The 57,671-nt window shown below is 60.7% G+C and carries 39 protein-coding genes and 1 pseudogene (1 of these 40 cut by a window edge); 22 read left to right on the forward strand and 18 right to left on the reverse strand.

Features of this window, described 5'->3' with window-relative positions; all coding sequences use genetic code 11:
* Positions 1 to 123 precede the first annotated feature (123 nt).
* The 8 genes from ACNAOV_RS00845 (at position 124) to ACNAOV_RS00880 (ending at position 11,868) form a co-directional block, all read left to right on the forward strand.
* Positions 124 to 2,295, forward strand: coding sequence for a family 43 glycosylhydrolase (locus ACNAOV_RS00845; protein WP_416517562.1), 2,172 nt, complete (start codon positions 124 to 126; stop codon positions 2,293 to 2,295).
* Complete coding sequence (locus ACNAOV_RS00850; protein ID WP_416517563.1) at positions 2,292 to 3,374, forward strand: LacI family DNA-binding transcriptional regulator; 1,083 nt, start codon at positions 2,292 to 2,294, stop codon at positions 3,372 to 3,374. The genes ACNAOV_RS00845 and ACNAOV_RS00850 overlap by 4 nt, the downstream gene beginning before the upstream one ends.
* A gap of 157 nt (positions 3,375 to 3,531) precedes the next feature.
* A complete protein-coding gene (locus tag ACNAOV_RS00855; protein ID WP_416517564.1) occupies positions 3,532 to 6,366 on the forward strand; it encodes a family 43 glycosylhydrolase in 2,835 nt (944 codons plus the stop codon).
* Between the two features lie 133 nt (positions 6,367 to 6,499).
* Positions 6,500 to 7,492 (forward strand): family 43 glycosylhydrolase, encoded by a 993-nt coding sequence (locus ACNAOV_RS00860; protein WP_416517565.1) that lies wholly within the window; start codon positions 6,500 to 6,502, stop codon positions 7,490 to 7,492.
* Positions 7,493 to 7,721: 229 nt separating this feature from the next.
* A complete protein-coding gene (locus ACNAOV_RS00865; protein ID WP_416517566.1) occupies positions 7,722 to 9,041 on the forward strand; it encodes an ABC transporter substrate-binding protein in 1,320 nt (439 codons plus the stop codon).
* A gap of 112 nt (positions 9,042 to 9,153) precedes the next feature.
* On the forward strand, positions 9,154 to 10,104 hold the full coding sequence (locus ACNAOV_RS00870; protein ID WP_416517567.1) for a carbohydrate ABC transporter permease: 951 nt from the start codon (positions 9,154 to 9,156) through the stop codon (positions 10,102 to 10,104).
* The gene (locus ACNAOV_RS00875; protein ID WP_416517568.1) at positions 10,101 to 10,982 is read left to right on the forward strand and encodes a carbohydrate ABC transporter permease; all 882 of its coding nucleotides are present in this window, start codon (positions 10,101 to 10,103) and stop codon (positions 10,980 to 10,982) included. The genes ACNAOV_RS00870 and ACNAOV_RS00875 overlap by 4 nt, the downstream gene beginning before the upstream one ends.
* A gap of 154 nt (positions 10,983 to 11,136) precedes the next feature.
* Complete coding sequence (locus ACNAOV_RS00880; RefSeq protein WP_416517569.1) at positions 11,137 to 11,868, forward strand: hypothetical protein; 732 nt, start codon at positions 11,137 to 11,139, stop codon at positions 11,866 to 11,868.
* Positions 11,869 to 11,986: 118 nt separating this feature from the next.
* Here ACNAOV_RS00880 and ACNAOV_RS00885 read toward each other — a convergent pair whose 3' ends face one another.
* Complete coding sequence (locus ACNAOV_RS00885; protein WP_416517570.1) at positions 11,987 to 13,051, reverse strand: glycoside hydrolase family 43 protein; 1,065 nt, start codon at positions 13,049 to 13,051, stop codon at positions 11,987 to 11,989.
* 198 nt (positions 13,052 to 13,249) lie between these two features.
* Here ACNAOV_RS00885 and ACNAOV_RS00890 point away from each other — a divergent pair, with 198 nt between their 5' ends.
* The 3 genes from ACNAOV_RS00890 to gndA all read left to right on the forward strand — a co-directional run bounded on the left by ACNAOV_RS00890 (position 13,250) and on the right by gndA (position 18,282).
* Positions 13,250 to 14,206 (forward strand): TatD family hydrolase, encoded by a 957-nt coding sequence (locus ACNAOV_RS00890; RefSeq protein WP_416517571.1) that lies wholly within the window; start codon positions 13,250 to 13,252, stop codon positions 14,204 to 14,206.
* A gap of 175 nt (positions 14,207 to 14,381) precedes the next feature.
* Positions 14,382 to 16,703 (forward strand): KUP/HAK/KT family potassium transporter, encoded by a 2,322-nt coding sequence (locus ACNAOV_RS00895; RefSeq protein WP_416517572.1) that lies wholly within the window; start codon positions 14,382 to 14,384, stop codon positions 16,701 to 16,703.
* 112 nt (positions 16,704 to 16,815) lie between these two features.
* Complete coding sequence (gene gndA, locus ACNAOV_RS00900; protein ID WP_416517573.1) at positions 16,816 to 18,282, forward strand: NADP-dependent phosphogluconate dehydrogenase; 1,467 nt, start codon at positions 16,816 to 16,818, stop codon at positions 18,280 to 18,282.
* A gap of 68 nt (positions 18,283 to 18,350) precedes the next feature.
* Here the strand turns inward: gndA and ACNAOV_RS00905 are convergent, their stop codons facing one another.
* Complete coding sequence (locus tag ACNAOV_RS00905) at positions 18,351 to 19,385, reverse strand: LacI family DNA-binding transcriptional regulator (RefSeq protein WP_416517574.1); 1,035 nt, start codon at positions 19,383 to 19,385, stop codon at positions 18,351 to 18,353.
* Between the two features lie 184 nt (positions 19,386 to 19,569).
* On the opposite strand from ACNAOV_RS00905, the gene ACNAOV_RS00910 reads away from it, so the two are divergent.
* The 4 genes from ACNAOV_RS00910 to ACNAOV_RS00925 all read left to right on the forward strand — a co-directional run bounded on the left by ACNAOV_RS00910 (position 19,570) and on the right by ACNAOV_RS00925 (position 23,630).
* On the forward strand, positions 19,570 to 20,820 hold the full coding sequence (locus ACNAOV_RS00910) for an ABC transporter substrate-binding protein (protein WP_416517575.1): 1,251 nt from the start codon (positions 19,570 to 19,572) through the stop codon (positions 20,818 to 20,820).
* 13 nt (positions 20,821 to 20,833) lie between these two features.
* On the forward strand, positions 20,834 to 21,763 hold the full coding sequence (locus ACNAOV_RS00915) for a carbohydrate ABC transporter permease (RefSeq protein ID WP_416517576.1): 930 nt from the start codon (positions 20,834 to 20,836) through the stop codon (positions 21,761 to 21,763).
* Positions 21,760 to 22,617 (forward strand): carbohydrate ABC transporter permease, encoded by an 858-nt coding sequence (locus ACNAOV_RS00920; protein WP_416517577.1) that lies wholly within the window; start codon positions 21,760 to 21,762, stop codon positions 22,615 to 22,617. The genes ACNAOV_RS00915 and ACNAOV_RS00920 overlap by 4 nt, the downstream gene beginning before the upstream one ends.
* An 83-nt stretch (positions 22,618 to 22,700) precedes the next feature.
* Positions 22,701 to 23,630 (forward strand): family 43 glycosylhydrolase, encoded by a 930-nt coding sequence (locus ACNAOV_RS00925; RefSeq protein WP_416517578.1) that lies wholly within the window; start codon positions 22,701 to 22,703, stop codon positions 23,628 to 23,630.
* Here ACNAOV_RS00925 and gnd read toward each other — a convergent pair.
* The 3 genes and pseudogenes from gnd to ACNAOV_RS00940 form a co-directional block, all read right to left on the reverse strand.
* Positions 23,620 to 24,531, reverse strand: a pseudogene (gnd, locus tag ACNAOV_RS00930) (phosphogluconate dehydrogenase (NAD(+)-dependent, decarboxylating)); the annotation flags it as partial. The gene ACNAOV_RS00925 and the pseudogene gnd sit on opposite strands and share 11 nt — an antisense overlap.
* A 54-nt stretch (positions 24,532 to 24,585) precedes the next feature.
* On the reverse strand, positions 24,586 to 25,263 hold the full coding sequence (locus ACNAOV_RS00935) for a gluconokinase (RefSeq protein WP_416517579.1): 678 nt from the start codon (positions 25,261 to 25,263) through the stop codon (positions 24,586 to 24,588).
* Between the two features lie 36 nt (positions 25,264 to 25,299).
* Entirely contained in the window at positions 25,300 to 26,745 is a 1,446-nt protein-coding gene (locus ACNAOV_RS00940) for a GntP family permease (protein ID WP_416517580.1), read from the reverse strand.
* Between the two features lie 232 nt (positions 26,746 to 26,977).
* Here ACNAOV_RS00940 and ACNAOV_RS00945 point away from each other — a divergent pair, with 232 nt between their 5' ends.
* Positions 26,978 to 27,730 (forward strand): FadR/GntR family transcriptional regulator, encoded by a 753-nt coding sequence (locus tag ACNAOV_RS00945; protein ID WP_416517581.1) that lies wholly within the window; start codon positions 26,978 to 26,980, stop codon positions 27,728 to 27,730.
* 20 nt (positions 27,731 to 27,750) lie between these two features.
* Here ACNAOV_RS00945 and pgl read toward each other — a convergent pair whose 3' ends face one another.
* The 3 genes from pgl to zwf form a co-directional block, all read right to left on the reverse strand.
* Positions 27,751 to 28,542 (reverse strand): 6-phosphogluconolactonase, encoded by a 792-nt coding sequence (gene pgl, locus ACNAOV_RS00950; protein ID WP_416517582.1) that lies wholly within the window; start codon positions 28,540 to 28,542, stop codon positions 27,751 to 27,753.
* 81 nt (positions 28,543 to 28,623) lie between these two features.
* Positions 28,624 to 29,631, reverse strand: coding sequence for a glucose-6-phosphate dehydrogenase assembly protein OpcA (locus tag ACNAOV_RS00955; RefSeq protein ID WP_416517583.1), 1,008 nt, complete (start codon positions 29,629 to 29,631; stop codon positions 28,624 to 28,626).
* Positions 29,628 to 31,109 (reverse strand): glucose-6-phosphate dehydrogenase, encoded by a 1,482-nt coding sequence (zwf, locus tag ACNAOV_RS00960; protein ID WP_416518112.1) that lies wholly within the window; start codon positions 31,107 to 31,109, stop codon positions 29,628 to 29,630. Before zwf ends, ACNAOV_RS00955 begins: the two co-directional genes overlap by 4 nt.
* A gap of 233 nt (positions 31,110 to 31,342) precedes the next feature.
* On the opposite strand from zwf, the gene ACNAOV_RS00965 reads away from it, so the two are divergent.
* Entirely contained in the window at positions 31,343 to 32,008 is a 666-nt protein-coding gene (locus ACNAOV_RS00965) for an HD domain-containing protein (protein ID WP_416517584.1), read from the forward strand.
* On the opposite strand, the gene ACNAOV_RS00970 is transcribed toward ACNAOV_RS00965, so the two are convergent.
* The 4 genes from ACNAOV_RS00970 to ACNAOV_RS00985 form a co-directional block, all read right to left on the reverse strand.
* A complete protein-coding gene (locus ACNAOV_RS00970; protein ID WP_416517585.1) occupies positions 31,987 to 32,868 on the reverse strand; it encodes a hypothetical protein in 882 nt (293 codons plus the stop codon). The genes ACNAOV_RS00965 and ACNAOV_RS00970 overlap by 22 nt on opposite strands.
* 82 nt (positions 32,869 to 32,950) lie before the next feature.
* The gene (locus ACNAOV_RS00975; protein WP_416517586.1) at positions 32,951 to 33,946 is read right to left on the reverse strand and encodes an ATP-binding cassette domain-containing protein; all 996 of its coding nucleotides are present in this window, start codon (positions 33,944 to 33,946) and stop codon (positions 32,951 to 32,953) included.
* Positions 33,943 to 35,178 carry an FtsX-like permease family protein gene (locus ACNAOV_RS00980; protein WP_416517587.1) on the reverse strand — a complete coding sequence of 412 codons (1,236 nt, stop codon included), beginning with the start codon at positions 35,176 to 35,178 and terminating at the stop codon, positions 33,943 to 33,945. Before ACNAOV_RS00980 ends, ACNAOV_RS00975 begins: the two co-directional genes overlap by 4 nt.
* Before the next feature lie 101 nt (positions 35,179 to 35,279).
* Positions 35,280 to 36,752, reverse strand: coding sequence for a DHA2 family efflux MFS transporter permease subunit (locus tag ACNAOV_RS00985; protein ID WP_416517588.1), 1,473 nt, complete (start codon positions 36,750 to 36,752; stop codon positions 35,280 to 35,282).
* Positions 36,753 to 36,912: 160 nt separating this feature from the next.
* Between ACNAOV_RS00985 and ACNAOV_RS00990 the strand changes: the two genes are divergently transcribed.
* The 4 genes from ACNAOV_RS00990 (at position 36,913) to ACNAOV_RS01005 (ending at position 45,467) form a co-directional block, all read left to right on the forward strand.
* A complete protein-coding gene (locus tag ACNAOV_RS00990) occupies positions 36,913 to 40,407 on the forward strand; it encodes an SNF2-related protein (protein ID WP_416517589.1) in 3,495 nt (1,164 codons plus the stop codon).
* A 797-nt stretch (positions 40,408 to 41,204) separates the two neighbouring features.
* Entirely contained in the window at positions 41,205 to 43,052 is a 1,848-nt protein-coding gene (locus ACNAOV_RS00995) for an alpha-glucuronidase (RefSeq protein ID WP_416517590.1), read from the forward strand.
* A 13-nt stretch (positions 43,053 to 43,065) separates the two neighbouring features.
* On the forward strand, positions 43,066 to 44,700 hold the full coding sequence (locus tag ACNAOV_RS01000; RefSeq protein WP_416517591.1) for a glycoside hydrolase family 43 protein: 1,635 nt from the start codon (positions 43,066 to 43,068) through the stop codon (positions 44,698 to 44,700).
* A complete protein-coding gene (locus ACNAOV_RS01005; RefSeq protein WP_416517592.1) occupies positions 44,697 to 45,467 on the forward strand; it encodes an MIP/aquaporin family protein in 771 nt (256 codons plus the stop codon). The genes ACNAOV_RS01000 and ACNAOV_RS01005 overlap by 4 nt, the downstream gene beginning before the upstream one ends.
* Before the next feature lie 82 nt (positions 45,468 to 45,549).
* On the opposite strand, the gene ACNAOV_RS01010 is transcribed toward ACNAOV_RS01005, so the two are convergent.
* Positions 45,550 to 45,966 carry a glycerophosphodiester phosphodiesterase gene (locus ACNAOV_RS01010; protein WP_416517593.1) on the reverse strand — a complete coding sequence of 139 codons (417 nt, stop codon included), beginning with the start codon at positions 45,964 to 45,966 and terminating at the stop codon, positions 45,550 to 45,552.
* A 236-nt stretch (positions 45,967 to 46,202) separates the two neighbouring features.
* A complete protein-coding gene (locus ACNAOV_RS01015; RefSeq protein ID WP_416517594.1) occupies positions 46,203 to 52,325 on the reverse strand; it encodes a Spy0128 family protein in 6,123 nt (2,040 codons plus the stop codon).
* Positions 52,326 to 52,856: 531 nt separating this feature from the next.
* Here ACNAOV_RS01015 and ACNAOV_RS01020 point away from each other — a divergent pair.
* On the forward strand, positions 52,857 to 54,107 hold the full coding sequence (locus ACNAOV_RS01020; protein ID WP_416517595.1) for an MFS transporter: 1,251 nt from the start codon (positions 52,857 to 52,859) through the stop codon (positions 54,105 to 54,107).
* On the opposite strand, the gene ACNAOV_RS01025 is transcribed toward ACNAOV_RS01020, so the two are convergent.
* The 4 genes from ACNAOV_RS01025 to ACNAOV_RS01040 form a co-directional block, all read right to left on the reverse strand.
* Positions 54,094 to 54,798 carry a hypothetical protein gene (locus ACNAOV_RS01025; RefSeq protein ID WP_416517596.1) on the reverse strand — a complete coding sequence of 235 codons (705 nt, stop codon included), beginning with the start codon at positions 54,796 to 54,798 and terminating at the stop codon, positions 54,094 to 54,096. The genes ACNAOV_RS01020 and ACNAOV_RS01025 overlap by 14 nt on opposite strands.
* 88 nt (positions 54,799 to 54,886) lie before the next feature.
* Complete coding sequence (locus ACNAOV_RS01030; RefSeq protein ID WP_416517597.1) at positions 54,887 to 55,255, reverse strand: TIGR02328 family protein; 369 nt, start codon at positions 55,253 to 55,255, stop codon at positions 54,887 to 54,889.
* A 111-nt stretch (positions 55,256 to 55,366) separates the two neighbouring features.
* Complete coding sequence (locus tag ACNAOV_RS01035) at positions 55,367 to 56,107, reverse strand: SDR family oxidoreductase (protein WP_015021283.1); 741 nt, start codon at positions 56,105 to 56,107, stop codon at positions 55,367 to 55,369.
* A gap of 59 nt (positions 56,108 to 56,166) precedes the next feature.
* On the reverse strand, positions 56,167 to 57,671 hold the 3' portion of the coding sequence (locus tag ACNAOV_RS01040; RefSeq protein WP_416517598.1) for a galactose-1-phosphate uridylyltransferase. Its footprint extends 28 nt past the window's final position; 1,505 of the gene's 1,533 nt are visible here — the last part of the coding sequence; its start codon lies off the right edge, out of view; the stop codon is at positions 56,167 to 56,169.

Consider the following 57,671-nt stretch of genomic DNA (forward strand, 5'->3'; position numbering starts at 1 on the left):
GAACAGCCCGGCCTCATCCATGCGGGCATCGGGCGTCGGGGACTGATCTCCATGTATAATTTCTATCGTTAGAAACGATAGTCGTCGGCGTTGAAGCCGGCAAGCCGGATGGAAGGAATCGTCATGGGTGAGGATGCTCTGGACGGTGGACGAGAATTCGGGGATGGGGTTGCACTCATGTGCTACACCCGGCATCCCACTGATCGTCAGGAGGCCAACAACGAGGACGTCGCACTGAGCATGCACCTGGCCCTGCGCTCGCGGGCGACCGGCCGTTGGGAGCCCCTGAACGGCGACTACGGCATCTTCTTCGCTGCGGCTGTGCCCACCAGGGCTGTCCCGGATAGTGCCCGCGGGGCCTGCACGGCCGGGGCCGCCCTGCCGGGCGAGGCGGCGCCGCCAGAGGGCGGGCACAATCCTGGACTGGACGCTCACCAGGCCTCGCAGGCGGCTCAGGAACAGGCGGTGGTCCCAGGGCAGGATCTGATCCTCAAGAGTCTGATCGACCCCTTCCTGCTGCCCCTGACGGATGGTACCTTCGTAATTTTGGCCACCAGGACTGCCAGAGGGGGCCAGTCGGACGGTTCACAGACCGACTCATTCATGACTGCTCTTTCACCGGATCTGCTGACATATCGACGGCTGCCGCAGGTCCATATCCTGGGCGCTCATGGGGTCCACCGGCCCAGGGCGCGGCTTCTGGACGATGGCCGGGGCTGCCGACTCTACTGGGACGACGATCGCGGGCGGCTGTGCACGGCCACGGTGGACGACCCGACGCGGATGGGCATGGTGGCCGGCATGAAGGTCCTGGAGGATGACGATCCCCTGGCCCAGGGCGACCCCTTGCCACTGGATCGGCGGCGGGCCCTGGAGGAGGACTGCGGCATGAAAGGCATCCTGGCTGGCAATGTGGTGCTGGTCAGCGCCGATTGTGAGCGGGGCCTGCTGGAACGCTTCGGCCGCATCTACAATACGGGCGTGAAGGTGGATCCGGTTCAGGTCACCCGGGGCGATGGCCTGGAATCGGTCCGGCAGGCCCAGGCGCGGCTCCTCTACAGCGACGGATCCACTGCCCTGCGCGGAGTGGATTGGGATCAGAGTCAATTGGAGCGCCTGGCCAGTGATCTGGACCAGGGTCGTCTGAATCCTGGAGAGACCAGGCTGATAGGTGGACGGGTCCGGCAGACGGCCTATCCGGTCCCCTTCGCCCGGCAGCGGGCCGATCCCTCCATTTTCCGCTGGTCCTGGAGGGGTCAGCGCCTGTTCATGTTCATCGCCACCGAGGATGCGGATGGCAATTGTGTCGACCCCTTGAACGGGCACACGCACATGCCCCTGCGGGTGGCCGATACCATCGAGGGTCTGAGCGATCAGGCCGGCGGTCATGAAAAGGAGGTGGACCTGCTGCGCAGGGGGGATCGCAACAGCGAGGGCCGGGTCATGACCGGCTGCTTCTGGGCCCCGGAGATTCATCTGATCGGCGGCAGGCTCTCCATTCTCTTCATGCCTTGCTTCGATGGTCCGCAGACCAACCCGGACGGGACCGCCAATGATCGGGCCGGAAAGCCGGACATGTGGACGGGCAGCTGCCACATCATGCAGCTGCGCCGCGACGACCAGGGCCAGGATCTGGACCCGCGTCGGCCTGAGAACTGGGACAGGCCCCGACCCATCCTGCGGGCTGAAGGCACCCCCCTCAACCCCATCCAGCGCATCAGCCTGGACATGACGGTCCTGCACGATACCGGCCGCTGGTATTACGCCTGGCAGCAGCTGGGCTCGGTCTGGATCGCCGCCTTCGATCCGGCCCGCCCCGACCGTCTGACCAGCACGCCGCGCCAGATCATCGTCCCGGAGTTCGCCTGGGACAACATGATTGCCGAAGGGCCCAACGCCGTGGTCCACGACGGCCGGATCTTCCTGATTTATTCCGGCTCCCTGGTGGGCATCGACTACACCACCGGACTGGTGACTGCGCCGGCCGGAGTCGGCGCCGATCTATGCGATCCCGGCGTGTGGAAGAAGCTGGACTACCCATTGCAGAAGTCCGGGAAGTACAATGGCCATTGGCAGCTGGGCACCGGCCACGGCATGTGGTCTCAGGACGAGGACGGCACCATGATCTACGTCTTCCACAATGCCGAGCATGATCAGGACCGCTACCTTGGCCGCGACAGTCAGGTAAGGCGCGTACATTGGTCTGCTGAGGGGATGCCCGTATTGGATATGCAGACGGATGAGGAGCTCGACCCCACCCGTGCCACGGTAACCTTGGAGGTCAGGGTCTTATGAGTTTAGCCGCTTCCCCCGGCACAGGACGTGGTTCCACCCCGACCATGAAGGATGTGGCCCAGGCTGCAGGAGTGTCGGTAAAGACCGTTTCCAACGTGGTCAATGACTACGAATTTGTCTCCGAGGCTACCAGGGGCAAGGTCAACAAGGCCATAGAGGAGCTGGGTTATCGGGTCAACGTGCCGGCCAGAAATCTGCGGCTGGGCTACACGGGAATGATCTCCCTGGCCATACCGGATCTGGCCATGCCCTACTTCGCTCAGCTCTCCTCCCTGGTCATCGAGGAGGCTAAGAAGCTGGGGATGCGTGTGCTGGTGGAGCCCACCCTCTACTCGCGCGAGGGTGAGATTGAGGCCCTGCACGGCTCCCAGCGATCCATGATCGACGGCCTCATCTACAGCCCGTTGGAGCTGGGCATGGACGACCTGGACCAGTTGCGGGTGGACTATCCCCTGGTGGTTGTGGGGGAGCGGATCTTCAGCGACCAATTTGATCATGTGGCGACGGAGAACGTTGAGGGTGCCAAGCACGCCACCGCCTATTTGATCAATACTGGCTGCCGTCGGGTGGCGGTCATCGGCACCCATCCCGGCGAGAAGCTGGGTTCGGCTGCTCTTCGCCTGGAAGGGTACAGACAGGGTCTTGAGGAGGCCGGCCTGGACTACGATCCCCGGCTGGTGGCCCCATCGCGCATGTGGCACCGTATCGACGGGGTCAACGCTATGAACTCTCTGTTGGACCAGGGCATCGTCCCCGACGGGGTGGTGGCTCTGAACGACATGCTGGCGGCAGGGGTTCTGCATTCCATACAAATGCACGGTATGTCGGTGCCGGACGACATCTCGGTCATCGGCTTCGACAATTCGGACGATTCCCAGTATCTGTCGCCCTCGCTGACCAGCATTTCGCCCGGGCTCAAGGCCGTGGCCAGGCTCTCGGTTCGTGTTCTCAAGGACAGGATCAACGGGGTGCAGCCGCTGAACACCAAGGAAGGCGAGCACGTCTTCCGCAAGGTATCCTCTTCGCTGGTGGTCCGCAATTCAACCCGTGCCCTGCCCGGAAACGAGATCGCCGTCTGATTGCTGATGTTCTTTTTCGTGTGTTCCTGGTTTCTTGATTTCTAACGTTGTAATATACTGAAGACGTTCTCGAACGATTCGAGGTGGCATCGGCGGACCATGGAGGCCTGCCGGTCGGAGCGCAGTCGCTCCGATGCCGACATGGAAAGGTGTGAACATGCGTCATCAATCGTCATCAGGCGCAGGACGACGGAGCCGAGGAGGAGTTGCAGCGGCAGCCCTCGTGGGCATGGTACTGGCGGGCGGCACAGTCGTTTCTCCAGCCTGGGCGGATCAGTCCCCAGCCGACGGCAGCCCCACAACAAGGATGTCGGCCAGTCAGCCCCAGCCCCTGCTTGGCTACGATTTTTCAGCCCTTGCTCCAGGAGACAAGGAGGCAAAAAATACTGTCTCAGGCTCATCCTTTGGCCCGGCCCGCATCCTGGACGCCGATGGTCAGCCGACCGGGGCAGTCAAGGCCGACGACGCGCTCCTGTTCGATGGATCCACCTATGTCAAGCTTCCTGATGACATACTGAGCGGACGTGCCAGCGCCACGGTGTCCATTCGCGTGCGCAACGACCGGTTCAACGCCTCAGGCCTCTGGACCTACCTCTGGTCGCTAGGGGGGACCGGCCAGCAGGCCGTCGGCTCCTGGACCGCCTCCACCCACACCTCCCTGTACACCTCCATCACTTCCAAGGCCAACGGCGAGGGTGAGACCTATCTGCCGGCATCCAAGAACCTGTCTGATGACCGCTTCTCCACGTTGACCGCCACCATCGATGGCAAGAACAATATGGTCCGGCTCTATATCAACGGTCTGCAGGTGGCTGAGGGCAAGGCCACGGTCAATCCCGCCGCCTTTGGCGACCAACATCACAACGTAATCGGCCAGTCCCGATACCCCGGCATAGGCGACGCGCTCTTCCATGGCGCAGTACGTTCATTCGCCGTCTATCCGCAGGCCCTGGATGCCGACCAGATCATTGCCACCTTGCCCTCTGAGGATCTTGGGGATCTGATCGACCAGCAGGCCACATCCCTGGCGGTCCCAGCCGCTGTGGACAGTGATTTCGACCTGCCGGTCGCAACTACTGTTGCCTCAGTGGGATGGACTTCTTCGGCTCCCGGAACAGTCAGCGTCAATGCCGCCACCGGCAGGGCCCATGTGGTCCCCGGCAAGCGGGATGTCCCTGTTACACTGACGGCCCGGCTGCAGGCGACCAAGGCCTCGAAGTCCTCCCAGGACGCTAAAGCCATCAAGCAGGACTACCGGCTTATTGTCAGGGGCACCTCCAAGGATGGTCAGAACGCATACTCGCGCGTCTCCGTGCATGATCCTTCCGTAGTCAAGGCCGGAGGGCGCTACTACATCTTCGGCTCCCACCGTGCCTGGGCCCGCAGCACCGACCTCAAGCATTGGGAGCCCTTCACCAACAATCTGAGCCGGGATTACCAGCGCATTCTGGATCCCATCTGGAAGGCATGGCCCAAGCAGTCCTCCAATCCGGACGTGACCGGCAACATGTGGGCGCCCGAGGTCTATTACAACGCCACCATGAAGAAGTGGTGCATGTACCTGAGCCTGAACGGGGGAGGGTTCCCCTTCCAGAAGTCGGTCATCGTCCTGCTGACCGCTGACGACATCGAGGGTGACTGGAGCCTGGTGGGTCCGGTGGTCTACTCCGGTTTCCAGAAGTCCAACGTGGCGGCCACCGACGTGCCCAAGGTGCTGGGACCCAATGCCGATCTGTCGCGCTATGCCAGCCTTACGGATACGGGTATCAATGCGATTGATGCCTGTGTCAAGGATGACGGGCAGGGGGGCCTGTGGATGAGCTTCGGCTCCTGGTTCGGCGGCATCTGGATGATCCGCCTGGACCCCAAGACCGGGCTGCGCGACTACTCCACCACCTACCCCACCCAGGCCAACCAGTCCGACGCCTACTACGGACACAAACTCGCCGGAGGATTCGGCAACTCAGGCGAAGGCACCGCCCTGGTCCATCAGGGCGACTGGTGGTATCTGATGCTTTCTTACGGTGGGCTTGGGCAGACCGGGGGCTACCAGATGCGTGAATTCCGCTCCCGTTCCATCACCGGCCCCTACCTGGATCAGAACGGCAAACCGGCTGTCTACGGGCGTGCAATGAATGATCTGGATGCCAACCGGGGTCTGCGGATCGACTCCTCCTTCGCCCAGCCCGGGCAGGACCAGGTGCTGACCTCCCAGGGAGGCAACGCACTGTTGATTGACGAAGACCGCGTCTTCAACGTCTACCACACTCGCTTCGTGCGCGCTGAGGGCAACCTGGAAGAGCACCAGGTCCGGGTCAAGCAGATGGTGCAGACCGCTGACGGCTGGCTGGTCATGACGCCCTTCGAATACCGGGATTCGGTAGGTCGGGTATCCTCCAGCCAAGTGGTTGGCGACTACCAGGTGGTGGTCCATGATCCGGTCCGTTACTATGCGGGGTCTGGACTGTCCAGCCCGGCCATCTACCGGTCGGTGTCAGTGAGCCTGCTGGCCGGTGGTCGGCTGGGCGGCCAGGTGCAGGGCTCCTGGACGGCGACTGGCGGCAATCTGACCATTAAGGTGGACTCGGCGGATCCTGGCACTTTGTTGCACGGCGTCTATCGGGCCAAGCTTGGCCGACAGCTTGATGAGCAGGGCCATCCGGTCGTCTTCTTCTCGGGGCTGGGCGGCGATGTCTTCACCGATGCCGGCGCCGATGTCTCCAAGGCAGCAGGTGCTGCGGCCATCTGGGGTTCGCGTCCCCTGACTGATGCCAAGGTTCAAGAGGATGCCAATGTCGATAGCGGTCATGCGACTGTTCCCGCCACGGACTCCGCCCATACACCTGCAAGTCGCTCCGGCAAGGAAGGCAAGGCCAGCCGCCTGCCCTCGACTGGAATGGCCCTGTCGGCTCCGGTCGCTGCCGCATCCGCGGCCCTCGTCTTGGGTCTGGGAGCACTGGTGTTCACCGCCATTCGCCGAGCCCGGGGCTGAACCCGAACACTGCCCAAGCAGCCCTCCGCCTCCGACTTCGATCGTCCGGCGGAGGGTGGGCAGTCCGCTAATATTCAACGTTGTATATTGGTCATATAGACCAGTACCTCCGTCTTCGTGATAGGAACACATGATGAGCGCATACCACAATCCCCTGGTACTCCAGCGGGCCGATCCCTGGGTCATCAGGCACAGGGACCTCTACTATTTCACCGCCTCCTACCCGGCCTATGACAGGATCATCCTGCGTGCCGCCGCCAGGCTGAATGACCTGCAGGCCGCACCTGAGCGCACTATCTGGCGCAAGCACGAGTCCGGCCCCATGAGCAAGTACATCTGGGCGCCCGAACTCCACCAGATCAACGGAGCCTGGTACATCTACTTTGCCGCTGCAGAGGAGGACTTCGGCTCTGCCGATCTGCCCACCCACCGCATGTATGTGCTGGAGAATACCAGCGAAGACCCCATGGAAGGCGAATGGACCGAGAAGGGGCAGATCCAGACCCCGATCGATTCCTTCTCCCTGGATGCCACCACAGCGGTGATCGGGGGCAGCCAGTATTTGATCTGGGCCCAGAAGGATCCGGCCATCGAGGGCAATTCCAATCTCTATATCGCTCGCATGGCCAATCCCTGGACGCTGGCCACTGATCCTGTCATGCTTTCCAAGCCCGAATACGACTGGGAATGCATTGATTTCAAGGTCAACGAGGGGCCGGCGGTCCTGCTTCACCAGGGCATGATCTACCTGACCTACTCGGCCTCGGGCACCGGGGTCCCCTATGCGGTGGGCATGCTGACAGCCCGTGAGGATGCCGACCTGCGGGATCCGGCCTCCTGGACAAAGAGCGATCATCCCGTCTTCAAAACGGCTGAGGAGAACCATCAGTATGGGCCCGGCCACAACTGCTTCACGGTCAGCGAAGACGGCAGCCGGGACCTGATTGTCTACCATGCCCGCAACTACACACATATCGAGGGTGACCCCCTCTTTGATCCCAACCGCCATGCCAGGGTCGGACTGATCACTTGGACCGACCATGGCCCGGACTTCGGACGGCCTCTGCCGGACGATCGGTGGACCCCGTCGAGCCGTCAGATACTGCCTCCCGACGGTAGTCATTGAGCGTCATTGCCGGGCCAAGTCCGACACGCTTGTACATCGTTGGAGAAGCGAGTAGTATATAATTTGCAACGTTAGAAAGATGTCGGTTTACAAAGGCGTGGGCTACGTTCACGTATCTGGGAGCGTGACCAAGCGATGCAAGCCATTGGACCAGATGGGCAGGACATGGTTGTTCCGGTCGTCATCGGTTCCTTTGTAACCGTTGCTTGATGTCGAAAGGACAGAGACAATGAAGGCAATCAGAAAGGCTGCGGTAGCCGCAATCGCGCTCGCCACGCTCAGCACCGTGGGGCTCTCGGCCTGCGGTTCTGGCAGTGGAGGCAAGGATGCCAAGGGCAAGGACGGCGTTACCAACATCGTCATGTGGCACGGATTCTCCGAGGCCGATGGCAAGACTCTGAAGAAGATCGTCGAGAACTTCAACAAGTCCCAGAAGCAATACCACATCGACGCCCAGCTGCAGCCCTGGAGCACCATCGGCGAGACCATGGTCACCAAGGTCACCTCGGGCGACGGTCCTGACTTCGTCACCACCGGTGCCGACAACGGCCAGGGCTGGTCCATTGACGGCACCTTCCAATGCGTGCAGGACTTCTATGACGATCCCTCCAACGAGACCAAGAACTACCTGCCCAACGTGACCAAGCAGACCCAGTTCACCATCGACGGCAAGAAGCAGCAGTGCGCAGTCCCCATGGGCTATGCGCCTACCACCGTCTGGTACAACACCGATATGTGGAAGGCCGCCGGCCTGACCGAGCAGGACTATCCCAAGACCTGGGATCAGCTCCTGGAAGTGGCCAAGAAGCTGACCAAGGGTGACGGTTCCCAGTACGGCATGGCCCTGTCCGACTCCGGATGGGCGGCCTTCATGAAGGGCAACGGCACTGGCCTTTACGATGCCAAGGGCAAGGTCACCATCAACTCCGAGCAGAACAAGGCCTTCCTGCAGAAGATGCGCGAGTTCTACAAGGGCGGTTACTCCAAGACCGGTATGGATGACACCGCTGCACGTGAGTCCTTCGAGTCCGGCCAGTCGGCCATGGTCATCGTCGGCCCCTGGGAGGACCAGGCAGCCACCGACAAGGGCATCAAGCACGATCTGTTCCCCGTTCCCAACGGAGACGGCACCTATGTCTATCCCGACGGCAAGAAGGGCTCCAACACCGGTTCCACCGGCCTGTATTGGTGGGTCACCTCGCAGGTCAAGGATGAAGCCAAGAAGAAGGGCATCTATGCCTTCTTCAAGTACTACAACAACCATGACAACCAGGTCATGTGGTCCCTGGGTTCTGCTTATCCGCCGAACAACAAGACCGTGACCACCGAAGAGCTCTCCAAGCGCCCCCTGATCGCCAAGGTCTCCGAGAACACGGACAACTCCTACATCGGCATCGCCGGCCTCAAGGGCGGCTTCGGTGATATCTCGGCCACCCTGGATTCGGTGACCCAGAACACCGCCCGCACCGACGATGATATTTCCGCCTCGCTGTCCAAAGCCTCCAACAAGATCCAGAAGTACCTGGACGAGTACAAGGCTGAGGACTGATTGACCATCCGCTCCTGAGGAACCGGTTTGGCGGCCAGTAGTGCCGCCGGCCGGTCTCCTCATGGCTGACCGTCGCCCGGGCCCGGCGTCCGGGCGGCACTTTGGAGTACTTATGTCCACTACCACTGGGATCCCACCCGCGCAGGGCGCCGACGCGGTTATCAAGGAGAACAAGAAAACCCTTTCCAGGCGCAATATCCGGATCGGGCTGAGCTTCATAGCCCCGGCTCTGATTGTTCTGTCGGTCTTCGTCTTTTACCCGACCATCAAGACCTTCTTCACCTCGTTGACTACAGACCGCATCAACCGCAAGGGTATCTTTGTCGGTCTGCATAACTACGCCGAGCTGTTCACCAACGCGGACTTCTGGACCGACTTCCGCAACACGGTCATCTACGCGGTCGTCTACGCGCCGCTGGTGGTCATCGTGGCCCTGGCCTTCGCCCTGTTGCTCAACCGCAAGGACATCAAGGGGGTCGGTTTCTTCCGCACCTGCCTGTTCATGCCCTACATCATCTCGCTGACTGTGGCGTCCATCGCCTGGAGCTTCCTTCTTTCGCCCTCCCTGGGTCTTATACCCTACTGGGGCAAGGTGCTCTTCGGCATCCAGCACATGGATCTGCTGGGAACCAAGTCCACGGCCCTGGCCACCATCATCTTCATCACCGTATGGAAGAACTTCGGCTATTTCATGGTTATCTTCCTGGCCGGTCTGCAGGGGATCAACCCGGACCTGTACGAGGCGGCCTCCCTGGATGGGGCCAACGCCTGGCAGCGCTTCCTGCACATCACATTGCCCGGGCTGTTGCCCACCTTCAACTACGTGGTCATCTTCGGACTGATCGGATCCTTCCAGGTCTTCGACCAGGTCTTCATTCTGACCTCCGGAGGCCCCGACCGCGCCACGGAGACCATCGTCTATCGTATCTACACCGAGGCCTTCGGCAACGGCAAGATGGGCTATGCATCGGCCCTGTCCTATGTCCTGCTGATCATGACGCTGATCATCGGCGTTATCCAGCTGGTCTGGAACAACAAGCATGAGAAGGAGGAAATCGGATGAGCCAGTCGACTCCTACCGCAAGCGAGCACGATAAGTTGCTCAGGAGGGCCCATGCCCGACACATGGTGGCAAGGGTTCTGACCTACTTCCTGCTGATCCTGATGACGGTGATCATCATCTTCCCCTTGCTGATTGTGCTGATCACCTCCTTCACGCCCAATAAGCTGACCCAGACCTGGCCGCCCAAGGTGATTCCCTCCTCATTCACCTTCGACAACTACACTTCGCTCTTCCAGCGGATGCCCATCGGCAGGCAGTTGATGAACACGGTGATCTTCGCCGGGGCTGTGACGGTCTTCTCGGTCTTCTTCGACTCCCTGGCTGCCTACGGGCTCTCCAGGATCGACTTCAAGGGGCGCGGCTTCCTGCTGGGAATCCTGATCGCCACCATGATGATTCCTGGCATGGCCCTGCTGATCCCGGTTTACAAGCTGCTGGCGAGCATGGGTTTGGTCAACTCCTACTGGGGCATCATCATCCCCAGGCTGGCTGATGTGGGTGGCATCTTCCTGCTGCGACAGTTCTTCATCTCTCTGCCCAAGGATCTCGACAACGCGGCCCGCATCGACGGTGCAGGCGAGTTCCGCATCTTCTGGCAGATCATCCTGCCCAACGCCAAGTCCGCGGTGCTGGTGGTGACCATGTTCAACTTCATGGGCAACTGGAACGACCTGCTCTGGCCGTTGATCATGACCAGCCGCCCGGAGACCAGGACCATCACCGCTGGTCTGGCCATGCTGACCGGCCATGGTTCCTCGGTCACGCCTTACGGCGTGGTCATGGCAGGCGCTCTGATCTCGGCGCTGCCCCTGCTGATCGTCTTCTTCTTCATCCAGAAGAGCTTCGTGCAGGGCATCGCCATGACGGGCATCAAGTGACCGACATCATCGGCACCAGGTGCAGGGCCAGTTGAGGGGCGGGCCGCTATGCTTGGTACCCAAGGGACCGACGGGGGTGACCAACCTCCGTCGGCCCCTTGTTTGTTCTGGATTTAGACTGGGCTGGTGAACGTTGCGGACGGGGAGGTCAGGCATGGATGAGCGTCAGGACGATCAGTATGGGCTGAGCTCCGACCAGGAGGAGGCCCTGGGGGTTCTGGCATCGGCGGATCCTCATGCCGGACAGTCCAAATGGACCATCTTCAGGCAATTGCCGCCGGATAAGCGTTGGCCCTACTTCGCCCAGCACTTCCTTCCTGGTATTCTGGCCGCTGGTCTGGTGCTGGCCCTTCTGGTCAGCCTGGTCGTCACCAGACTGACCAGGCCGCCAGACCCGCTTATTTCAGTCCAGGGCTTCAACATGAGCGCCCATGAGGAAGGGTTCGACCGCCTCAAACAGGGATTCATGCGCGACCGGGGAATCAAGGATGGTCGACTGGTGGATATGGAGGCGACCCTGACGTTAAACGGTCAAGGCTACGACGATTCGGCCAAGGCCCTGACCCGGGTCACCGCAGGCGAGATCAACATGGTGATCGCCCCTGCGGGACTCTTTCCGACTCTGTGCAAGCGTGGGCTGGTGGCTAAGCCCTCGCAAGGATTGAAGGGCGACGACCTGCGTCGGTTGGCCAGCCAGGGTGTTCTGGTGGATTCCAAGGGTAGGCAGGTATCTAATCCCTCCCATGCCATGGGTCTGGATCTCTCCCGCTCATCGCGTTGGCGGCAGGTGCCCGGCCTTCCTGATCACGCCGTCCTGGGACTGAGCAACGTAGCCGACACCATAACCTACGTCCGGGCCTTCGTCGACTATATGGATTTCGGCTGAGTCTGTGAGCATCTATGTCATGTACCTATACGTGAATGGCGAGGAGGATTCGTTAAGCCCATGTGGGCACGGCTGACAGGTAGGGACTTATGCGTGCTCGAACCTGCCAAGAAGCGGGTCAGCGGGTCAGGGCCCGCTTCAAAATCCGATACTCGCTCTCGGTGATGGGCATGATGGAGCCGTGGCGCTTGGTCAGCCGGCCGAAGTTCATGTCCGTGACCAGGGCCCAGTCCTTCTGCCGTCTGGATGACAAATCCGCCGAGCGGAAGGGCAGATAGCCCCGGCCCTCGGCGAACTGGTCGCAGATCAGGCCGAAGGGCATGGCTCTGCCGTCGGGTCCGGCGGCATCGGCATCGTTGTAGAGGAAGAGCTCAGGGCCCTCCAGATAGCGTGAGGAGTAGCGTCCCTGGCCGAAGATGTCGGTCAGGTTGGACAGGTAGGACCAGGCATGGTCGTCGTCCGTGCGCACCAGCTCATGGGTGACCGCATAGGGGTTGCGGGTGCGTTCCAGGGTGATCTGGTCATCCTTGGAGGCCCGGTACCACCAGCCGTCGGGTGCCTTGAGCATGGTCGTGTCGATGATCCCGTTGCTGCGGTCGATCCACTTGACCGGGCGGGAGAAGGTGATCAGGTCAGCGCTGGTGGCGTAGTACATGTTGATGCCGTCGCCCAGCTCATTGGCCAGGTCGGCTGCGGCCGGGTCCTCGGCGCTGTCGGCGGCGGCCGTGGCCCAGAAGATTATCCACTGCTTCCTGTCGGAATCCCAGCAGGCCTCCGGTGCCCAGGCCATGCCGGCCTTGGGAATGGACGAGGCCACATCAACCAGGCGGGGCCTGCCCCAGTGGGCCAGGTCAGGTGAATCCCAGATGACCAGACCAGTGGAACCGTTCACGGTGGCCCTACCCTCCTGCCAGCCGCCCCTGTGGTAGACGGACAGATCAGTGGCGATGATGTGGAAGAGGCCGTCTGGTCCTCGGACGACATAGGGGTCGCGCACGCCGCCCTCACCCTCGCCCCAGGTCAGCACTGGGTCACCTTGGGCGCGTAGGTCATGCCAGTGCAGGCCGTCCCGGCTGAGGGCGAAGTAGAGCTGTTCGTCCGTCTCAGCCTGTTCATGGCCGGTGAAGTGGACGAGGAGGTAGGCGCTGGTCGCTTCGAACGAGGGTTGCCAATCCGTAGACATGTTCCACCTTTCCTGCTGACGGCAACGGTACCGCGGCTGCGGGGGGCCGGCGGATGGGCGGCGGGTGCCCCTTCGCCCTTCCGTTTCGGCCGTTCCAGGACCGTCATGGGCGATTCTAGCTGCCAGCGTTCCCTTTGTCGGCGCCGCCCGTCCGAGCAGGTCGCGGTTTGGGTCGCACGGGACCCTAGACTGTGGACCATGAGCAAGCATCATCGCAACCGCAGCTGGGCACCAGACCCTGAGCCGCTGCCCGAAGGCATTGGGGTCATTGACGATCACACCCACATGGCCTCTGTGGTTCCTTTCGCCCAGGAGATGGACCGGCAGGCCAGGGAGCGTGGGCAGGATCCGGTCCCCGTCCGCACGGTCGACCAGCAGCTGGCAAGGGCCCGGGCCGTGGGCGTGGTTGGGGCCATCGACGTGGGCTGCGAGTTGCCCCATCTGCAGACGGCTGTGGATCTGGCCCTGGCCCATCCCGGGGTGGTTCACGCGGCCCTGGCCATCCATCCCAACGAGGCTGTTCTGCACGGCCATCGAGGGGTGCCGGGGCCGGACGGACTGCCACTGAAATATCAGCCCTGGCATGAAGTCTCTTTCGAACAGGCGCTTGAGGAGGTCGCCCGCTTGGCCCGCGCGTATCCCGACCAGGTGGTGGCCATCGGGGAGACGGGCATGGACCTCTTCCGAACCGGCCAGGGGGCCGAAGAGATCCAGCGACAGGCCTTCCGTGATCACATCGCCCTGGCCAAGGAGCTGGACCTGCCTATGCAGATCCATGACCGCGACGCCCACCGCCAGGTCATTGAGACCCTACTGGAAGACGGCGCTCCCGAACGTACGATCTTCCATTCCTATTCGGGTGATGCGCAAATGGCCCAGGTGGCTGCCGAGCACGGCTGGTATCTGAGTTTCTCGGGGACGGTCTCCTACAAGGGCAACGAGGGAATCCGCCAGGCCCTGCCTGTGGTCGGTATGGACCACATCATGGTGGAGACCGATGCGCCCTACCTGAGCCCCATGCCCTACCGGGGGCGCACCAACTCCCCCTACATGATTCCCTACACCCTGCGTGCCATGGCCGACGCTCTAGATTGCCCCCTGGCCCAGGTGGCCGAAGCGACGGCAGCCACCACGCGCCGGGTTTATGGCTTGTGAGGGATGTCCGACGGACGGTGCCAGGCCGGGATTAAACTAATGGTGTGTCGCGGTCTGAATCGCCCCTGCCGAGTGTGGGGGGAGAGTGCTACGGTTGTCGTCGCACGTGTGCGCGAACAGCAACATACGGCACCCGGAAGTAAATGAGTGAAGGCATTGGCCGATGGAGGGCTCTATGGCGGATGAGCGGCATGAATTGGCGGCTCAGGATGATGGCAGGGGCGCTGACGAACCACCCCGGTTATCTGGCGAAAAAGCGGCGAAACCGACGGCGGCTTCCCGTAAGGGTCGGTTGACGAAAGAATCGATACTTCCCCCGGAGAGCTTCACCAAGGCCCCAAAGATTTCGGCCAAATCCCGCACCCGGGAGGAAGAGAACGAGCTCAAGCGTGTCCGGCGCGAGGCCCAGCGGGCGGCCCAGCGTCGCCGCACCCCGCCAAAGGGTCCTCTGGGCCGCTGGTGGCGGCGGGTGCAGTCCTCACCAGACAGGATCAGTCTGGGCATGTGCATCGTGGCCCTGGGGGTGGTCTACGGCGACATCGGCACCTCGCCCCTGTACACCATGCAGGCCTTCGTGGCCGGGCAGGGCGGTATGGCCCGTGTGGACAGGGCGGCCGTGCTGGGCATGCTCTCCCTGGTCTTCTGGTCCATCACGCTAATCACCACGGTCAAATACGTCCTGGTGGCCATGCGCATCGACAACAAGGGTGAGGGCGGCATCTTCGCCCTGTACACCCTGGTCCGGCACTACGGCAAATGGCTGGCCATCCCTGCCATGGTCGGCGGCGCAGCCTTCCTGGCTGATTCGGTGTTGACCCCCGCAGTCTCCATATCCTCTGCAGTCGAAGGCCTCAAGACCATCCCCGTCCTGACTCCGATCTTCCGTGAAAACGGAAACCTGACCATGGTCATCACCTTCGTGATCATCCTGATCCTGTTTGCGGTCCAGTCGCGCGGAACCGAGCGGATCGGAAAGGTCTTCGGCAGTGTGGTTATGGTCTGGTTCGCCTTCCTGGCCCTGATCGGCATCTACTGCATAGGCAACGACTGGTCCATCTTCGAGGCCCTGAATCCGGTCTATGGCATCCGCTTCCTCTTCAGCCCGCAGAATCCGGTGGGCCTGACCATCATGGGCACGGTCTTCCTGTCGACCACGGGAGCCGAGGCTCTCTATTCCGACATGGGCCACGTGGGCCGTGGCAACATTTACGCCACCTGGCCCTTCATCAACGTCGCCCTGGTCTTCAATTACTTCGGCCAAGGGGCCTGGATCCTGCGCAACAGCGACAACAAGGCCCTGCAGGGTGTGGACGGGCTCAACCCCTTCTTCCAGATGATGCCCACCACCGTGCGTTACGTGGCGGTGCTTCTGTCGGTGACGGCCGGCGTCATCGCCTCGCAGGCCCTGATAACGGGCGCTTTCACCATGGTCTCGGAGGCCACCGGCCTCAACTGGATGCCCCACCTGCAGGTGCGCTACCCGGCGCGTACCCGCGGCCAGCTCTACATCCCCACCATCAACTGGGTCCTGTGCGCGGCTACGCTGACTGTGCTGGCTATCTTCAAGGATTCCGAACACATCTCGGCCGCCTACGGATTGGCCCTGACGGTGACTATGATTACCACAACCGTCCTGCTGGCCGACTACATCTGGCATGATGGCAAGCGGGTGCTCTCCCTGCTCTTCGCTGCGGTCTTCCTGGCCATCCAGATCCTCTTCTTCATGGCTTCCATGGCCAAGTTCATGCACGGCGGCTGGTTCACCATGCTGCTGACCGCGGCCATCCTCTACATTATGTACACCTGGGATGTGGGCACCAAGGTGGAGCGCTCGCAGCGTCGGCATATGACGGCCAAGGAGTGTCTGCCCGCCCTGGAGATGCTCCACAACGACTTCCGCGTCCCCTACTATGCGGACAACCTGGTCTATCTGACATCGGATGCAGAGATGCGGCGGCTGGACACCGACATCTTCTTCTCCATCTTCGCCAACCGACCCAAGCGGGCCCGGGCCTGGTGGGCCGTCTCGGTCCAGACCACGGACGCCCCCTACACCCGCAAGTACTCGGTGGAGAACTTCGGCACCAACTACCTCTTCCGTGTGCGCATGAGGCTGGGCTTCAAGGTGGACCAGAATGTGGCCACCTACCTGCACCAGATCATGCACGAGCTGATCGACAGCGGCGAACTGCCCAAGCAGCCCTCCATCTACCCCAAGGTGGACGAGGATCCGCAGATCGGCACAGTCACCTACGTGCTGGTCCACAAGGCCCTGATGCCCGAGTCCAAGATCGACTCCCGCGGTGCCTTCTCGCTGAAGGTCAAGTATGCCATTCGCAAGGTGGCGGGCTCGCCGATCAAGTGGTTCGGCCTGGCTCCCTACAACCCCATCGTGGAAGTGCAGCCCCTGTTCGTCTCCACCCGGGCGGTTCCCAAGCTGACGCGAGTGGTCCTGCCATCCCGCAAGATCAAGGGCGGCAAGCATCACAGGGACTGAGTGAGTGGAATCTCACCCTATGGGTCCTGGCCCAAATCGGGTCCGGGCCATAGAATTGACGGCATGGAACCTGGTGCCCGGCCTTTCCGGGCTACCGTCGAAAGGTGATGTGATGACACAAGCTCAAGCCAATATCGGAGTCGTGGGTCTGGCCGCCATGGGTGCCAGCCTGTCCAGGAACCTGGCACGGCACGGCAATACCGTAGCGGTCTACAACCGTCACTATTCGCGCACCGAGACCCTGATCAATGATCATGGCCAGGAGGGCCGGTTTGTCCCGGCCAAGACGCTGCAGGAGTTCGTGGCCTCGCTGACCAAACCACGTACCGCCATCATCATGGTCAAGGCCGGGGATCCCACCGACCAGATGATCAACGACCTGGCTGACCTGATGGAGCCGGGGGATATCATCGTCGATGCCGGCAACGCCTACTTCAAGGACACCATCCGCCGGGAGAAGGCCATTCGGGCCCGTGGGCTGCACTTCGTGGGCTGCGGTGTCTCAGGTGGCGAGCAGGGTGCCCTCTTGGGGCCCTCCATGATGCCCGGCGGGACCGATGAGTCCTGGAAGACCCTGGGACCCATCCTGGAGTCCATCGCAGCCAAGGTCGATGGTGAACCCTGCGTCACCCACATCGGAACCGACGGTGCGGGCCACTTCGTCAAGATGGTCCACAACGGCATCGAGTACTCAGACATGCAGGTGATTGCCGAGTCCTATGACCTGATGCGCCGGGGCCTGGGCATGGAGCCTGAGGCCATAGCCCAGGTCTTCGAGGAGTGGAACCAGGGGGATTTGAACTCCTACCTGGTGCAGATCACCGCCGAGGTGCTCCATCACACCGATGCCGCCACCGGCAAGCCATTCATCGACATCGTCACCGACCAGGCCGGCATGAAGGGCACCGGCACCTGGACCGTCCAGACCGCACTGGACCTTGCCGTGCCTGTGACCGGCATCGGCGAGGCCGTCTTCGCCCGGGGGCTGTCCTCTTCGCCTGAGCTGCGCAGCCAGGCTGCCCAGGAGGGCCTGAAGGGTCCGCAGCCCAAGGCCGTCATGGCCGATTTGGCCGCCGACCCCGAGGCCCGCAAGTCCTTCATCGAGGACATCCGCCAGGCTCTCTACGCCTCCAAGATCGTGGCCTACGCCCAGGGATTCAACGAGATGCAGGAGGGCGCCCGGGTCTATGGCTGGAAGCTGGACATGGGTGCCATCGCCCGCATCTGGCGCGGCGGCTGCATCATCCGGGCCAAGTTCCTGAACCGAATCTCCGATGCTTACGCCTCTGGCCGTGAGCCGGGCTCCCTGCTCTTCGACCCCTTCTTCAAGCAGGCTGTCGAGCAGGCCCAGGATTCCTGGCGGCGTGTCGTGGCCCGTGCCACCCAGGCCGGCATCCCCATCCCCGTCTTCGCCAGCTCGCTGTCCTACTACGACGGACTGCGTTCCGACCGGCTCCCCGCCGCCCTGATCCAGGGGCAGCGCGACCTCTTCGGCGCCCACACCTATGGGCGCGTGGATCAGCCAGGTGTCTTCCACACCCTCTGGGCCGAGGACAAGTCCGAAATCAAGCAGGACTGAGCCTGTCGCCAAAACCACAAGGGCCCACCCAACCATCAAGCCGGTTGAGCGGGCCCTTTGTCATCCTGTCAGTGGATCTTGGCTGTGGATTCTCGGACCACCAGCCTGCAGTCGGCAATCGTCCGAGTGGGAGGGCGATTATCGTCGTCGCCTTGCAGGCGGGCCAGGAGGGCATCCACCGCCTTGCGGGCCAGGTCCTCCTTGTCGGTGCTGATGGTGGTCAGCGAGGGTATATAGGACTCTCCCTCCTGGATGCCGTCGAATCCCATGACGGCCAGGTCCCGGGGAACCTCCACGCCGCATTCGTGCAGTCCTCGGATCAGGCCCAGGGCCAGGGAGTCGGTCATGCAGAAGATGCCGTCAAAGGGCAGGTCGGACGTCTCTGCCAGATGATGGCCCAGGTCATGGGCCAATTCCCCGTCCCAGCGGTCCAGGGGCAGGAAGTCTTTGGGGCTGGCCTTGATTCCGGCGTCTTTCAGAGCCTTCAAGCAGCCGGCCACCCTGCGGCCGCGGACCGAGTACCGTTGGACCGGATCGGTGCTGGCCGTCATGTCGGCGCCCACCACACCTATTCGTCGGCATCCGCAGTCCAGCAGATGCTGCACGGCCATGGCGGCTCCCTCGAATCCGGCCGTCATGACTGAATCAAAGACCGGCTGGGCTGAGGGGTCGTCCAGCAGGACCAGAGGCTTGCCATCGGCCAGCTCCTGCATCTCCTCATTGGTGATGCTGCCTGGACTGAAGATGGTGCCGTCGCAGAGTTGGCTGGTCACATGCCGCAGGATGGAGACCTCGTCCTGTTTGGAGTTGGAGGTCTGCTGGATGATGGCCTGCATGCCGTGGGCGTTGATCTGCCGGGAGATGGCCGCACTCATCTGTGCAGGGTAGGGCTTGTCAAGCTCGAAGATGGCCACGCCGATGATGCCGCTCTTGCCTGAGCGCAGGCTTCTGGCCGACAGATTGGCCGAGTAGCGGAGCTTGTGGGCGGCAAGCAGGACCCTGCGCCTGGTGTCGTCCGCTATGCGTGTATCGCCTCGAAGGGCATAGGAGGCAGTGGCCCGAGAGACCTGCGCCTCCTTGGCCACATCGCTCATCGTCACCATCTCGCACCTTTCCCGGGGTTCAGCCATTATCTTAGGCACGCATGGACCCTGGCAGAATGTAATTGACACGATTCAAACAACGTGCTATACCATATTGTGACAGCAGTTGAATCGTGTCAATTCCCGGGTCTCGACGTTGAACAGCCCGGACGGATGTTCAGAGGATTGATTGCAAGGAGGAGTCATGAAGCTGAAGCGAGCATGGAAGGGCATAGCCGCTGCGCTGGGGGTCGGCATGTTGGTGTCGGCCATGGGTGCCTGCGGAGCTGGCGGCGCTGACGGGTCCAAGACAACGTTGACCTTCCTGTCATGGAACAACGAACAGGTGATGAGGCCATACATCGACCAATTCGAGCAACAGAACCCAGGGATCAAGGTGGACTTCAGCTACTCGCCGCCGACCCCTGAGTACATCCAGACCCTACAGACCCGACTGGTCGGCAACCAGGCCCCGGATGTGTTCATCATCACCTCCGAGAACAAGGCTGACCTGATCAAGAACGGCTACGTGCGGGACCTGACCAACGAGCCCTTCATGCGCAACATCTCCCAGGCCAACAAGGACTTCGTCAGCCACGAGGGCAAGGTCTACGGAATGTCCGTGTCCTCCTGGGCCTCCGGCATCGTCTACAACAAGGACCTGCTGGCCAAGGTGGGTGCCAAGGAGGTACCGGAGACCTGGGACGGGTTCCTGCAGCTGTGCAAGAAGCTCAAGACCGCCGGGGTCACGCCTTTCCTGGAGACCATCGCCGATGGTCCCAGCAGGATCCCCGACGCCTTCATGGGCTCGCAGTTCGACAGGGACAAGGTCGACGTGACCAGTCTGATCGACCGCCGCCCTCAAAAGCCCGGCAGCGACCAGCGCGAGGCGGCTGCGGCCTGGATGAAGCTCTACGACCAGGGCCTGGTCACCCGGGACACGGTCGGCATCAGCGGCGACGACATGAAGACCCAGTTCATCAACGGCCAGGTGGCCATGATCTGCACCGGCCCCTGGGATCTGCCATCCATCGGCCAGGCTGGGCTCAAGTATGGTATGGCCCCCATGCCTCTCTTTGAGAAGGGCATGGTCAACTACGCCCAGGGATCGCCATCGCCCGCCTACGCCATCTACTCCCACCTCAAGGGCGACAAGCTCAAGGCGGCCCGGAAGTTCCTGACCTTCATGGACAGCCACTGGGCCCTGCAGCGTTCGGCCGACAACGGGGATGCCATCACCGTCCAGGGGTTCAAGGCCAAGGTCAAGCCCGAGTACGAGCAGGTCTACCGGGCCAACGTGCAGCCAGGCCATTACTTCCTGCTCATGAACTTCTATGCCAAGCCGGATGTGCTGACGACCGTCCGCCAGTCCGAGACCCAGCAGCTGGTGCAGGGGTCCATCAATCTGGATCAGTGGGCCAAGGCCATCGACGACAAGATGGCCTCGGTCAAGTAGGAAGGGCTGGATCATGGCTTCCCAATCTGCGGCAGAGCGTGCCCACGCCCATCGGCGTCGCACGGTCGGCCTGCGGCAGGATCTGACCTCCTTCTGGTTCCTTCTGCCCATTCTGGCCGTCTTCGTCATCCTCTTTGCGGTGCCGCTGGTGCAGACCATCATCTACTCGGTGACCGACTTCAACGGCTACAGCCTGAACATGCACTATGTGGGTTGGGAGAACTACCATAGCGTGTTCACTGATTCCTCGACCATGCAGGGCCTGGTGTTCACCATCCTGTACGCCGTGGCCCAGACGGTCCTGGTGACCATCTTCGCCATCCCCCTGGCCGTCACCCTGAACAGGAAGTTCTGGGGCCGCAACTTCGCACGTTCCCTGTTCTTCTTCTTCAGCGTGCCATCGCTGGCCATCATGGGCATGGTCTGGAAGTACATCTTCTCGCCTATGAAGTCAGGTGTCTTCAACACCATCCTGGGCGTCTTCGGCCTGGGACCGGTACCCTGGCTGTCCAACTCGACCCTGGCCCGGTGCTGCGTCATCTTCATCGCGGTCTGGGCGCAGATCGGCTGGCACGCCACTCTCTACCTGGCCTTCCTGCAGTCCATTCCCGGAGACCTCTATGAGCAGGCCACGGTGGACGGTGCCACCAGCCGCCAGCAGTTCGTCCACATCACCCTGCCCCAGTTGATCCCAGGCATCGTCACCTCCAGCTTCCTGCTCATGTCAGGCGGCCTCAAGGTTTACGACCTGCCCTACACCATGACCAAGGGCGGCCCCGGATACTCCACCTATACGGTGACCCAGTCCATCATTCAGCAGGGCATCGGCCAGTCCCAGTATGGGCTGGGCTCGGCCCTGGCGGTCCTGTTCACCGTGGCCACGGCCCTGGTGGTCTTCGCTCAGATGGGCGCCGCCAGCCTGATTTCCAGGAGGTTCCAATGAGCAGCAGCAAGAACTCGACCCTGACACTGAGCCAGCGGGAACGGCGGCGTTCGGTGGTCAGGAGCGTGGTGGTGCTGATCATCGCCCTGATCTGCGCTGTGCCCCTCTGGTACATCCTGATCAACACCTTCAAGACCGTCCCCGACATGGCCACCAATCCGCTGGGTCTGCCCAAGCAGTGGACGCTGCGCAACTACACGCGGGCCTTCGCTACGGTGCCTATCGTCCGCAGCCTGGTCAACACCCTGATTGTCACCTTCTTCGGCGTCCTCTTCCAGGTGCTGATCGGAGCCCTGGCCGCCTATGGGATGATTTTGCGCAAGTCGATCTTCACCTCGGTCATAGGGGTGATTCTCATGATCGCCTTTGTCATTCCCACCCAGTCCACCCTGATTCCCCTCTACCGGATGGAGTCCAGCGTGGGGTTGGTCAACACGCTCCTGGGCCTGATCGTCATGTACCTGGGCGGGGCGGTCTTCTGCTACTTCCTGATTGTGGGCTACATGCAGTCCCTGCCCTTCGAGGTCATCGAGGCCGCCAGGATCGACGGGGCTGGTCCCCTAAGGATCTTCTGGAACATCGTGCTGCCGCTGATTAGGCCCATCCTGACCACGGTGGTGGTCTTCCAGACCATGTCGACCTGGAATGACTTCATGACGGCCAACGTCTTCATCAGCAGCTCCAACCTGCGCACCATCGTTCTGCAGGTCTACAACGCAGTCGGCCAGTTCACCACTGATTGGCCCAGCTTCATGACCATCACGGTCCTGGCCCTGATCCCGGTCTTCATCTTCTTCATCTTCTGTCAGAAGTGGATCGTCTCCGGGCTGGTTGCCGGCGCGGTCAAGGGTTAAGGCGGCCAGTCGAAGGGTCGTAGTCAATGGCGGCGGTCGGAGGTTCCGGCCGCCGCACTCATGAAGGATCGGAGTCATAGTCCATGGAGGAATTCGCAAGCGTACATCAAGGGTCGGAGGGGACGGGATTGGCGAGCAACCCCTTGCATCGCTACTGCGCCGACCCGGATCTGGTCATGATCGGGGACCGCTGGTACCTCTACTGCACCGAGGACGGTCTGCCTGAATGGTCCTCGCATGCCTTCTACGTTTATGAATCCGGGGACCTGTGCCACTGGACCCGCAAAAAAATCCTGGACCTGGACCAGGTTCCCTGGTGGCATGGGGGACAGGGTGCCTGGGCTCCCTGCCTGTTGGTGCGCCAGGGACGCTGCATCCTGTATTTTGTGGCCGACGGGCAGATCGGCCAGGCCGTCGCTCCCGGTCCAACCGGCCCCTTCCGGGCGGCCCAGGAGCCTTTCATCGCCCGGGGGGACGACGACTGCCTGCCCATCGATCCCTCGGTCTTTGTGGATGACGACGATGCGCCCTATCTGCTCTGGGGCAATGGCCGCGCCTACATGGGGCGGTTGAGTCCGGACGGACTGCGTCTGGAAGAAGGCTCAGTGCGCTCCGCCGTGCCCGACAATTTCCGCGAAGCCATCACTGTCTGTCGACGCGGGGAAACCTACTATGCCTCCTGGTCGGAGAACGACACCAGGGACCCGAGCTACCGGATCCGCTGGTCCAGCGCACCATCGCTGGACGGGCCCTGGGCCGCACCCGAGGTCCTGATCCAGGCCGATCGTGCCAAGGGGATCCTGGCCACGGGGCACCACTGCATCACCCGTGTGCCGGGCCGGGGCGACTGGATTGTGGCTTACCACAGGTTCGCCAGGGACGGCCAGGGCGACGGCTGTCATCGCGAAATCGTCTTTGCCCCCTTGGATTTCGCTGATGACGGTGCCATGGTCCAGGTCCGTCCGCAGGTGGGATCCTACTGGTACCCGGCCCGGGACCGGGTCACTCCCTGACGATGGGGTGGCCGCCGAAGGCGCTGCGCAGGGCGGAGACCACCTTCATGGTCATAGGGTCCTCGATCTTGGAGGACTGACGGGCGTAGAGGGCCGAGGTGATGGCGGGTGTGGGCACCCCCAGCTCCAGGGCGTCTGCAATCATCCACTTGGTCTCGCCGGTCTCATCGGCCTCCCCGGCGATCCCGCTCAGGTGCGGGTCCTCCTTCAGGGCCTGGGCCAGCAGGTCCAGTAGCCAGGACTGGATGACCGAGCCCTTACGCCAGGACTCCACCACTTCGCCAGGCTCCTCGATCAGGTCGGAGGCCTCCAGAACCGCGTATCCTTCGGCCAGGGCCTGCATCATCCCGTACTCGATGCCGTTGTGGACCATCTTGGCGTAGTGGCCCGCACCGGTTCCTCCCGCGTGGACCAGACCGTAGTCACCCTCGGGCTTCAGGGTGTCCAGGATGGGCTGGATCCGGGCCACGTCCTGGTCCGATCCGCCGACCATAAGAGCGTAGCCCTTCTCTTTGCCCCAGATGCCGTTGGAGGTGCCCACGTCCACCAGGCCTATGCCCTTGGCGGCCAGGGCTTGGGCGTGCTCCTGGTCCTGGGTGAAGCGGGTGTTGCCCCCATCCACGACCAGGTCGCCACGTTCCATCAGCTCGCCCAGCTGATTGAGTGTGGACTCGATGGGCTTGCCGGCCGGAACCATGACCCAGATCACCCGGGGGGCCTCAAGGGCCTGGACCAGGGCCCCAAGACTGTCAACATCCCTGCCCGAGTCCGGAGCGATGTCGTAGCCGACCACCTGGTGGCCACCGGTACGCAGACGGTCCGCCATATTCTTGCCCATGCGTCCCAGGCCAATCATGCCGATCTTCATAATGTCAGTTCCTCTCCCTTGACTGCAACAGTGTGAAGTTGACCGCGATAGTTGGTGGTCGGCCGCGGTCGGGCCGAATTGTCGGTACTACCGGCGAGCTGCCTGTCGGGCTCGCTCAGCCTGAACCTGGGCGGTGTGTGCCTTGACATCGCACTGCAGGCCCAGGGTGTCGATGACCTCTTCGGCCTCGATTTCAGGAGACATGCGCAGACCCACGTCGATGGTCAGGTGGACCTCGTCCGGTCCCAGAGGTTCCAGGTCATCGAACTGGGAGCGCAGCATCTGCGGCTTCATGAAATGGCCCTTCCGCTTGGAGAGCCGTTCCATGATGGAGTCGTAGTCCCCGCTCAGGTGGATGAAGACCACCCCAGGCATCCGCAGCCGGTCACGATAGATCCGCTTCAGGGCCGAGCAGGTGACGGTTCCGGGCACTCCACGGCGTATGTGGTCCTCGATCCAATCATGGATGCTGTCCAGCCAGGGCCATCGGTCCTCGTCGTTCAGGGGGATGCCTCGGGCCATCTTGTCGATGTTGGCCTGGGGATGGAAGTCGTCGGCCTCGGCCATGTCCCAGCCCAGCTTGTTGCCCAGGTGCTCGTTCATGGTGGTCTTGCCGCAGCCGGAGACCCCCATGATGACCAGGATGGGTGTGCGGTCGTGGAAGTAGTCCGGGGGAACCGTGTTGTCCACTGCCGAAGGGACCTGGGGCTCCGGGTGGTCTTCTGCGCTCAGCGCGTCGGGATTCTTCAACGTTGTGTCGACCATGTGCAACCTTTCTGAAAAGTGATCTGACAATGACGCTCAGGCGGTGATGGGCACAAAGATGCTGGCGATCATGACCAGGACCAGGACCACTACCGACAGCAGGCATTCCAGAACCGACCAGGTCTTCAGGGTCTCGCCAACACTCAGGCCGAAGTACTCCTTGATCAGCCAGAAGCCAGCGTCGTTGAGGTGGGAGAGGAAGATGGAGCCGGCGCCGATGGCGATGACCAGGAGTGTGGTTGCCATGGAGCCCGCATGCATCATGGTCATGGCGTTGCTGAGGATGCCGGCCGTGGTCAGGATGGAGACGGTGGCCGATCCTGTGGCGATGCGCACAAAGACGGCGATGACCCAGCCCAACAGGAAGATGGAGATGTTGGAGTTCTCCACAAAGGTGCCGATGATCTTGCCGATGCCGGTGGAGACCAGTACGCCCTTGAAGCCGCCGCCTGCGCCCACGATCAGCAGGATGCCTGCCACGGCGGGCAGCGAGGCTCCCAGGGAGTCATTGACGGTCTTCCAGGAGATGCCCGAGGCTGCCTTGAGGACCAGCATGGAGACAATCAGCGCTATGGCCAGGGCCATGACCGGGTTGCCGATGAAGTTGATGGTCTGTGCCAGTCCGTCTGTGCGGTCCTTGAACCCGGGAATGGCGATTTCGAAGATGGAGGTCAGCAGCATGAGGACTGCCGGCAGCAGGATGCAGCAGACCGAGAGGGCGAAGGATGGCAGCCGGGTCTCTTCCTTGCCGGCCTGCTCGCTTTTGGCCGCGAAATCAGCCGGAGCCTGAATGGGTACCCAGCGGGAAGCCAGCCGGGAGAAGGCCGGGCCCACGACGACCAGGGTGATGAGGGCGAAGGGGATACCGAACATCATGGTCATGCCCACATTGCCGGTCTGCTTGAACTGGCTCAGGGCCGCCAGGGGACCAGGGTGGGGAGGCACACAGGCGTGCATGATGGACAGGCCTGCCAGGGTTGGGATGGCCACCCGCATCAAGGGGAGCTTGGTGCGGCGGGCCACCAGAATGATGACCGGGACCAGAATGACCAGGCCGACCTCGAAGAACATGGGCAGGCCGATCAGGGCGCCGATCAGAGCCATGATCCAGGGGATGGTGGCGGGCTTGGACTTGGCCACCAGGGTGTTGACCACCTGGTCAGTGGCTCCGGTGTCCATGAGGACCTTGCCGATCATGGCTCCCAAGCCGATCAGAATGCCCACGGAGCCCATGGTGTTGCCGAACTCGCCAGTGAAGCTGGTCAGGGTGGCTACGGGACCATAGCCGGAACCGATGCCGACCACCAGGGCGGCACCCAGCAGGGAGACAAAGGGATGAAGTTTGACGACAGTGACCAGGAAGATGAGCACCGCCAGGCTGAGCACCAGGCTGATGCCCAATCGGGTGGTGTTCAGGGATACGGCCTGACTCGCCGCAAGGGTCAGGAACCCTTCGGCTGTCGGTTGCGACGCTAAAAGCATTGCTGCCTCTTCTCTGAGGATGTGAACCGTTCGGCTTCGGCGGCTTCTCGGCTCTTATTTTTGCATTACGTAATATCGACAGTGTGATATTAAGTATGCCTTAACAGATAATATCTTACACGAAACTGGGATGGATTGGAAGATGGCATGCTGAGGGCAGTGTTAAGTCTCAAACTGTTTGCAGACCCCTCCGAGCCGGTTGGGAACGAGCCTGGTTGCTAGAGTGGAATTCGTGGAAAGCGCGAGCAAACCTGATGACGAAGCGGCTGCAGAAGGCACCCTGCATGATCGATTGCTGGACCAGTGGGGGGCGGCCATCGTCGATGGTGCAATCGCTCCGGGCGACCGGCTGCCCGCACCGGACCTGGACACCCAGAGGCCTTCGCGCACGGTCACCCGAGAGGTCACCAGGGTTCTTGAGGCCATGGGTCTGGTCACTGTCAAACGCAAGGTCGGAGCCACGGTCAACCCCCGTCAACTCTGGAATATCTATGATCCGCGGGTGATCGAATGGAGGCTGCGCGGACCTGACCGGGGGCGGACCCTGCACGAGCTGTCCGAACTCAGGGCATGCGTGGAGCCCATGGCTGCCCAGCTGGCGGCCAGCCACGCTGATCAGGATCAATGGGCGAAGCTGACGCGGGCCGCCATTGATATGGTGGCCAACGCTGACCGGGCCGACGGGCCGGACTATCTTCGGGCTGACGAAACCTTCCATCGAACCCTGCTCGAGGCATCGGGCAACGCTATGTTCGCGGCGCTAGGCGATGTGATTGCCTCAGTGCTGTCCGGGCGGACCCGGCATGAGCTCATGCCCAGGAAGGCCGATGAGAAGGCTCTGCGGCTGCACGGCGACATAGCTGCCCTGGTACGTCGGGGCGACGCAGAGGGGGCACGGCATGCCATGGAGTGGATCGTCGACGAATCCGATCGGGCTGTCGAGCAAATGACAAGAAAGGAATCTTCAGAGTCCCGAGATCTGTAAAGGCTCTTGCTACAGAAGGCTCAGCTCAGTTTCGAGGCGGCATCAGCGTCCAGGAGCCAGAGGGTCTCCAGGATGCCCCTGGCATAAGAGGAGGGGACGTGGGGATCGTCTATGGTTCCCAGGGCAGCAGCCACGGCCGAGGCCTTCTCTGCAGTTGAGGTGAAGAGCCAGACCTTGGGGGTCCGGCGGATGAATGGCGTGGTCATGGTGACCCTGAGCGGGGGCAGTTTGGGTGAGTTGCTGACACCCGTCACCAGCAGAGAGTCATCCTGCAGCCTGACCTCGGGGCGGTCGGGGAAGAGGGAGGCATAGTGGCCGTCGGGGCCCACGCCAAAGACCGCCAAATCCATCCGGCCCTCAGGGCCCAGCTGATCGATGATCTCCTGCTGATACGTAGCTGCCGCCTGGGTCAGGGCCCGTTCATTCGCCTCCTGGTTGGCTGCCTCAACCTGGGCTGGGCTGCGGGTGTCCACGGGCATGGAATGTACATTGGCCTGTGGCAGCAGCCCCTGGTCGATCAGCGCGCCGTACCAGGCCCGTCGTGCCTGTTCGTCGTTGCGGTCCGGGTCTTCCAGTCCCACGAACCGCTCATCGCTCCACCAGAGGTGGACCCGGCTCCAGTCCACGCTCTGGCTCAGGGGATCAGCACCCATCAGGGCGTAGACATCCGCCGCATCCCGCCCGCCGGTCAACGCCAGATCAGCCCGGTCCTGACGGGCCAGGAGGTCTCCCAGCTCCAGCAGGATACGGGCTGCAGTGGCCTGATTGAGCAGCTTGGTTGTGGCATAGGTCACGGTACGACGATCGGTCATCTGATCCTCCTTGCATGCAGGTGATGCTGGACTCAGCCTACACCCGGGCGTTTGCATGTGAATTGAGTCGCTACGGGGAGCCTACTGGTGGTCGACCATTCCCCAGCCCGTGTGGATGACATCCTGATAGACCTCGTCAGGATCCAGCCGACCCAGTTCCTCGCTCATGCAGTCCACGGCAGAGCGCAGGGGCATGGAAATTGTCTGTGGGGCTTGCCCAGGCTGGTTGATCCGGGCCTGGTCATCATGGTGGCGCTCCATGCTCATGACCCCGTCAGGGCGTTCAAAGTAGACACCGGTGACGGCCTGGGCCTGTGGGTCACGCTCAACGGTGACCGGCACCTTAAGTTTCAGCGCCAGCCAAGAGGCCAAGAGCTCCAATGGCAGGTAGTGGGCCTGGCCGGTCACTCTGACCGAACGGATGGGCAGGTGGGGTGGCTGCTGCACCATGGAGGCCAGCTGTGCCCGCCATATGGTGATCCTGGTCCAGGACAGGTCCACGTCCTGAGCATGCGAATGGGCCAGCAGCCCAGCGAAGGCAACCTGGCGATCGTCGGCCTCCATAGCATCGGTGATTCTGCTGGCGGCCATGGTCCCGATGGAATCCTGCGAGGGATCCAGGGGTGGATTGGTTGGCCACCAAACCACCAGAGGGGCATCCGGCACCAGGAGGGGGATGACCAGAGCATCGGAATGGTCCAGCAGGGCCCCCACTGGTCGCAGGACCACCACCTCACCGGCGCCAGCATCCGAGCCGAAGCGAATCTCGGCATCCAGTGTGCGCTCGCCGTTATGGTCGGTGCTCTTGTAGGAGACGCAGTCTTCAGAGGACTGTGCTGCAGCGAATCTCTGGTCCGCTTCCTGCTCGGCCTGGTGATCCTCGGCATCGGTCACCATGGCGATGACCCGGCAGGGGTGTTCACGGCTCGCGGCATTTACGGTCTCCAGGGCCGTCTCCAGATGGGCCTGTTCGGTGATGATGACCAGGGTCAGCACCCGTCCCTGGGCGGCCTCTCCCCGCTCCACGTGGAGCTCGTCGATCTCCCGGGCGATGGCGGAGGTGGTGGTGTTGTTCAGTCTGACTATCATGGCATCCTCCAGTGGTATCCGTCGCGGGCCAGCATCAGATCTGCCTCCCGCGGACCCCAGGTGCCGGCTCGGTAAGGCTGGGGTTGGCCCTGTCTGGCCCAGAACTCCTCGATGGGGTCCAGGATCTTCCAGGAGAGATTGACCTCTTCGGTGGTGGGGAAGAGGGGCGGGTCTCCCAGGAGCACGTCCAGAATCAGCCGCTCGTAGGCCTCTGGGGAGGCCTCGGTGAAGGAACGCCCGTAGGAGAAGTCCATGTTGACGTCGCGCACCTCCATGGCTGAGCCAGGGGTCTTGGCCCCGAAGCGCATAGTCACGCCCTCATCGGGCTGTACGCGGATAACCACAGCGTTGGCGCCCAGTTCCCGGGTGGCTGTGGCCTCGAAGGGCAGGTGGGGGGCACGCTTGAAGACGATGGCGATTTCGCTGACCCGCTTGCCCAGGCGCTTGCCTGTGCGCAGGTAGAAGGGGACGCCGGCCCAGCGACGGGTGTCAACATCCAGCCTGATGGCCGCATAGGTCTCGGTGGTCGAGGAGGGGTCAATCCCGTCCTCGTCCAGGTAACCGACCACGTGCTGGGATCCCTGCCAGCCGGCCGTGTACTGGCCTCGGGCGGTGTGGGCCGCCAGATCCTTGGGAAGACGGACAGCGGACAGGATTTTGGTCTTCTCAGCCGTCAGATCCGACGCTGAGAAGGAAACTGGCTCCTCCATGGCCGTCAGGGCCATCAGCTGCAGCAGGTGGTTCTGGATCACATCCCGGGCTGCGCCGATTCCGTCGTAGTAGCCGGCCCTGCCGCCGATGCCCATGTCCTCGGCCATGGTGATCTGTACGTGGGAGACGTAGTTGGAGTTCCAGACGGGCTCGAACATCATGTTGGCAAAGCGCAGGGCCAGGATGTTCTGCACGGTCTCCTTGCCCAGGTAGTGGTCGATGCGGAAGACAGAATCCGGCTCGAAGACCTCGGAGACCACCCGGTCCAGCTCCTTGGCCGAGGCCAGGTCGTGGCCGAAGGGCTTCTCGATGATGACGCGGCGCCAGGCCCCTTCCTTGGAGTGGGAGAGCCCCGACTCGGCCAGCTGGCGGGCCACCTGGGGGAAGGCCTTGGGCGGTACCGACATGTAGAAGGCATGGTTGCCACGGGTGCCCCGGACCCGGTCCAGTTCAGAGACGGTGGCCGACAGGTTGCGGAAGGCTTCGGCATCGTCAAAGCTGCCCTTGACGAAGCGCATGCCCTGGCTCAAATTCCGCCAGGTGGACTCGTTGAAGGGGGTTCGGCAGTGGGCACGGACGTTCTCCTCCGCAAAGGCGACGAATTGCTGGTCGCTCCAGTCGCGCCGCCCGAAGCCGATCAGTCCGAAGCTGGCTGGCAACAGTCCCCGGTTGGCCAGGTCATAGACGGCCGGCAAGAGCTTTTTCTTGGCCAGATCGCCGGTGACGCCGAAGATGACCAATGAGCTGGGTCCTGCAATGCGCGGCATGCGCAGATCGCGCGGGTCCAGCAGGGGGTTGTGCCAGGGCGCCTGTCGGCCGCCGTCCTCATCAGGGGGAGTGGGCTGGTCGGCGGAGCGCGCAAGTGGTGAAGTGTCCATAGTGCTCCTCGTGAAATACCGTGGCTCCCAGTGTACTGTCGGCAGTAGAAGGGCAGGGCTGATTATCCGCTGAAGTGTGCATAAGCGTCGCAAAGGTCACATTTGCGGCAAGGATCCCTAGAATGGTCGGTATGATTCCCAATGTTCCCATGGCCGAGGCCCTGCACCGTCAGTATGCGCCCTCCCAAGCCGCCTATGAACTGATATACACCCACTGCCAGATTATTGCCGCCCTTGCGGTGCGTATGACCGACCAGGTCAACGAACGCCTGCTGCGTGGTGATGACCCTGACGGGGTCCTGCCCGAACGGCCCCTGAATCGTGACCTGGTCCGCACGGGTGCTCTGCTGCACGACATCGGCACCTACCGGATCCTCAAGGATGACGGCTCACAGGGCCGGCCCCTGACCTTCCAGGGCGAGCGGTACATTGAGCACGGGCTGGAGGGCTATCGCCTGCTGCTGGACGCTGGGGTGGACGAGTCGGTGGCCCAGTTCGCCCGCAACCATACCGGGGTGGGGCTGACCCGGCGCCAGGTGAAGGAGGAGCATCTGAACCTGCCGCCGGACGATTACGTGCCGGTCAATCCCGAACAGGAGGTGGTCATGTATGCGGACAAGTTCCACAGCAAGCACCAGCCACCTATCTTCGTCTCCGAGCCCACTGCCGCCAAGCGCACCGCCAAGTATGGTCCCGATAACTTGGCCCGTTGGAAGCAACTGGTGGCCCGGTACGGCGTGCCGGACCTGCAGCCCCTGGCTAAGCACTACGGCATGACCATCGTCTGATCCTGCCGGACCGGACCCCAGGAACTGCGGAAGCGGCCGCCGAATTCGCGCAGCATCCACGGATCCGGTTGATAGGGGTTGGCTGGATCGGTCCGGCAGGCTGCAACGGCTTTCAGAAAAGAGACCATCCCCTGCGATCCGTAATTGTAAGGAGCTGCGCACCAGACCGGGTTTCCCTCCAGAACAAGAGGCCGATCCGATCCACGGAGGAAGGCCAGATCCACGCTGATTGGTGCAGAAGATTGACCCTTGGCTGCCTGGAGGGCACAGTCTTCGGCGATTCTTCGATGCCTAGGATCGAAGACGGCGCCGTCGAAGACCGTGGTAATGGCCCGGGAGCCCTCGCCCTCATGCAGGCAGTATCCGCTGGAGGCTGCAATCCTGCCACTGTCGACGATGACCCGCCATTCCTCATGGACATCGGGCAAGTGGGTCTGGATGCGAATCAGCGATTGCGGAGGGGCTGTACGCAGATTACCCTGCAGGTCTTCAAGGGTTCGTCGTGCTGCAGGCAGGCCCGATACCCGGCCGGCGGCCAGCTGCGACCAGGGGCGCTGTCCCAAACCTGATGGCAGTCGGCGCCAGGTCAGGATGGTTTCGGCCGTCACGGTCAGAATCCTGCGTCCGGTCAAGGACTGGTCCAGCACATCCAGCCACAAGGTCGGTGGGGATGACAGGACCCAGGAGGGACGGCCATGGGATGCCAGCCAGGCGTTCTGGGCGATCAATAGCCCTGGGGTGATCCATATGGCTTCCTTGACGCCGACTTCCTGAACGGGTCCGAATCCATGGTGATGATGCAGGATGACCCCTTGCCGTCGGCATGGGCCCTTGCTGCATAAATCGATTTGTTCGGCCATGACCCGGGGTATCCACTCCTCATGGGTGATGACCGAACAAATCAGTGCAGTGTCGTCCGTTTCCAGTCCGGAAGGTTGGGGCTCAATCGACGATGAACCGGTCGTCGTAGGTGCCCTCGTCTACGGTGTCCGAACCGCCCGAGGTCAGGATGATCACGGTGCAGTCATGACGGCGGGAGACTCGTTTCAGGGTGGCCAGCAGGGTGTCCCAGTCGCCTGGTTCCAGCCCCTCGGTGGGTTCGTCGGCGACGAGCACATCGCACTCGCAGCACAGGGCTCGGGCCACGGAGGCCAGGCGGAAGTCCAGGTGGCCCAGATCTGCCGTCAGCTTCTCCTGTAGGCGCTCTGGGAAGCCCACCTCGTCCAGCAGTTGACGGGCCAGGGTGTCCTTGGGGCCCAGGAAGGTGCGCCCACTGGCATCCATTGTGTAAACAAGGTTCTGAACGGCGGTCAGGTCGCGCCTCAGGGCATCGGTGCCAAAGATGGCTCCGATCTGGTGGCCGCGATAATCGGAGGCCAGCAACTGGCGCAGGTCCGTGCCCCGGAAGAGCACACTGCCCTGGGTGGGGGCTCGCAGACCGGTCATCAGAGCCATCAGAGCGGCCCGTCCGGAAGGCGAGGTGGTCTCGACCGAGTAGATGCGGCGTCGTTGGAAATCCAGATCGACATCGTCCAGGATCTGTTCGGGGCGACCCTGGACCTTGCGGGTGTAATCCACGTGCTTCAGGGAAAGCACCGGGTAGCCGCCAGGAACCAGCACACGTTGGTCCTCGGTCTCCGACAGCGGGTCCTCTTCCTGATCGCCATCGAGATCTTCGGCATCTTCATGTTCGATAACCACTTTGAAGGCAGCCAGCGAGACATCTTCGTCCGAGGAATCATCCTCCTCGGACCTTTCGCCCGTCTGAGTGGCTGCTTCTTCCTCGGCTTCGGGCAGCGGATCGGTGTTGGTGTTCTCGGCGGCTTTTTGCTCAGTATCGGTCCTTACTTGAGCGGCTTGCTTCTGATCGGCCTGTTTCTGATCAGTCGTTGCCTGGGACTCCTCGTTAGGCTGCTGGTCTGATGTCTTTTCGCTCATGCCTCGTCCTCCAGGTCGTTGGTGTATAGCTGGGCGGTTCGGAAGGCCGCTACCCTGGCGGCTGCTGCCAGAGCTAGGACCAGGCAGACGGCCAGGCCAATCAGGATCATCTTCCAGATCAGACCAGCATTAGGCATGCCGGCCAGGCTCCCCAGCCGGAAGAGCGACCGGCCCAGGGGTCGGCTGATTGCGGCACCCAGAGCCAGGCCCAAGGCAAGTCCGGGCAGGGTGAGCAAGAGGGTCTCCAGGGCGAACTGCCAGCCCAGCCGGGCCTTGTGGACCCCGATGGTGATGGCCATGCCGATTTCGTTGGCGCGGCCGCGCAGCATGAGAAAGAGGCAACCCAGCAGAATCAGCCCGCCCGGCAAGCAGGCCAGGATGATGGTGGTTCGCGCCTGGTCGGCGGCCTGGTGGACCGGCTCCATCCGCCGCTTGTAGTCCTTCAGGCTGGGAGAGTCGATGTCGTACTGCGAGGCTTTGAGCCCGTCCTTGCGTAGTTCCTTGATGAACTTTTGGTAGGTGCTCGGTGAATCCAGCACGAAGGCCACCAGCAGTTCATGACCAGGGTCTCCTGGCTTGCTGGCCGTATCCAGCCCCAGCATGGCGAAGGTGGGGTAGGCCGTGTAAATGGCCCGGTTGGCTGCCTGGTCGGCCGCATTGCGGTAGTGATAGGTGCCCGAGACGGTCAGCTTGACCTGCTGATCCTGCTGGCGGGGATCCTTGATGGTCAGGGTATCGCCCACCTTGAGCTTGTTGGCCTGTGCCATCTGCTTGGAGATCAGCACGGTCTGGGTGCCGGAGGTATTCTGTGAGGCGTAGTCCAGCCCCCTGCCCTGGTCCAGCACGAAGGGGCCGTGAGGCAGGGTGGGTTCGGCTGCCTTGTCGGAGACGCCCACCAGGGAGTAGGTGCCTGACTGAGGCAGCCCCTCCGGGCTGATGTTCGCAGTCTCATGGAAGTAGGCCTTGTACTGCACGGCATCCATCTGCAGGCGCTGGGCGTATTTGGAATACTCGTTCCAGCCCAGGGGAGAGGCCTTGGTTCCCTTGCGCGGGCTGATGACGGCATCCACCTCTTGGGATTCGTAGTCGGTGGTACGTGCCTTGGTGTCAGCCTGGAGCACGGTGGCCGCCGTCGTGGCCAGCGCCGTCACGACCAGGCAGGCCAGAACCATGACCAGGCTCCGCGCCGCATGCCGCCTGATGGTGAACCAGGCGTTCTTGAGAACGAACATGACACCCTTCCTGATAGCGTTCCAGGGATGACCGGGCGGCCCACGATGGCGGGCCTTAAGTCCGGTCGCCGTCCTCCAGTCTAGCCAGGGACGTTCCCAAGCTAGCGGTGCGAACTTGGAGCTTGCTGAATGTCCTGCTCGGCCTCTGCCAGGTCGGCGTGGGAGAAGTTGCGCACCTTAAGGGAGACGGCCAGAGCGGCCAGAATCAGCACCAGGGTGAAGATCAATCCGTAGTGGGTGCCCCTGGTGAAGGCCTGGGCTTTATCGGCTCCGGCTGCATGCCCCTCGCCCATGGCCAGCAGGGAGGTGGTGATTGCCGTGGCCACGGCTCCTACAATCTGCTGCATGGTGTTGATGATGGTGCTGCCGTCGCCGGACTGCGGGCCGCTCAGAGAGTTGAGTGCGTAGGTCTGGGCTGGCGACATGGCCAGCGGGCAGCCGATCATGAGGATGATGTGGGCAGCCACCACCAGGGCCACAGGGGTGTGCGGGCCGGTGAACAGGAGAATGACCGTACCCACCAGTGCGACAAGGAATCCGCAACGGACGGGAATTCGGGCCCCGAAGCCGTCATAGAGCCGTCCGGCGAAGGCTGAGACCAGGGCGTTGATGGCGCCGCCGGGCAGCATAAGGATGCCGGTCATGGCCACGGGCAGGAGCAGCCCCCGCTGCAGGAACTGGGGCAGCAGATACATGGAGGAGAGGATGACTGCGAAGTCAAGCATGACCAGGGTGGCACCGTAGCGGAAGGCTGGGATGGAGAAGATGCGCAGGTTGAGCACCGGGTGCTCCAGGCCCAGCTGACGACGAATATAGAGGACCAGGGCTACTAGGGCCACGACCAGGATGATCAGGGTGACCGGGGAGAGCCATCCGTACCGGCTGGCCAGGCTGACGCCTGCCACCAGTCCGCCGAAGCCGACAATGGACTCCAGAATCGAGGCCAGGTCGGGCCGCTGGTGGGTGATGGTTCCCACGTTCTTCAGGAAGCAGACGGCGAAAATCAGGGCCACAACCAGGAAGGGGGTGAAGAACCAGAAGATCCAGTGCCAGGTCAGCTTGCCCAGGATGATTCCGGTCAGGGTCGGGCCGATGGCGGGGGCGAACATGATGACCAGGGCGCACATGCCCATGACCGTGCCCAGTCTGGTCGGCGGAAAGATCAGCATGGCCACGGTGAACATGAGCGGCAGGATCAGGCCGGTGCCGATGCCCTGGATCAGCCGTCCCGTCAGAAGGACAGGGAAGGTGGGGGCCATGGCCGAGATCACTGAGCCCGCCAGGAAGGCGACCAGGCCGAAGATCACGGTCTGCCTGGTGGTGAACCACTTGGAGATCAGGCTGGAGAAGGGCAGGACAATGCCGATGACCAGCATGTATCCCGTGACCAGCCACTGCACGGTGGCAGCGGGGATTTGGAAGCTCTCCATCAGGTTGGGCAGGGCGATATTGAGCGAGGTTTCACTCAGCATGCCCACGAAGGCCCCGATCATCAGCGCGGCGATGGCCGGCCAGGGATGGGGGACGGCCGGGCGTGACCGGTGAACGGAGGCAGAGGTGGACGTGTTTTGCACGATAATGATCTCCTTCTTCAGACAAACAGCACGCCATCTTAGGGAGGCGGTCATTTTTTCGTAAGTCGGCATGTCTACTCGCTTCGCCGAAGGCGTGCCGCATCGGGATGGAAAAGGTTATGCTCGGGAATGGTCGTCAGAGACCACAAGGAGGGTGCGTGTGGATTGGCATGCAACGGTCTACGGGTCAAGAGCCGTTGGTTCAGCAGGTCATGGTTTCTATGATCCGGGCGACGAGGAGGAGGGGCGGACCTTCGGCGACCCGGACACCATCTCTGACGCCGCTCTGCGTCGATTGGGCGGCAAGGCCTACTTCCGTGCCCATCAACTGCTGGATGACCGCCGCTTTACAGACCTGCGCCTGCGGCACCTGGGAGCTTTGACCGTTCTCAAGGGTCGTGTGCCTGCCACCTATCAGCCGGATGGCGACTGCATGGTTCAGGCTCGGCTGGACGAGCAGGCCCATCGGGTCATCGACTCCTCATGCACTTGCCGGGCCTTTGGGCGCCAGGGTCCTGCATGCAAGCATGTAGTCGCCCTGATCATGGCCTACAACGAATCCAGCCAGTCCTTTGTAGGATCGGATGACTGGACCGGTGACCAGGGTCGATCCCGGTCCACCCGATCGACCTCAGGGCCCCTGGCGGCCTATATGCACCGGCAGGAGGGTCGGCGTCGGCAGTCTTTTCGTGACCGCCAACTGAGCCTGCTCAAGCAAGAGAACGGACCGGTCGGAGGCCGTCACCTGCCCATTGGCTCAGTCGGGCTGATTCCCGATCTGACCAGTGAGCGCGGCGGCTGGCTGGTCCGCCTGCACATCACCCTGTCCTCCCACGGGGTCGCCTACCTGGTCAAGGATCTGCCGGCCCTGCTGCGCGCTGTGGACCAGGGCGAATTCATGTCTTACGGACGGCGGCTGGCCTTCATTCATTCTCGTGACACCTTTGATGACCGGGCCCAGGCTCTGCTGACCATTCTGGAAAGGGCCGGCGCCATCCGCCGCAGCCTGGCTGAACAGGAGGGGGGCATGCGCCGCCGTCTTACACGTGCAGGATTGGCGGGGATTCGACTCAGCGACGACGAGGTAGCGCAGATCCTCGATCTGTTCGTGGATTCCGGGCTCACCCTGGATTACACGCCTCCCGAGGACTCCTTCCTGCAGACCATGCCTGCCCCCGTGGTCGACGGAGACCCAGACCCCGGCATTGCGGTCAGCAAGGAGGCGGACGGTTACCGAATCACCCATGCCCTGGCCGTGGAATGCTTCATCGTAGGCCAGGCTTCTTCCTTCGTTATTGTGCGCCCCTCGCAGCCTGGCCTGGGGCTGGATCCGGGGCCGGTCATCCACCGTTGCAGCACGCGTTTCATGCGTCATCGGGACCTGTTGGAGACTCTCTGCCGCCCTGGCGAGGATCGAGATCTGCATCTGGATGAAGACGACCTGGACCTGTTCGCCCGGACCGTTCTGCCCGACCTGGACCAGGGTGCCCAGGAAGGATCTGGGCTCTCCGCCAGTCTGCCCGAGGAGCTGGATGCCCGGCGGCGGCCGCCCTGCAGGATCGAGCTTTACTTGGACAGGGATCGGCAGGGGGTCAGCTGCGACCTCAAGGCACGCTATGGGGATCGTCTTCTGTCCGTCGGCGCTGACCCCGCCTCGGAGGATGAACCCGGCAGGGATCGGGAGAGCGAATCCTTGGCCCGGCAGACGGTCCGACGCTATTTCCCCTTGATGGAGGATGGGTTGGCGCGCATCCCCGAAGAGAACGAGGAGGCTATACATACCCTGCTGACCCGGGGCCTGCCCGTGCTCAAGGGCCTGGGACGAGTCTTTTCAACCCCGGCCTTCGACGGGCTCAGCGTCGTCTCTCATCCGCAGATCCGCGTGGGTGTGCGGGTGCGATCCGGCCTGGTCGAGATCTCGCCCATTGCCGATGAGGTCCGGCCCGATGAGGCCGCTGCCATCCTGGCTGACTATCGCCGTCGTCGGCGTTTCCATCGTCTGAGCAACGGGGCCTTCGTCGAGCTGGCTGATCTGAATACCGAGGCTGTCGACACCCTGGCTGAAGACCTGGGCATCGACCCGGCTGATCTGGTCAAGGGGCCGGTCCGGGTGCCCGAATTCCAGCTCGGCTACCTGGATGCACTGGTGCCTGAGCAGGACCGCGATTCCAGCTTCCGCGATTACCTGAAGGAGCGCAAGCCTGATCCTCAGGGGTTCAAGGTCCCTGACGGGTTGCAGGGGCAGCTCAGACCCTACCAGGTCGAAGGGTTGCGTTGGCTGTGCACTCTGAGCGACCGTGGATTCGGTGGCATCCTGGCCGACGAGATGGGCCTTGGCAAGACCATACAGATGCTGGCCTACCTGCTCTCCCGTCGGAATCAGGCCAGGGATCGAGGGCCTTCGCTGATTGTCTGCCCGGCCTCCTTGGTCTACAACTGGGAGGCCGAGTGTCGTCGTTTTACACCGGATCTGCGGGTGGCGGTCCTGGCCGGGGGGCGCAGCCAGCGTCAGACTTTGCTGGATCAGGCCAGGTCCTACGACTTGCTGATTACTTCATACGATCTGCTCAGGAGGGACCTGGACCGGTATAGGAGTCTGCCCTGGTATGCCTTGGTCTTGGATGAGGCCCAGTACATCAAAAACCATGCCACCAAGGCAGCTCGGGCCGTACGCGCTCTGGACAGTCTGCATCGGTTCGCTCTGACCGGTACACCCATCGAAAATCGTCTGTCTGAGCTTTGGAGCATCTTCGACTTCCTGATGCCGGGGATGTTGGGTCCCTACTCCCGGTTCAGGGACCGCTTCGAAATGCCCATACTCAGCGGCGATCAGGATGCCCAGTCCCGGCTCCAGGCCCTGGTTGGACCATTCATCCTGCGCCGGCTGAAGTCACAGGTGCTGACGGATCTGCCCGAGAAGATCGAAAACGTGATCAGCGTGCCCCTGCAGGGTCGTCAGCGCAAGCTTTATGCGGCTCTGGAGCAGGAGCTGAGGGCCACGCTCAACAAGGAAAGGGATCAGGAGTACGAGGTCGGTAAAATCCAGGTGCTGGCCCAGCTGACCAGGCTGCGGGAGGTTTGCTGCGATCCGCGTCTGGTCTACCAGGATCAGGGTCGGGACCGGCGCGGCGAGTCGGCCAAACTGGATGCCATCGAGGATCTGGTGGTCTCCTGCCAGGATGCCGGGCGTAAGATGCTGATCTTCTCCCAGTTCACCTCCTACCTGGACCTGATAGCCCAGCGGCTCCGTCGGCTGGATGTGCCTTACGACCTGATCACCGGCGCCACATCCAAGAAGAGGCGGCTGGAGCTGGTGGAACAGTTCAATAGGGATGCCACGCCGGTTTTTCTGATCTCCCTGAAGGCCGGCAACACCGGGCTCAACCTGACCGGAGCCTGTGTAGTGGTCCATGCGGACCCCTGGTGGAACGCCGCTGCCCAGGAGCAGGCCAACGACCGCGCCCACAGGATCGGCCAGACCCAGGACGTCAACGTCTATCAGGTCGTAGCCAAGGACACCATAGAGGAACGCATCCTCAACCTGCAGCACAGCAAGAGCGACCTGGCATCGCGCTTTGTCGATTCCGCCGCCTCCACCGGCGCTTCCAGCGTGGCAAGACTGAGCAGAAAAGACCTCCTGGCCCTGTTGGGTTGAGCGGCTTGGACTGGGCGTTGACAGTCTGTATACGCAGTGTCATCGATGGCGAGTTTGACGAATACCTGGGAGTCGGAGCAGAAGCGGCAGACTTCCACTGATTGGGAGTCCTAGGCTTTTTATTGATTCATATTCATATGAGGCGTAAGCCAACTGTTTGGATGACGCGGCAAAGATTGATAGAGATCCGCTTGTGCTTATTCTTGCCCCCCTGCATTAGCGCTCGATGAGGTCGAGCATCACAATAATCGGGCCTCTTTCGTCTGCCAATGGTTGCTATGTCCTGGCCTATTGGGTTTTATTCTTGGATATATTCGTTTACAGCATGCGGCTTGATTTTCGCAGGATCATATTTCATTATCGGAGATGTAATTTGCTTGCCATTTGGACATTTCTGGTTTCCTTGTGTGCTGACCGTGGTTGAGATGTAGATTGTCATCCTGCCGAATTCAGTCTTCTCCCCTATCTAGTTCCATGCCAAAAGGACGGATTCTTTTGTGTTGTTTCCGTCGTCGCAATCTTACTTGTTTAGGGCGGGACTATAATAAATTTACGGTATTGATATCGAAAGTTACGTTATAAATTATGCGAGTTACTGCAGCGAAGAAGGAATGAGCATGTTTGAGCCCATGTGGCTATCGCCAAAAGTCATAAGACCCATAGTCGGCACCCGCAGGTTCTATATTGAAGGTCTTGATTTTCAAGATCCTGTCGCGGCGCGCATATATAGAGAACTGCTTGATTTCTTCGGGGCTAGCCAAGCGGCTGACCGGCAGTGCGCGGATTTGGTCTTCATAATGAATTCCGCTGCCCTACCTGCAGAACGGGACGGGGCCTATCGCATCCACACAGAGGGGGATTGTGTCTGCATCGAAGGCAATACGGCCACGGCCCTCCTCTATGGCCTATACGGATGGATGCGCAGAAAGGCATGCGGGCAGCAGATCGATGACTTTGAGTCAGTGCCGAATCAGGCGTTGAGAATGATCGATCACTGGGATCAGACGGATGGCTCGGTTGAGCGCGGGTATGCAGGCGAATCCATCTTTTTCGGCGTTCTGGGTTCTAATAGCCATGCTGATTTCCGTAATTTTCCTGATCGGCACCAGGACGATCCCTTCCGAGGTGATCTGGCAAGGGTGACCGCCTATGCACGTCTTCTGGCATCAATCGGTATCAATGCCATAGCTTTGAACAATGTGAATGTGCGAGGCGAGGCCAAGAAACTGATTGTCAAACCATACCTCGACCGGGTTGCAGTGCTCGCCGACATCTTCGGGCAATTCGGCATTCGGGTCTTCCTGTCGGTGAACTTTGCTTCGCCCATCGATGTCGGCGGTCTGTCCACGGCGGACCCCCTTGCTGATGAGGTCTCGGCTTGGTGGGAAAAGACAGTCGCTGATATATATCAGCGTATTCCCGCCTTCGGCGGTTTTCTGGTCAAAGCGGATGCTGAAGGAGAACCGGGCCCCACGCGGTACGGGCGCACACACGTCGATGGGGCGAATATGCTGGCTCGACCCCTGTCCAGGCACGGCGGCCTTGTCATATGGAGAGCTTTTGTCTATGACTGCAATCAGGACTGGAGGGATAGGAGCCTGGATAGGGCCAAATCCGCATATGAGAATTTCATCGGTCTTGACGGGCTGTTTGCTGAAAATGTCGTTCTCCAGGTCAAATTCGGCCCCATCGATTTCCAGGTCAGCGAGCCTGCCAACCCTTTGATAGGTCGCATGACCCATACGAATCTTATGATCGAGTTCCAAATCACCGCTGAATACCTAGGGCAGCAGATTGACGTCAACTATGTTCTGCCGCAGTGGCTGGCAATGACCAATTGGGATACCTGTGCCCCACAGGTTGATGCACGTGTCAAGGCAGTGGTCCCGAAGCTGTGCCTGGTTTCCGCTCATACGGGTTTCGCAGGAGTCAGCAATGTGGGCATGGATGACAACTGGACAGGAAACACCCTGGCTCAGGCCAACCTTTACGGGTTCGGTCGTATGTGCTGGGATCCCGATGCAACGGCTGGCTCCATTCTGGATGAATGGATGACGCTCACCTTTCCTGATTTGCGCGGTCCGGCAAGGGAGGCCGTCAGTGAGATCATGCTCACTTCGAACAAGACCTTCAAGAACTACACCGCTCCTCTGGGCGTAGGGTTCATGGTCAAGCCCGGTTTGCACTATGGCGTGGACGTGAACGGATATGAATACGATAGGTGGGGCACGTATCATTTTGCTGACCGAGACGGAATCGGCGTGGACCGAACGCAATCAACTGGGACAGGCTTTACGGCCCAGTATCATCAGGCTCTTGAGGAGCGGTTCGAGCATGCGGAAACAACCCCGGAGGATCTGCTGCTCTTCTTTCACCATCTGCCTTATGACCACGTGCTTCATGATGGGCAGACGCTCATCCAGCACATCTACAGTTCCCATTTCGAAGGCGTAAAGGAGGTTGAGCGATATATAACGCTTTGGAAGAAAGTCAAAGGCTCGATTCCCCAGGCTGACTGGGAGAACGTGGCAGACAGACTCCAGGCGCAGAAAACCGACGCAGTCGAATGGCGCGATCAGATAAACACATACTTCCATCGCATGAGCGGAGTGCCCGACAGGCTCGGCCGCAAGATTTACGCATAAGGGGGAAATACAGATGATCATTGACAATCCGGTGTTAAAGGGCTTCCATCCTGATCCATCCATGATTCGTGTTGGGGACACCTACTATATAGCCACTTCCACATTCGAGTGGTTTCCCGGCGTACGCGTCCATTCTTCACGTGACATGGTCCATTGGCAATATGTGACCAGCATCCTGAATTCCGAGAGAATGGTCAATCTGCGTGGCGACCCCTCCTCGGGCGGCGTCTGGGCTCCTGACCTCTCCTATTCCGATGGACGGTTTTGGCTGGTCTTCTCGGATATCAAGACCGTCACGGGCACCTTCAAGGATGGCACCAACTATCTGACCAGCGCCGAGCGCATAGAAGGACCCTGGACCGATCCAGTGCCCATCAACTATGTGGGGTTCGACGCGTCCCTCTTCCACGACGATGACGGCAGAAAGTATCTGATTCAGCAGACCTGGGATCATCGTGAGTATCATCATCACTTCGATGGAATAACACTGACTGAATTCGACACATCCACCATGCGGTTGTTGCCTGAGACATCCAGAACCATATGGAGGGGAACGGATGTCAGGTTGTCTGAAGGCCCTCATCTTTACAAGATCAATGGGTGGTACTACTTGTTCGCGGCCGAGGGGGGCACGACTTTCTCTCATCAAGAGACCGTCTCTCGTTCGCGGACGCTTCAGGCTGACTCTTTCGAAACCATGCCGGGCGATGAGCCTTTCCTGAGCAATTTCGATACCCCACGGTCCTACCTGCAGAAGCAGGGGCATGGATCGCTGGTGGACACCCCCATGGGAGAGTGGTATTACGCATCGTTGTGCGCTCGTCCCTGGCACCGACCCCAGGAGTCGGTCGTGGATCCTCGAGGGTGGTGCACCTTAGGTCGCGAGACATCCATCCAGAAGGTGGAGTGGGACGAGGACGGATGGCCTCACATCCAGGGAGGCCACGGAGGCAGTCGGTATGTGGAGGCTCCTAGAGATGCCCCAGTGTCTTCGCAAAAGCACGAGGAGGTCCATCAGCATGATGATTTCGAATCGGATACGCTTGGTCCGGATTGGTGTACATTACGGGTGCCCTTCAATGAAAAAATGGGCTCAGTGGGTGCAGGCTCCCTCCGCTTGAGGGGCCAGGGGTCGCTGCATAATCTTTTTGACTTGTCTCTGGTGGCCAGACGCTGGCAGGCCTTCGACTTCGACGCTCAGGTGCGGATGGATTTCGAACCGAGGTCCTATCAGGCTATGGCGGGGTTGACCAACTACTACAGCGACGCAAATTTCAGTTGGATATTTGTCACCTGGGACGAAAGGCGTAGCACGCGGGTGATTGAGGTCGCCCAATCTGATGGAAATCGTTACGTCTCATACCTCAAGGATGAAGCAATTCCTGTGCCTACGGGCGCTCATGTCTGGTTCAAAACCAAAGTCCGCACCTCGTCCTACTCCTATCAATACTCATTCGATGGTCGTCACTGGGCCACGGTTCCGGTTATCCTGGATGCGGCAGTCCTTTCGGACGACCATGTGTATAAGCAGATTGACGGTTACTTCACCGGTGGTTTTGTCGGCTTGGCAGCGGTTGATTATTCGGGTTATGGGAGCCTGGCCACTTTCAGCTCCTTTGATTACAGGGAGCTAAAGGAGAAACCATGATCAGCGGTGTGCAGATGTTCTGCTCGGAGTTCATGGGCACCGCCCTTATGATGGCCATCGCGGTCATGGTTGCCGCCAGTAGGTCGCTCCCCAAGACGGGGGCCTATCGAGCCGACTGGGTCAACGCGTCGTTGGGCTGGGGTCTTGCTGTCTATGTAGGCGTATATGCGGGGTGGAGAACGGGCGGCCATCTGAATCCGGCGGTGACCCTGGCCAGGGTGGTCGGTCACTGGATTGACCCACAGGCGACCCTGAACGGCCTGGCAATGGGCAAGGGTGGCATTCCGGTCACCATGGCCAATGTGGCCATCTTCATTTCCGCCCAGTTCCTTGGGGCTTTCTTAGGTTCCTGTCTGGGCTACCTGGGCACTCGCAAGCATTTCGAACTTTCGACCGATACAGATACCAAACTCATGATTTTCTGCACCAAGCCGGCCATACGTTCGAATTTCTGGAATCTGACATCGGAGGCCATCGGCACGGCCATCCTGGTTTCCTGGGTTTTCCTCAATGGTGGGACTCCTACGCAAGTCGGGCCGCTGGGCGTGGCCCTGGTCATCACGGTTCTGGTTATGGCCCTGGGAGGGGTTTCTGGTGCGGCCATGAATCCTGCTCGTGACTTTTCCGCCCGATTGGCTTACTGCCTTCTGCCCATGTCCGGCAAGAAGGATGCGGACTGGAGCTACGCCTGGATACCCTTTGTCGGGCCGATCGTCGGAGCCTGCATCGGTGTGCTAGCTCCTGCCTGGATGGGGCTTCTGCCTTGATCGTCGACATGGAAAAGCCCCTGGCCCTGTCAGGGGGTTATTACGACAGGACCGGGGGTCGAGTTAGTTAGATAGCTCAAGCTCAGTAGCTGGCTGAGGTGGGCTCCTGGAAGCGGACTGTCAGCCCGCGGCCGTGGTGAAGGAACATCTCCGCACCGTGGCGGTCGACGTCGCGATGGGTGAAGAGCATACGGATGGCGAATGCCGTTTGGGCATCATCGGGCAGGTCCAGGAAGGCCTTATGGGCATCCCAGCCATCGGCTGCGACAGCCTTGTTGGGTACGTAGGCATACCCATAGCCGTCCTCGTCCACGTAGCCCAGGAAAGGCAGATCCCATGCCTGGTGGTAGCTCAACTGATTCTTGTAATCCTCGACCTTCTTGAGGGCTTCGTCGTTGATGCCATACTTGCGGGCGACCTCGTTGGCCTTGGCGGTCTTCGCTGCGGCATCTTTTCCGAACATGGAAGTATCAACAACAATGACTGTATCGTCTACCATGACTGACCTTTCTGTGTAACGGCCTGCACGTGTGACAATCGACGTCATGACCGTGCAGGGCCATGACCGTTCAGGTGACCGTCCATCGTCGACGGTGACCTCTGGATGCAAGATTCCTTCCACCTGCAAGAATACCAAATTTCGTCTGCAGATAGGGGCAGGGAACCGTGAGGTTCGCCATAGGCGCCTGTCATCAGAGAAGAAGAGGCCCAGCTATGTTCTCATGCAGGGAACAATCAGCCCAGGTCGGCATCCTGATCCCTGCGACGTCGAAACAGGCACATCAGTGCCAGGCCTAGTACTGCAGTGCCGACAGTCAGTGCTACAGGCATGACTATGTCTGCGCCGGAGTTGGCTAGGACTTGGGAATCTTCAGGGGTCTTTACATGGTTATCAGAAGATTGGCTTGCTGGCACCGGTTTTTGGCTGTTGGAACTAGTTTGATCTGTTTTGCCGGGTGTATTATTAGACTCGGACGGCTTGTTTGGTTCTACCGGCAGATTCGGCTTGTCGTGTCCTCCGGAGTTGTCAGGGTTATCGGGGTTATCCGGCTTATCAGACTTATCGGGCTGGGCCCGGTAGGTGTTGGTGAAGGTGGGGTTGTTGCCGTCGACGGTGGCTTGGAGCTGGCCCTGCTGGTCGTCGGTGACGTGGACGGTGATCTTGGCTTCGTTCGTGTCGTAGGCGATGCCGGGCAGGCTGCCCTGGACCTCGTTCACGGAGTACGTGTACTCGCCGGCCCTATCCAGGGTCAGGGGCTTGAAGGCGATCTTCCCGTCGGCGTCGTTGGAGGCCTCGTCCAGCTTCCCCTTGTCCTTGTCCTGCAGGCGGAAGGAGAACTCCCCGGCCTTCAGGCCCCGGCCGTCCAGGTGCTTGACGGCGGTGAGCCTGACCGTGGCGGGCTGGGCCCGGTAGGTGTTGGTGAAGGTGGGGTTGTTGCCGTCGACGGTGGCTTGGAGCTGGCCCTGCTGGTCGTCGGTGACGTGGACGGTGATCTTGGCTTCGTTCGTGTCGTAGGCGATGCCGGGCAGGCTGCCCTGGACCTCGTTCACGGAGTACGTGTACTCGCCGGCCCTATCCAGGGTCAGGGGCTTGAAGGCGATCTTCCCGTCGGCGTCGTTGGAGGCCTCGTCCAGCTTCCCCTTGTCCTTGTCCTGCAGGCGGAAGGAGAACTCCCCGGCCTTCAGGCCCCGGCCGTCCAGGTGCTTGACGGCGGTGAGCCTGACCGTGGCGGGCTGGGCCCGGTAGGTGTTGGTGAAGGTGGGGTTGTTGCCGTCGACGGTGGCTTGGAGCTGGCCCTGCTGGTCGTCGGTGACGTGGACGGTGATCTTGGCTTCGTTCGTGTCGTAGGCGATGCCGGGCAGGCTGCCCTGGACCTCGTTCACGGAGTACGTGTACTCGCCGGCCCTATCCAGGGTCAGGGGCTTGAAGGCGATCTTCCCGTCGGCGTCGTTGGAGGCCTCGTCCAGCTTCCCCTTGTCCTTGTCCTGCAGGCGGAAGGAGAACTCCCCGGCCTTCAGGCCCCGGCCGTCCAGGTGCTTGACGGCGGTGAGCCTGACCGTGGCGGGCTGGGCCCGGTAGGTGTTGGTGAAGGTGGGGTTGTTGCCGTCGACGGTGGCTTGGAGCTGGCCCTGCTGGTCGTCGGTGACGTGGACGGTGATCTTGGCTTCGTTCGTGTCGTAGGCGATGCCGGGCAGGCTGCCCTGGACCTCGTTCACGGAGTACGTGTACTCGCCGGCCCTATCCAGGGTCAGGGGCTTGAAGGCGATCTTCCCGTCGGCGTCGTTGGAGGCCTCGTCCAGCTTCCCCTTGTCCTTGTCCTGCAGGCGGAAGGAGAACTCCCCGGCCTTCAGGCCCCGGCCGTCCAGGTGCTTGACGGCGGTGAGCCTGACCGTGGCGGGCTGGGCCCGGTAGGTGTTGGTGAAGGTGGGGTTGTTGCCGTCGACGGTGGCTTGGAGCTGGCCCTGCTGGTCGTCGGTGACGTGGACGGTGATCTTGGCTTCGTTCGTGTCGTAGGCGATGCCGGGCAGGCTGCCCTGGACCTCGTTCACGGAGTACGTGTACTCGCCGGCCCTATCCAGGGTCAGGGGCTTGAAGGCGATCTTCCCGTCGGCGTCGTTGGAGGCCTCGTCCAGCTTCCCCTTGTCCTTGTCCTGCAGGCGGAAGGAGAACTCCCCGGCCTTCAGGCCCCGGCCGTCCAGGTGCTTGACGGCGGTGAGCCTGACCGTGGCGGGCTGGGCCCGGTAGGTGTTGGTGAAGACCGCCGTGTCTATCTTGCTGCCCTCGCTGTCAGTCCACTGCGCAGTGGCGATACGGTGCAACTGAGCTGCATCGGTTGTCAAAGTGATGGTCAGGGTTGCAGTGCTCTGATCATACGTCAGACCAGGAATGGAACCGGTTTCCTGGTGTATACGATACTCGTAGCTGCCATCGTCGGGCAGAGCAGACACGTTGACAGGCACCTGGGTATTTTGGTTGTCGGCGTCTATGGTGATTTGGCCGGGCAACGCTGCGGACGGTGCGCCACGCAGGGGGTCGACAGCCAGTGTGAAGGAGTCTGAGTTGAGCCAGTTCCTGCCTTGGATCTGTACTTTGACTCCGGCAGACACTTCATTGGTGTCCATTGTTCCTGTCAGGCCGCAGTTGTTGAAATCCAAGGACTGGCTGGCCGTGTCCACCATATCCTCAGCCTTCTGGAACTCAATATCGTTGATGACGGCACCTTTCATGGTTCCGCCCTCCAGTATGTCGCTGGCTGAGGAGTTTTCGCTCGGGCTGGCTCCGCTGGCCTTTTGGATTGTTGTAGTCAGGTGGGTCCAGTTCGTGTTCGGAGCAGGGTCGAAGCGCAGGTGGAATTTCCCTGCCGGTATATTGGTCAGTTCGTACTTGCCCTGGGAATCAGATTTTGTGCTCAGATCATCATGTGGGGTGACGACCGACTTGACGGGCTTGTCGTCAGTATCGTCGAGCAGGGTCACTTTGACATCTTTAAGCAGAATATCGTCCGAAGAGCGGGTGCCGTCCCCATTGACGTCGTACCATACGATGCCACTGATGGAACGTTGAACAACCATGGCCTGGGCAGGCATTTGGTTCAGTGCATTGCCCCAGCGATTCCGATAGAGGTCGCCGGAGGAGTTGTTTCCGGGATTTATATGGAAAGTAATGTCATAGCGGAATTGGTTGGGCTGCCCATCGATGATGAAGGCCCAGGCGACCACGTTTTCAGGCATTTTCACTTCGCCACTTGTTGTGTTGAAGTCAGCCTCGTCCCAAGAGAGGTAATCCTGGGATTGTATGGAACTCGTGTCATTCACTCGCCATCGAGAATCTGTGGTGTAACGGATGGTGATTCCGCTCAGACTAGCCCCCGCCGAAGCTTTTACGTTCATATCGGCAAAAGTAGGTTCCCCGTGGAAGTCGGGTTTGCCGCTTGTCTGTTTGTACGGCATGATGTCGATGGCATAGTGATGCTGCTTGCCACTGCCCGAGGTGCTGCTCAGCATGTTGGTGAAGCCGATTGGTGCACCGGCTTCATTAGTGTCCTGTACGGCCGAGGTGGAAAGGCTGGTTGTGTTGGTCCGCCAAGCGTGGATGGTGAAGGAATCGGCAGTCTTCAAGTATGTGTTGGGCTGGGACATATTCTGTTTTGACTGAACTGTGGCAGAGGTCGTCAGGTCTTCGTTGGAACCGATGTCTTTGCTGGGGTCAGTCAGGTCACCCAGGGAGGTGGAGAAGTGGATGACGCGGTTATTGCCGTCCACAGGGATGTTGGTCAGTGTCCAGGACAGAGTGGTGATTCCGGTTACGGGGTCCGTGCTCACTGATGGCTCACAGGCGGTTCCGCCCTCTATGTGGCCCATCTCAGGCGTGGCTTCCGTATATGTGCCGCCCAATCGGGCGCTGCCGGGGATGTAGTGGAGCTTTGCCGGTAGTTTGTCGGTGATGTAGAGTTCGGTTTGGGCGCCCTTGTTGGCTTGGGAAGCTGAAGTGCCGGTGTTGATGGTTAGTCGCCAATCAACGAACCGTTGATCGCTGTCTAAGTCAAAGTATTCTTTGGGTTTGGAATTGGTGCTTGTTTGTGCTACGGCGTTGGAGATGGTGTTGGTTTCGCCGGCTACATAGAGGCTGTCCCCGTGCTCATTGCCGCCGGTGTCTCCGCCCAGGTAGCCGTTTATTTGGTCATAGCTGGCCTTGGTATAGCCTCCGGCGGATGTGGCTAAGACGGGAGATTCGATTTTAGCCAGCTCGTAGGGGTTCTGTTTCTTGGCCCAGTCCTCCCATTCCTGATCGCTGGAGTTCTCGGGGCTCAGCCCGGCCATAGCTGCTAATTGGCTGCGGGTGAAGGTGCGCGAAACTGATGTCAGCTGGGCTACAGAACCTACTTTGGCGTCGGGGAGGACGTTGATCACAAATCCGCCGAAGCCGAATCGGGAATTCACTTCGGCAACGTTGGTGGGCGCGGCAGTGCGCCCGCCCAGCAGCATGCCTACAACCGTGCCATGCTTCTTTGCTTCCTCCTGTGTGCTATAAAAGTTCAGATCCTCTATGTCGGCATTGGCTTGCTCAGTGTCGTTTTTCCAGTCCTTTCCGTCGGGTTTGGTGGCGTACATGACCAGGTCCTGTAACGGGTTTTGAATGCTCGTTGGCTGGTATTTATCGTAGTTGCCGTTCTGCCAGATGCCACTGACCCAGGGAAGATCCAGGCCGTCGGAGTCAGCAGGCAGCCCAACTACCTTTGGGTCGATCTTGACCAAGGACATCCCCAGCAGAGGTAGATCAGCCTTGCTGGTTTTGAAGTTAAAACCGGCCGTTACCCGCACTTTGGTCCCTGCGACTGCTGAGTCGGTCCCCCGTAGATTGTCAGGAGCAGTCCACCACCCGCAGTCCACGCCGTCATCAAAAAAGTTAGGAGCCGTCATGCAACTGTACTGAATGATGTTGCTGATGCCTGCCTTTATTGTGTTGGAGCCTAGCGCGAAGATGACGTTGTGCCACATGTCATCGGACTGGTCGGCTTGGTTTGACGTGTCCGTGGGGCCGGTGGCAGAGGGTAAAGACTGGTTTGATAGCGATTTCGCACTCATGTTGCCGTCGTCGACCTTGCTCTGCAGGCTGAGACCGGTCTGTCCATAGTAGTTGGCCACGTCCTTGCCGTCGACAGTGGAGGGGTTGAAGACATATAGGTAACCAGTGGAGATTTCGGCCACTTCCTGTCGCGTGCAGTCAGTCGAGGCCAGGGCAGTCGTGCACTCGGCGTCTGGTGCATAGGTGTGTCCCAGGTAGGGGAAGGGGTCGTTGGTTTTATAGTCCTTCAAAGTCAGGTCCAGCTTGAGTCCCTGGCTGTTGCGCTGTTCAGCCACGGTGTATTGACCATTGCCTTGGACTTGGTCCTTCCCAGCCGTGCCACCCGTGGATCGGGCATAGCCATAGTTGCTGAGAGTGGGTCTCCAGCCCTGATCGCCGGTGTTGCGCCCGCTGTTGTTGAAGTCGCCGTCGATGGTGCCGATGTCCCAGAAGTAGGGTTGCAGATCCTCTATCTTCGGGTAGGCATCTCCACCAGCGGTTTGCCACAAATTGCTCAGTGACAGGGAAAAGGTAATGGGGCCAATGGGAACCTCCAGACCCTTGAGACCCTTGGTTCGATCGGGCCAACGCATGTCAACGGCCCAGTTGAACTTGCTGATGATCCCCTTGCGCTTACCCAGCTCATGGTTGGGGTAATTGCTGGCGGCTGGGGTGTTGAAGTCGAATATTTGGTTGCCGGAGCCTTCATTGGTTCCGCCAGTGATTCGCAGGTTCAGATTAAGCTTGGCCGATACGGTGACCGGCTCGGACGTAGCCGAAGCAGGATCGGTCTTGGTGGTGGTATCCGGAGCGCCCCAGGCCTGGATCTCGGGGGCGAATTTGCTGCCATTGGGCATGCTTCGGACCCGGAGGACCAAAGTGACGCTGGAGGATCCCGGAATAACGGTGGACAAATTCTCTGTGGAGGTGAGTAGCCTGTAAACGGTTAGCACCTGTGTCGGATGACCGTCGATGGTCTCTGTAGTTTGCTTTGGCCGGTATCCCTGCGTAGTGTCCACCCAGCCCATGGAATCCACATCAAAGGTGACCTGGTCCTCAGGCTGGTTCAGTTTGAATTGGAAGCCTATTCGGCCCCGGCGATAACTGGTCGTCTCGCTGCGGGTATTTACGGCAAAAGAGTAGGTGTAGGACACCTTATCGAAAGTGCGCACTATGTCATTGTCTGCATCGTGGTCGTCGCCGGGGCTGTTGTCGTTGTCGAAAGGAGCCGTGCCGGTGGAGCGGGATGCCTGGGATAGTGTGGTGACCACGGCGTCGTCGGTGTCCAGCATCTCCTTGATTGCCGATTTGGAGGTCGGCCTTCTGCTGGGTTGTATGGGCGCGGCCTGGTTCGGGGGGGTCGACTTCGACTTCTGAGTGGTTTGCGCTGCCCCGGACGTGGCAGTGTCTAACTGTGGAGTCAAGGTTTTGGTCGACGTGGATGACACCTGGTTTGTCCCAGTCGCCTGTTGTGCATGTGTCGTTGTAGATGTTGATGTGGAGGTGGTGGTCTGGGCATCAGCTGTCTGCCCACCATCGGCTATGGCCATGGTGGGTATCAACATGGCCATAGCCATCAGGCCAGCCAGCACTTTTCCACTCAAATTACCCTTTGCCACGTTTCTCCTTTTGAGCGCCGACGACCGCCTAGGGCGTCGGGCCGGGCATCCCCTTCAGGTCATCCGGTCGACTGTCTACGATGGTTCTCGAGTCATTCGATACTAGTTTTACAGAACAGTATACAAAGTTATTGGTTATAATTCCGCTATTAATATGCGCCTCCGGAGAAAAGGGCCAACCATGGACATAACAGGGAGGTCTGCATGAGTGAACGGGATCATCATGAGCTATCGGTTACCGATTTTCCGGGTCACGGAATGCGGGAGCGGTTGGCTGTCTACGGGTTCTTCATCATCATGGGCATCGGTACTTCGGCCTGGATTTCTCGACTGCCAACAGTCAAGGCCAGCCTTGGTCTGCAGCCTTCGGGCCTGGCTCTGATGACCATCCTGGGCGGCTGTGGCGCTCTGGTCGGCATGCTGGTCTCAGGAGTGTTGACTGATCGGCTGGGCGTGCGGCGGGCCATGCTGCTGGCGGCCTCCACCTGGTGCCTGGGCATGGTAATCGCGGCCTTGGCTGTCACTCTGCAATCAGTGCCTGGGGTGGTTTTGGGTTTGCTCTTTAACTCGGCTGGGATTAGCCTCTGGGGAACGGTCAACACGGTCGAGGCCGGGGCAGTGGAGCGCTTCTCCTCTCGGTCGATAATGCCGCGCTTCCATGCTTCGTACAGTCTGGGCATGTTTCTTGCCCTGGGGCTGGGCTCGCTACTGTCTCATCGGGGTGTGGCCATAGGCGTGCACCTGGCTGTCAATGCTTTGATCAGCCTGGCTCTGGTGGTCGCCTGCGTCCTGCTCTGCCCGGCTCAGCCTCTAGGGGATTACAGGGGCGGCGCTGACGACGAACGTTCGGATCAGCAGGCGGGATCGGAGCAATCATCCTCCTTGGGCAAGCAGTTGGCTGCTTGGGGCGATGCACTGGTTCTCATGCTTGCCCTGATCAACGTGGCCTTGGAGGCCAGCGAGGGTGCCGTCAATGACTGGAGCGGAATCGGCCTGGTCGATGCCTTCGGTGTCCCTGAGTCTCAAGCCGGTCTTGCTCCCACGATCTTCGCTGCAACCATGATTGTCTCAAGGTTGCTGGGTACGCATCTGATTGAACGACTGGGGAATATGCGCTCGTTGGTCCTGACCCTCCTGGTCTCGGCTCTGGGCATCCTGGTCTATGCTCTTTCGCCCTCTTTTGTGTTTAGTCTTGTGGGCACTGGGATCTGGGGTGTCGGAGCTGCTCTGGGCGTGCCCATTGTCACCACTTTGGCAACCAGGGATCCAGCCGTGGCGGCCCAGCGTGCTTCGGTAATCTCCACTGCCTACTACGGGATTTCCTGGATCATTCCTCCGGCTATCGGATTTTTGGCCGACCATACCGGTGTCAGGCCTGCTCTGCTGCCCTTGGCGTTCTTGCTGGCGGCGGTTACCCTCTTGGTGCCCACGGTGTCCAGGCTCACTCGGGAATGATGCCCTTCGGTTTACAAAACTCCGCCAACCGGTCGTCGGGCGAATACAAGAGATGGAGACCGGCAGCATGGTCTTTCGGCAGATACTCGGATTCAAACAGCCGTTCCCAAATATTGCCGTACACGTCAGTGAATTTTATGGCTACTGCATTCAGTCGGCACCGGTCCTGAGGATCGTTTTTGTCTAAAAAACGGGGGGATTCAAAGATGTTCCCAGGGCAGATGGTAGGCAGGCTCCAGGTAAATCGTGAGTCTGGATCCATCGAGATTATCCAATCCGCTGTTGGCAATGTCCGCCAGGCGTGATGATGGCCGAATCCAGGGACCCTGTAATAGTTGATCGTATTGTTTGTAAGTTTGATGGGCCGTAAATGGGAATTCTTCAGCAAATCCCAGTGAACCAGAATTGAAACCTGGCGTATGGTGCCCTCGCTGTGGTTGGTGATGATCAGGTGTTCGTCGCTCCCTTCTTTCTGTTTATCTTTCCAAGATGTCTTGGACTCCCAGACATCAACGCGGGAGGCCTGTTTGAGCATGGTCTGGTAAAGGTCATAGCTACGACGTTCATCGTCCTTGGCGAATGTTCTTCTCGTCTGCCGGGCGGAGTACACGATGGTCGCAGGAATAGCCACAACTGTGGCTATGGCTGTAGTGGAGTTAATGATGAGATTAATAATGTCGATAATGGGCATGGACACTCCCCTGAATATCTGCAACATAGTCCCAAGCATGATCGTACATCTTTGCCATAAGTGATCCTATACATTCTAGAGGTGACCATCAGATGGTCAGATGGATGCCTTTCCCTGCCAGATTCTCCAAGCACTCCTGCAGATAGGATGCATCGTGCTCGGGGTAGATGGGGTCCGTCAACGGCTCTACAGCCAGATTCTCGTAGGGAGGGCAGTGCCTGCCACGGTAGAGCGGGTCATACCAGGCAGGATCGTGATGATAGCCGCGCTCGTGCATCGTTGCCATGACTAATAGATGAAATTGAAAGAGCTTGTATGGGGGATGAAGAAAGACATAGTCAACGGTGGCATGCCGTCGACCCCACCCCAGGCCCCGCAGGGCGGTGATCTCCCGATGCTGGCCCAGCAGCTGCTGTCTGGGAAGCAACGGGATCAGATCCTGATGCCACAATCGCATGACGACCCCCTCGTTGCGGTCATAGATGAACCCCCCTTCAGCCTAGCCGCTCGCATCACTGTAAAGCGGACTGGCAGAGGAGGGGTTCCGACAATTCCTTACTGGAGTTCCTTACTGGGCGATGAAACCACCGTCCACAACAAATTCGGCACCCAGCGCGAACTTGGATTCGTCGCTGGCCAGATAGACGCAGATTTCTCCGATGTCCTGGGGCTCTCCGATATGGCCCAGAGGCGTCAACTTGCTCATCCTGTCCTCAAGGCTCTGGCTGATCAGAGGGGTCTTGATGAATCCGGGATGGACCGAGTTGATGCGAACACCGTAATTGTTGTTGGCAGAATCCAGGGCGGCGGACTTGGTCAGTAGCCTGGTACCGCCCTTGCTGGCGTTATAAGCTCCGGCTCCGCTCAGGCCTACGAAGCCCTCGATGGAGGAGATGTTGATAACGGATCCACCGCGACCCTTCATGACCCGCATGCCATGCTTGGTGCCAAGGAAGGTTCCGTTGAGATTGATGGCGATGACCTTTTTCCAGTCCTCGTAGCTCTCCTGGTCCATGGTGGCCCCGCTGCCGCCTATGCCGGCATTGTTGACCACGGTGGTCAGTTGGCCCAGCTCCTTTTCAACGGTGTCGATGGTGGAGACCCACTGGTCCTCGTCCGTCACGTCCAAGGTGTGGAAAACGACCTGCCCGGGGTGCTCCTGCATGAAGCTGCGTGAAGCATCGCTCTCCTTGATGTCGGTAAGGGCCACCTTGGCTCCCTCGCGGACGAAGCATTCGGCTATGCCCACGCCCATGCCGCCGGTTCCTCCGGTGATAATGGCTACCTTACCTTGTAGTCGATCAGTCATATCCACTCCTTTATAGAGATGTGCTGTCGTATTCCATCTTATGGGATGGCATGCCCACGCTACCGATCAATGAATCCTAGTCCGAGCAGGAAGGCCCGGGTCTGCGTAGGATCCTTGAATACTGCGGTGTTGCCCAGGATTCGCTTGCAGACATCGCCCAATTCCCGGCGTATGGCCGAACGGATCCGGTCAGGATCGCGCGATCCCCCCAGCATGACTGTCAGCTCATCCCACTGATTACGGAACGCCTTTAAGGGCTCAGGAAGATTCTCGCCATCTTCCAGGGCTTGGGCGAGTCTTGTCAGCTGGGGCACCAAGCGGCCTGGCAGAACGAAGAGACCTTGGGCTTCTATTAATCCTATGGGCTCCTGCTTGATGGCATAGAACTCAGGATGGACGTGGAAGATGCCGTCCGGATACTGCTCGCTGACTCCGTTGTTGCGCAGAATCAGGTTCATCTCGTATCCCCGGTCAGTGATGAGCACGCTAGGTGAGAGCGCTGATTGACGGCCATGGGGACCCTGTGGGCGGACGTTCAGAGCTTCGTCGGAGTAATCGATCCAGCCGCGCCGGATCAGGTCACTTACCTCAATGATGTCCTCCCGATCACGACCTATCAGGCGGATGGCCGTGCCTGGCCAGTCCGGAATTTCGATCAGAATTCCAGATATGCCAGGCAAGGACATGGCCATCCTGGCTGGAGCCTTATGCAAGGGCAGAATCTCTCCTCCGCCCTGGTAGTGGTCGTGGGCCAGCACCGATCCGCCGATTCCCGGCAGAGCGGCATTGCATCCAAGGAAGTAGTCTGGGAATCGATCCACGAAGTCCAGAAGGTTGCCGAAAGTCTCTCGATCCACACGCATGGGCCTATGCTCTGCATTGACGCAGATGCCATGCTGGTCAAAGTAGCCGTAAGGAGAGAATTGCCAGAACCAGGGATGGCCGCCAAGGGTCACGCCTAAAGTGCGTAGGGTGCTCCTGCCCCGTCCTGCGAAACCTTCATTTGCTCTACATATGGTGCATGCCGGATAGCCGCTGCCCACCCGATTGCCGGCTGTGGCTTTGGCCATGGTGCGGAACTCGGGTTTGGCCTGGTTGATGGTGATGATCAGGCCTTGGGATTCGAACCTGGGGTTGCGATCCAGGCTGGCTTTTTTGATGTAGGTCGATGCGATTCCGTAATCATAGAGCAAGCGCATGGCGGCCATGGATCCCTTTGCCGCCTCAACAGCGGCGAATCTGTCGGCCACTTGGGATGGGGAACGGGTGATCTGTCCCATGAGGCGATCAGTGACCGCTGCATCCTGATCAGCTGTGAATACACCTGCGTCGTGGGCATCCCTGCAAAAAGTCGTCAGCAGGTTGGTGATCTCTTCGGCTGTGGAGCCTTGGCTCGCCAATTCTTGTGCGGAAGTCCGGTCGCTAGGAGTATAGGAGTCCAAATTCAGCAGTGCCAGTAGACGGTTGCGCGTCCAGTCCGTGTCGCGTTCATCCAATTCCAGATGCCGTCGGGCAAAGTCGAGAAGGGCATCCAAGTCTGCATCCAGGGCAGGTTGTTTTTCAG

The sequence above is a fragment of the Bifidobacterium asteroides genome (assembly GCF_048001765.1).
Lineage (GTDB): Bacteria > Actinomycetota > Actinomycetes > Actinomycetales > Bifidobacteriaceae > Bombiscardovia > Bombiscardovia asteroides_K.

Bases quoted from the DNA above. Each gene is read 5' to 3' on its own strand.
- ACNAOV_RS00845 (WP_416517562.1), top strand. From the start codon at position 124: ATGGGTGAGGATGCTCTGGACGGTGGACGAGAATTCGGGGATGGGGTT.
- ACNAOV_RS00850 (WP_416517563.1), top strand. From the start codon at position 2,292: ATGAGTTTAGCCGCTTCCCCCGGCACAGGACGTGGTTCCACCCCGACC.
- ACNAOV_RS00855 (WP_416517564.1), top strand. From the start codon at position 3,532: ATGCGTCATCAATCGTCATCAGGCGCAGGACGACGGAGCCGAGGAGGA.
- ACNAOV_RS00860 (WP_416517565.1), top strand. From the start codon at position 6,500: ATGAGCGCATACCACAATCCCCTGGTACTCCAGCGGGCCGATCCCTGG.
- ACNAOV_RS00865 (WP_416517566.1), top strand. From the start codon at position 7,722: ATGAAGGCAATCAGAAAGGCTGCGGTAGCCGCAATCGCGCTCGCCACG.
- ACNAOV_RS00870 (WP_416517567.1), top strand. From the start codon at position 9,154: ATGTCCACTACCACTGGGATCCCACCCGCGCAGGGCGCCGACGCGGTT.
- ACNAOV_RS00875 (WP_416517568.1), top strand. From the start codon at position 10,101: ATGAGCCAGTCGACTCCTACCGCAAGCGAGCACGATAAGTTGCTCAGG.
- ACNAOV_RS00880 (WP_416517569.1), top strand. From the start codon at position 11,137: ATGGATGAGCGTCAGGACGATCAGTATGGGCTGAGCTCCGACCAGGAG.
- ACNAOV_RS00885 (WP_416517570.1), bottom strand. From the start codon at position 13,051: ATGTCTACGGATTGGCAACCCTCGTTCGAAGCGACCAGCGCCTACCTC.
- ACNAOV_RS00890 (WP_416517571.1), top strand. From the start codon at position 13,250: ATGAGCAAGCATCATCGCAACCGCAGCTGGGCACCAGACCCTGAGCCG.
- ACNAOV_RS00895 (WP_416517572.1), top strand. From the start codon at position 14,382: ATGGCGGATGAGCGGCATGAATTGGCGGCTCAGGATGATGGCAGGGGC.
- gndA (WP_416517573.1), top strand. From the start codon at position 16,816: ATGACACAAGCTCAAGCCAATATCGGAGTCGTGGGTCTGGCCGCCATG.
- ACNAOV_RS00905 (WP_416517574.1), bottom strand. From the start codon at position 19,385: ATGGTGACGATGAGCGATGTGGCCAAGGAGGCGCAGGTCTCTCGGGCC.
- ACNAOV_RS00910 (WP_416517575.1), top strand. From the start codon at position 19,570: ATGAAGCTGAAGCGAGCATGGAAGGGCATAGCCGCTGCGCTGGGGGTC.
- ACNAOV_RS00915 (WP_416517576.1), top strand. From the start codon at position 20,834: ATGGCTTCCCAATCTGCGGCAGAGCGTGCCCACGCCCATCGGCGTCGC.
- ACNAOV_RS00920 (WP_416517577.1), top strand. From the start codon at position 21,760: ATGAGCAGCAGCAAGAACTCGACCCTGACACTGAGCCAGCGGGAACGG.
- ACNAOV_RS00925 (WP_416517578.1), top strand. From the start codon at position 22,701: ATGGAGGAATTCGCAAGCGTACATCAAGGGTCGGAGGGGACGGGATTG.
- ACNAOV_RS00935 (WP_416517579.1), bottom strand. From the start codon at position 25,263: ATGGTCGACACAACGTTGAAGAATCCCGACGCGCTGAGCGCAGAAGAC.
- ACNAOV_RS00940 (WP_416517580.1), bottom strand. From the start codon at position 26,745: ATGCTTTTAGCGTCGCAACCGACAGCCGAAGGGTTCCTGACCCTTGCG.
- pgl (WP_416517582.1), bottom strand. From the start codon at position 28,542: ATGACCGATCGTCGTACCGTGACCTATGCCACAACCAAGCTGCTCAAT.
- ACNAOV_RS00955 (WP_416517583.1), bottom strand. From the start codon at position 29,631: ATGATAGTCAGACTGAACAACACCACCACCTCCGCCATCGCCCGGGAG.
- zwf (WP_416518112.1), bottom strand. From the start codon at position 31,109: ATGCCGCGCATTGCAGGACCCAGCTCATTGGTCATCTTCGGCGTCACC.
- ACNAOV_RS00965 (WP_416517584.1), top strand. From the start codon at position 31,343: ATGGTCGGTATGATTCCCAATGTTCCCATGGCCGAGGCCCTGCACCGT.
- ACNAOV_RS00970 (WP_416517585.1), bottom strand. From the start codon at position 32,868: ATGGCCGAACAAATCGATTTATGCAGCAAGGGCCCATGCCGACGGCAA.
- ACNAOV_RS00975 (WP_416517586.1), bottom strand. From the start codon at position 33,946: ATGAGCGAAAAGACATCAGACCAGCAGCCTAACGAGGAGTCCCAGGCA.
- ACNAOV_RS00980 (WP_416517587.1), bottom strand. From the start codon at position 35,178: ATGTTCGTTCTCAAGAACGCCTGGTTCACCATCAGGCGGCATGCGGCG.
- ACNAOV_RS00995 (WP_416517590.1), top strand. From the start codon at position 41,205: ATGAATTCCGCTGCCCTACCTGCAGAACGGGACGGGGCCTATCGCATC.
- ACNAOV_RS01000 (WP_416517591.1), top strand. From the start codon at position 43,066: ATGATCATTGACAATCCGGTGTTAAAGGGCTTCCATCCTGATCCATCC.
- ACNAOV_RS01005 (WP_416517592.1), top strand. From the start codon at position 44,697: ATGATCAGCGGTGTGCAGATGTTCTGCTCGGAGTTCATGGGCACCGCC.
- ACNAOV_RS01010 (WP_416517593.1), bottom strand. From the start codon at position 45,966: ATGGTAGACGATACAGTCATTGTTGTTGATACTTCCATGTTCGGAAAA.
- ACNAOV_RS01015 (WP_416517594.1), bottom strand. From the start codon at position 52,325: ATGCTGGACACCGACGACGCCGTGGTCACCACACTATCCCAGGCATCC.
- ACNAOV_RS01020 (WP_416517595.1), top strand. From the start codon at position 52,857: ATGAGTGAACGGGATCATCATGAGCTATCGGTTACCGATTTTCCGGGT.
- ACNAOV_RS01025 (WP_416517596.1), bottom strand. From the start codon at position 54,798: ATGCCCATTATCGACATTATTAATCTCATCATTAACTCCACTACAGCC.
- ACNAOV_RS01030 (WP_416517597.1), bottom strand. From the start codon at position 55,255: ATGCGATTGTGGCATCAGGATCTGATCCCGTTGCTTCCCAGACAGCAG.
- ACNAOV_RS01035 (WP_015021283.1), bottom strand. From the start codon at position 56,107: ATGACTGATCGACTACAAGGTAAGGTAGCCATTATCACCGGAGGAACC.